45 protein-coding genes and 2 pseudogenes (2 of these 47 cut by a window edge) are annotated in these 57671 nt (G+C 39.6%); 27 read left to right on the top strand and 20 right to left on the bottom strand.

Annotated features, from left to right (window positions below; translation table 11 throughout):
- From B9A58_RS07765 to rimO, 4 genes and pseudogenes are all read left to right on the top strand, one after another.
- Positions 1–542, top strand: partial view of an efflux RND transporter periplasmic adaptor subunit gene (locus B9A58_RS07765; protein WP_084371887.1) — the end only. The gene continues 709 nt to the left of window position 1, outside the view; only the last 542 of its 1251 coding nucleotides appear in the window; its start codon lies off the left edge, out of view; it ends in the stop codon at positions 540–542.
- A 40-nt stretch (positions 543–582) separates the two neighbouring features.
- Positions 583–1296: pseudogene (locus B9A58_RS07760) on the top strand (ABC transporter ATP-binding protein).
- Between the two features lie 143 nt (positions 1297–1439).
- The gene (locus B9A58_RS07755; protein WP_084371886.1) at positions 1440–2825 is read left to right on the top strand and encodes a TolC family protein; all 1386 of its coding nucleotides are present in this window, start codon (positions 1440–1442) and stop codon (positions 2823–2825) included.
- A 158-nt stretch (positions 2826–2983) separates the two neighbouring features.
- The gene (gene rimO, locus B9A58_RS07750; RefSeq protein WP_084371885.1) at positions 2984–4297 is read left to right on the top strand and encodes a 30S ribosomal protein S12 methylthiotransferase RimO; all 1314 of its coding nucleotides are present in this window, start codon (positions 2984–2986) and stop codon (positions 4295–4297) included.
- 2 nt (positions 4298–4299) lie between these two features.
- On the opposite strand, the gene B9A58_RS07745 is transcribed toward rimO, so the two are convergent.
- Together B9A58_RS07745 and B9A58_RS07740 are read right to left on the bottom strand one after the other, a co-directional pair.
- Positions 4300–4698, bottom strand: a complete 399-nt coding sequence (locus B9A58_RS07745; RefSeq protein WP_084371884.1) for a type II toxin-antitoxin system VapC family toxin — start codon at positions 4696–4698, stop codon at positions 4300–4302.
- Positions 4688–4912, bottom strand: a complete 225-nt coding sequence (locus tag B9A58_RS07740; protein ID WP_084371883.1) for a hypothetical protein — start codon at positions 4910–4912, stop codon at positions 4688–4690. The genes B9A58_RS07745 and B9A58_RS07740 overlap by 11 nt, the downstream gene beginning before the upstream one ends.
- 195 nt (positions 4913–5107) lie before the next feature.
- Here B9A58_RS07740 and bshC point away from each other — a divergent pair, with 195 nt between their 5' ends.
- On the top strand, positions 5108–6667 hold the full coding sequence (gene bshC / locus B9A58_RS07735; protein ID WP_084371882.1) for a bacillithiol biosynthesis cysteine-adding enzyme BshC: 1560 nt from the start codon (positions 5108–5110) through the stop codon (positions 6665–6667).
- 54 nt (positions 6668–6721) lie between these two features.
- On the opposite strand, the gene typA is transcribed toward bshC, so the two are convergent.
- The 3 genes from typA to B9A58_RS07720 all read right to left on the bottom strand — a co-directional run bounded on the left by typA (position 6722) and on the right by B9A58_RS07720 (position 10325).
- A complete protein-coding gene (typA, locus tag B9A58_RS07730) occupies positions 6722–8500 on the bottom strand; it encodes a translational GTPase TypA (protein WP_084371881.1) in 1779 nt (592 codons plus the stop codon).
- Positions 8501–8585: 85 nt separating this feature from the next.
- Positions 8586–9377 carry a hypothetical protein gene (locus B9A58_RS07725; protein ID WP_084371880.1) on the bottom strand — a complete coding sequence of 264 codons (792 nt, stop codon included), beginning with the start codon at positions 9375–9377 and terminating at the stop codon, positions 8586–8588.
- A gap of 60 nt (positions 9378–9437) precedes the next feature.
- Complete coding sequence (locus tag B9A58_RS07720; protein ID WP_139793791.1) at positions 9438–10325, bottom strand: diacylglycerol/lipid kinase family protein; 888 nt, start codon at positions 10323–10325, stop codon at positions 9438–9440.
- Positions 10326–10453: 128 nt separating this feature from the next.
- On the opposite strand from B9A58_RS07720, the gene B9A58_RS07715 reads away from it, so the two are divergent.
- Positions 10454–11206, top strand: a complete 753-nt coding sequence (locus B9A58_RS07715; protein ID WP_084371878.1) for a pirin family protein — start codon at positions 10454–10456, stop codon at positions 11204–11206.
- A gap of 42 nt (positions 11207–11248) precedes the next feature.
- On the opposite strand, the gene B9A58_RS07710 is transcribed toward B9A58_RS07715, so the two are convergent.
- Positions 11249–12175 (bottom strand): DUF3078 domain-containing protein, encoded by a 927-nt coding sequence (locus B9A58_RS07710; protein ID WP_084371877.1) that lies wholly within the window; start codon positions 12173–12175, stop codon positions 11249–11251.
- 74 nt (positions 12176–12249) lie between these two features.
- Positions 12250–13935, bottom strand: a complete 1686-nt coding sequence (locus B9A58_RS07705; protein WP_084371876.1) for an AMP-binding protein — start codon at positions 13933–13935, stop codon at positions 12250–12252.
- 870 nt (positions 13936–14805) lie between these two features.
- On the opposite strand from B9A58_RS07705, the gene B9A58_RS07700 reads away from it, so the two are divergent.
- The 4 genes from B9A58_RS07700 to frr all read left to right on the top strand — a co-directional run bounded on the left by B9A58_RS07700 (position 14806) and on the right by frr (position 17219).
- Complete coding sequence (locus tag B9A58_RS07700) at positions 14806–15270, top strand: Lrp/AsnC ligand binding domain-containing protein (protein ID WP_084371875.1); 465 nt, start codon at positions 14806–14808, stop codon at positions 15268–15270.
- A gap of 62 nt (positions 15271–15332) precedes the next feature.
- Positions 15333–15827 carry an acyl-CoA carboxylase biotin carboxyl carrier protein subunit gene (locus B9A58_RS07695; RefSeq protein ID WP_084371874.1) on the top strand — a complete coding sequence of 165 codons (495 nt, stop codon included), beginning with the start codon at positions 15333–15335 and terminating at the stop codon, positions 15825–15827.
- 68 nt (positions 15828–15895) lie between these two features.
- Positions 15896–16600, top strand: a complete 705-nt coding sequence (gene pyrH / locus B9A58_RS07690) for a UMP kinase (protein ID WP_084371873.1) — start codon at positions 15896–15898, stop codon at positions 16598–16600.
- A gap of 58 nt (positions 16601–16658) precedes the next feature.
- Positions 16659–17219: a ribosome recycling factor gene (gene frr, locus B9A58_RS07685; protein WP_084371872.1), complete on the top strand. Its 561-nt coding sequence runs from the start codon at positions 16659–16661 to the stop codon at positions 17217–17219.
- Here the strand turns inward: frr and nadD are convergent, their stop codons facing one another.
- The 6 genes from nadD to B9A58_RS07655 form a co-directional block, all read right to left on the bottom strand.
- Complete coding sequence (gene nadD / locus B9A58_RS07680) at positions 17220–17792, bottom strand: nicotinate (nicotinamide) nucleotide adenylyltransferase (RefSeq protein ID WP_084371871.1); 573 nt, start codon at positions 17790–17792, stop codon at positions 17220–17222. It abuts the gene before it with no gap.
- A 10-nt stretch (positions 17793–17802) separates the two neighbouring features.
- Positions 17803–18372, bottom strand: coding sequence for a guanylate kinase (gene gmk / locus B9A58_RS07675; RefSeq protein WP_084371870.1), 570 nt, complete (start codon positions 18370–18372; stop codon positions 17803–17805).
- A 3-nt stretch (positions 18373–18375) separates the two neighbouring features.
- A complete protein-coding gene (locus B9A58_RS07670; RefSeq protein ID WP_176214715.1) occupies positions 18376–18606 on the bottom strand; it encodes a hypothetical protein in 231 nt (76 codons plus the stop codon).
- A gap of 66 nt (positions 18607–18672) precedes the next feature.
- Positions 18673–19251 (bottom strand): sigma-70 family RNA polymerase sigma factor, encoded by a 579-nt coding sequence (locus tag B9A58_RS07665; RefSeq protein ID WP_084371868.1) that lies wholly within the window; start codon positions 19249–19251, stop codon positions 18673–18675.
- A gap of 182 nt (positions 19252–19433) precedes the next feature.
- Positions 19434–20735, bottom strand: a complete 1302-nt coding sequence (gene ahcY, locus B9A58_RS07660; protein WP_084371867.1) for an adenosylhomocysteinase — start codon at positions 20733–20735, stop codon at positions 19434–19436.
- Positions 20736–20806: 71 nt separating this feature from the next.
- The gene (locus B9A58_RS07655) at positions 20807–21562 is read right to left on the bottom strand and encodes a biotin--[acetyl-CoA-carboxylase] ligase (RefSeq protein WP_084371866.1); all 756 of its coding nucleotides are present in this window, start codon (positions 21560–21562) and stop codon (positions 20807–20809) included.
- Positions 21563–21602: 40 nt separating this feature from the next.
- Between B9A58_RS07655 and rsfS the strand changes: the two genes are divergently transcribed.
- Genes rsfS through B9A58_RS07620 form a run of 7 tightly spaced genes read left to right on the top strand, consistent with a single transcriptional unit; the run spans position 21603 to position 27945 of the window.
- A complete protein-coding gene (rsfS, locus tag B9A58_RS07650; RefSeq protein ID WP_084371865.1) occupies positions 21603–21974 on the top strand; it encodes a ribosome silencing factor in 372 nt (123 codons plus the stop codon).
- Between the two features lie 49 nt (positions 21975–22023).
- Positions 22024–24120: an ATP-dependent zinc metalloprotease FtsH gene (ftsH, locus tag B9A58_RS07645; protein ID WP_084371864.1), complete on the top strand. Its 2097-nt coding sequence runs from the start codon at positions 22024–22026 to the stop codon at positions 24118–24120.
- 45 nt (positions 24121–24165) lie between these two features.
- Positions 24166–24936 carry a UDP-2,3-diacylglucosamine diphosphatase gene (locus B9A58_RS07640; RefSeq protein WP_084371863.1) on the top strand — a complete coding sequence of 257 codons (771 nt, stop codon included), beginning with the start codon at positions 24166–24168 and terminating at the stop codon, positions 24934–24936.
- Positions 24933–25736 carry a hypothetical protein gene (locus B9A58_RS07635; RefSeq protein WP_084371862.1) on the top strand — a complete coding sequence of 268 codons (804 nt, stop codon included), beginning with the start codon at positions 24933–24935 and terminating at the stop codon, positions 25734–25736. Before B9A58_RS07640 ends, B9A58_RS07635 begins: the two co-directional genes overlap by 4 nt.
- Before the next feature lie 35 nt (positions 25737–25771).
- Positions 25772–26215, top strand: coding sequence for a DUF6452 family protein (locus tag B9A58_RS07630; protein ID WP_084371861.1), 444 nt, complete (start codon positions 25772–25774; stop codon positions 26213–26215).
- Complete coding sequence (locus B9A58_RS07625) at positions 26190–26921, top strand: DUF6048 family protein (RefSeq protein ID WP_084371860.1); 732 nt, start codon at positions 26190–26192, stop codon at positions 26919–26921. The genes B9A58_RS07630 and B9A58_RS07625 overlap by 26 nt, the downstream gene beginning before the upstream one ends.
- Position 26922: 1 nt before the next feature.
- On the top strand, positions 26923–27945 hold the full coding sequence (locus tag B9A58_RS07620; protein WP_084371859.1) for a potassium channel family protein: 1023 nt from the start codon (positions 26923–26925) through the stop codon (positions 27943–27945).
- Positions 27946–28002: 57 nt separating this feature from the next.
- Here B9A58_RS07620 and B9A58_RS07615 read toward each other — a convergent pair whose 3' ends face one another.
- The 4 genes from B9A58_RS07615 to B9A58_RS07600 form a co-directional block, all read right to left on the bottom strand.
- A complete protein-coding gene (locus tag B9A58_RS07615) occupies positions 28003–29322 on the bottom strand; it encodes an inositol-3-phosphate synthase (protein WP_084371858.1) in 1320 nt (439 codons plus the stop codon).
- A gap of 18 nt (positions 29323–29340) precedes the next feature.
- Positions 29341–30339, bottom strand: coding sequence for an NAD-dependent epimerase/dehydratase family protein (locus B9A58_RS07610; protein WP_084371857.1), 999 nt, complete (start codon positions 30337–30339; stop codon positions 29341–29343).
- Positions 30340–30401: 62 nt separating this feature from the next.
- Entirely contained in the window at positions 30402–31637 is a 1236-nt protein-coding gene (gene spt, locus B9A58_RS07605) for a serine palmitoyltransferase (RefSeq protein WP_084371856.1), read from the bottom strand.
- A 136-nt stretch (positions 31638–31773) separates the two neighbouring features.
- Entirely contained in the window at positions 31774–32895 is a 1122-nt protein-coding gene (locus tag B9A58_RS07600) for a hypothetical protein (RefSeq protein WP_084371855.1), read from the bottom strand.
- A 351-nt stretch (positions 32896–33246) separates the two neighbouring features.
- On the opposite strand from B9A58_RS07600, the pseudogene B9A58_RS20605 reads away from it, so the two are divergent.
- A pseudogene (locus B9A58_RS20605) lies at positions 33247–33857 on the top strand (DUF2306 domain-containing protein).
- A gap of 132 nt (positions 33858–33989) precedes the next feature.
- On the opposite strand, the gene B9A58_RS07590 reads toward B9A58_RS20605, so the two are convergent.
- Complete coding sequence (locus B9A58_RS07590) at positions 33990–35879, bottom strand: tetratricopeptide repeat protein (protein WP_084371854.1); 1890 nt, start codon at positions 35877–35879, stop codon at positions 33990–33992.
- 557 nt (positions 35880–36436) lie between these two features.
- Here B9A58_RS07590 and B9A58_RS20190 point away from each other — a divergent pair.
- Complete coding sequence (locus B9A58_RS20190) at positions 36437–36631, top strand: hypothetical protein (RefSeq protein ID WP_221407824.1); 195 nt, start codon at positions 36437–36439, stop codon at positions 36629–36631.
- A 109-nt stretch (positions 36632–36740) separates the two neighbouring features.
- Here the strand turns inward: B9A58_RS20190 and B9A58_RS07580 are convergent, their stop codons facing one another.
- Positions 36741–38744 carry a tetratricopeptide repeat protein gene (locus B9A58_RS07580; RefSeq protein WP_176214714.1) on the bottom strand — a complete coding sequence of 668 codons (2004 nt, stop codon included), beginning with the start codon at positions 38742–38744 and terminating at the stop codon, positions 36741–36743.
- Positions 38745–39137: 393 nt separating this feature from the next.
- Here B9A58_RS07580 and B9A58_RS07575 point away from each other — a divergent pair, with 393 nt between their 5' ends.
- From B9A58_RS07575 to B9A58_RS07565, 3 genes are all read left to right on the top strand, one after another.
- The gene (locus tag B9A58_RS07575; RefSeq protein WP_084371851.1) at positions 39138–43556 is read left to right on the top strand and encodes an FG-GAP-like repeat-containing protein; all 4419 of its coding nucleotides are present in this window, start codon (positions 39138–39140) and stop codon (positions 43554–43556) included.
- Positions 43557–43639: 83 nt separating this feature from the next.
- Positions 43640–46984 carry a T9SS type A sorting domain-containing protein gene (locus B9A58_RS07570; RefSeq protein ID WP_139793790.1) on the top strand — a complete coding sequence of 1115 codons (3345 nt, stop codon included), beginning with the start codon at positions 43640–43642 and terminating at the stop codon, positions 46982–46984.
- Between the two features lie 186 nt (positions 46985–47170).
- Positions 47171–48706, top strand: coding sequence for a choice-of-anchor tandem repeat GloVer-containing protein (locus B9A58_RS07565; RefSeq protein WP_084371849.1), 1536 nt, complete (start codon positions 47171–47173; stop codon positions 48704–48706).
- 48 nt (positions 48707–48754) lie between these two features.
- On the opposite strand, the gene B9A58_RS07560 is transcribed toward B9A58_RS07565, so the two are convergent.
- Positions 48755–49495, bottom strand: a complete 741-nt coding sequence (locus B9A58_RS07560; RefSeq protein WP_084371848.1) for a response regulator — start codon at positions 49493–49495, stop codon at positions 48755–48757.
- A 224-nt stretch (positions 49496–49719) separates the two neighbouring features.
- On the opposite strand from B9A58_RS07560, the gene B9A58_RS07555 reads away from it, so the two are divergent.
- The 5 genes from B9A58_RS07555 to B9A58_RS07530 form a co-directional block, all read left to right on the top strand.
- A complete protein-coding gene (locus B9A58_RS07555; RefSeq protein WP_176214713.1) occupies positions 49720–52944 on the top strand; it encodes a caspase family protein in 3225 nt (1074 codons plus the stop codon).
- Positions 52945–53001: 57 nt separating this feature from the next.
- Complete coding sequence (locus tag B9A58_RS07550; protein WP_084371846.1) at positions 53002–53196, top strand: hypothetical protein; 195 nt, start codon at positions 53002–53004, stop codon at positions 53194–53196.
- Between the two features lie 87 nt (positions 53197–53283).
- Positions 53284–55317 carry a tetratricopeptide repeat-containing sensor histidine kinase gene (locus B9A58_RS07545; protein WP_084371845.1) on the top strand — a complete coding sequence of 678 codons (2034 nt, stop codon included), beginning with the start codon at positions 53284–53286 and terminating at the stop codon, positions 55315–55317.
- A gap of 17 nt (positions 55318–55334) precedes the next feature.
- On the top strand, positions 55335–56078 hold the full coding sequence (locus tag B9A58_RS07540; protein WP_084371844.1) for a LytR/AlgR family response regulator transcription factor: 744 nt from the start codon (positions 55335–55337) through the stop codon (positions 56076–56078).
- Between the two features lie 363 nt (positions 56079–56441).
- Positions 56442–57671, top strand: the 5' portion of a protein-coding gene (locus B9A58_RS07530) for a hypothetical protein (RefSeq protein WP_084371842.1). Its footprint extends 177 nt past the window's final position; the window shows 1230 of its 1407 coding nt (coding positions 1–1230); the start codon lies at positions 56442–56444; its stop codon lies off the right edge, out of view.

Raw genomic sequence — 57671 nt, 5'->3', positions numbered from 1 at the left:
CAATCTCTGGTAGTTTGTCTTCTGTCAATGTAGAAATAGGAGAGTCCATCATGCCAGGTCAAAACATTGGTCAGATAGATGATTTGGATGCATTCAAAGTAAGAGCAACTATCGATGAGCACTATATAGCAAGAATATACGAGGGACTGGAAGGTACATTCGATTTCGCAGGAGAAACACATCAACTCAAAATTTATAAAATATACCCTGAGGTCATCAATGGTTTGTTTTCTGTGGATTTAAAATTTGAGAATGAATTGCCAGCTGATATCAGAAGAGGCCAAACATTGCAGATCAAATTGCAGTTGAGTGAAAACATTGAGGCCGTACAAATCCCAAGAGGAAGTTTCTATCAGACCACAGGCGGTAACTGGATCTTTGTAGTGGACGAGTCTGGTGACTTTGCTACGAGAAGAAACATAAGATTGGGACGTCAAAACCCTAGATTCTACGAAGTAATCGAAGGTTTGCAACCTGGAGAAAAAGTGGTTGTCTCTTCATACGATGGTTATGAAGACAAAGACAGACTGGTCTTCAAATAAGTAATCAATTAAGAACTAAAACATACTAAACAATATTCAAATGGAAAACGCGAATACGCTACTCAAAACCGACGGATTAAAGAAATTCTATTACACTGACGAAATTGAAACTACTGCTTTGGCAGGTGTGAACCTCAATGTAAATGAAGGAGAATTCGTTGCCATCATGGGGCCATCAGGTTGTGGTAAATCTACCTTGCTAAACATAGTCGGCCTATTAGACAATCCTTCTGAATGAGAATTTTATTTCAGAGACGAGGAGATTTCAGAATATAGCGAAAGACAAAGAGCTGATTTGAGAAAAGCTAACATTGGATTTGTATTCCAGAGCTTTAACCTGATCGACGAATTAACAGTATTCGAAAACATTGAATTGCCATTGATTTACTTGAAGTATTCTGCTTCTGAACGTAAGAAAAGAGTAGAAGAAGTGATGGAGCACATGAAAATCATGCACAGAAGAAATCACTTCCCTCAGCAGTTATCAGGTGGACAGCAGCAAAGAGTGGCTATCTCCAGAGCTGTAGTAGCCAAGCCTAAATTGATCCTTGCCGATGAGCCTACAGGTAACTTGGATTCAGCCAATGGTCAAGAAGTAATGACACTTTTGAGCGACTTGAATGAGCAGGGTACTACCGTAGTTATGGTAACTCACTCACCAGTAGATGCTGAGTATGCAGATAGAGTGATTCACTTATTTGATGGTCAGATCGTTTCAGAAAATGTAAATGCCAAGGATAAGGCACTAGTATAAAATAATTACCAATTACAACTGCTCTATAAGGTAGTCGATGTACGGTCTTCGTACATCGGCTGGCTTACTGCGGCCAAACCTCAGGGACAAAACTCAAACTCAACTACCCCAAGGAATACTCAAAGACTTGAAAACTTGAAGAAATGAAGATAGGAATAGTGAAAAGGATGTTTTTTTTATTGGTGTTGACAGCCCTTGGTTTACCTGCAATCGGGCAAAATCAGGACTCTACCAATGTTCAGTCATCCAATGGCAAGAAAATTTTGACTTTAGATGAGTGTCTCCGAATTGCTATGGACAATAACATTCAGTTAAAGCAAATCAGGAATAATACGCGTATTGCTAAGGCCAATGATTTTCAGGCAATAATGAACTACCTGCCAGCGCTGAGTGGATTTGCAAATTATACCTGGAATAATGGAACTGGTTTTGATAACAGTTCGGGAAGGTTTTTTACAGGAGGTAGGGAAAGTAGTTTTTCAAGTCTAAATGCAGATTTGACGCTTTTTAACGGATTGTCTAATCACTATAATAAAAAGGCAACGGCTAAAACGCTGGAATCTAACATCCACCAGATCAAAGCTACAGAGCAAACAGTAAACGCCACTGTACTGGGCGCCTACCTGAATGTGATATTGGACGAAAAGAGATTGGAGATTTCTGAGGATAGGATTGAGCTATTGCAAGCACAGCTTGAAAGAGAAAAGAAAAGAAACGAAGTGGGAGTAGGCGATTTGGCACAAGTCTATAATTTCCAATCTCAGTTGGCAAATGAAAATCTTAACAAAGTAAATCTTCAAAATCAAAGCAGAAGGGATAGATTGACCTTGCTGCAGGCTTTGCAGCTAGATGTTTCTGAAGAGTATGACATTGCGCCAGTGAGTGTGGAGGATGAAGCCTCAGTACTTGAAAGTGATAAGTTTACGGATGTGCTGACTCAAAGCGTACTGTACTCTCCAAGCCTGAAAAGTGCCAAAGCTAATGTGGAGGCGGCAAGCTTCAACCACAGAGCTGCACAGGGGGCATATTTGCCAACACTAAGAATATTAGGTAGCTACTCTACGCAATACTCGTCCTTGAATAAAGATAATTCCTCAGGTACGCCAGTTGATTTGACCATAGCAGATCAATACAGCAATCTGACCAACAAGAGTCTTGAGCTGAGAATGACAGTGCCGATCTTCAATAGATATACAATCAGAACCAATGCCCAAGTCGCCAGGCTGAATAGGGAAAATGCAAAATTGAATCTAGAGTCCGCCGAACTCAGTTTGACAAATAATGTGCAACAAGTATATCTGGACTTAGTTGCGGCACAAGAAACCTACAAGGCTGCAGAAGACAACCTAGTAGCGCTTAACCAATCTTTTGAATTCGCCAAAACAAGATACGAAAACGGGAATACGGATTTTTTCACTTACCTGGAAAGTCTAAATAATAAGAACCGAGCAGAAATTGAATTGGTAAATGCGAAATACAGTATCGTTTTTAGAAAGAAAATCCTCGACGTTTATAGAGGTTTATTATAAGTTTAAAACTCAAAACTCCAAATTCAAAACCGTCCCGATAAAATCAGGACGGTTTTTTTGTGTTCTTTTTAAATTCTTAACCCTAACAGGGTTCCAAACCCTGTTAGGGTTTCTGATACACTTCCCGTAATTTTGCGATTCAATAAAATCCAAAGGCATTGAAGACGAAAGGCAGAAAAAAGGAGAAGGTGAATATCGTGACATTAGGTTGCGCCAAAAACCTGGTGGACTCAGAAGTGATCCTGACACAACTGAAGGGAAATGATATTGACGCTGTGCATGAGTCTAAGAAAAACGACGCAACCACCGTGATCGTAAACACTTGCGGATTTATCGAAAATGCCAAGCAAGAATCTATCGACACGATACTCAAGTTTGTAGATGCCAAAGAGGAAGGCCACATTGAAAAATTATATGTGACAGGATGCCTCTCTCACAGATACAAGGATGATCTGGCCAAGGAAATCCCAGATGTAGATGAATACTTTGGTACAACAGACCTCAAGTCCATTCTGGCTAAATTTAAAGCTGATTATAAGCATGAGTTGATAGGCGAAAGAGAAACCTCAACAGATTCGCATTATGCTTATTTAAAAATATCTGAAGGCTGTGATCGTCCCTGTTCTTTCTGCGCGATTCCTTTGATGCGTGGTAAGCATGTATCTCGTCCAATTGAAGAATTGGTAATGGAAGCCAAGAACTTGGTGAAAAATGGGGTGAAAGAAATTCTATTGATTGCTCAGGATTCTACTTACTATGGTCTTGACATTTATAAAAAAAGAAACTTAGCCGAGTTGCTGGAAAAGCTTTCCGAAGTAGAAGGACTGGATTGGATTCGGCTGCACTATGCATTCCCAACTGGCTTTCCAGAAGACATATTGAAAGTAATGGCCGAGAAGAAAAACATCTGCAGCTATCTGGATATCCCTTTGCAGCACGGCTCTTCCAAAGTGCTGAAGTTGATGCGTAGAGGTACTGATCGTCAGAAGACAACCAAACTCCTTGAGAAGATTAGAGCGCAGGTACCAGGCATTGCCATTCGTACCACCATGATTGTTGGCCATCCAGGCGAGACTGAAGAGGATTTTCAGGAGTTGATGGACTTTGTAGAGGAGAGTAGATTTGATCGATTGGGCGTGTTTGCGTACTCCCATGAAGAAGATACACATGCAGGCACCATGAATGACGATGTCCCAGAGGAGGTAAAAAACGAGCGAGTAGATGCCCTTATGGAATTACAAGAGGGTATTTCATTGGAAATCAACGAAGGTAAAATCGGCAATACTTACAAGACACTTATTGATCGTAAAGATGGAGAGTATTTTGTGGGCCGTACAGAGTTCGATTCTCCTGAGGTGGACAATGAAGTACTAATCAACGCCAAGGATCACTACTTGCGTGTAGGGGATTTTTCGAATATAAGGATTACTGCAGCTGAGCCGTTCGACCTGTATGGCGAACCTGTCAATTAGATTTACCAGATCTGCTTTTTAAGTTCTTTGATCAGGTCAAAGTGCCTGTCTTTTGTAATAAGAGTGAGTTCATATTGAAATGCAAACGCAGCAATCCAGATATCATTTTCCGGTATTGGAGTGCCATTTTTTTTCAAAGTAGATTTTATTACTCCGTACGCTTGAGAGGTTTCTTTGTCAACCTTAACGAGCTGAAATTGCTCTAGAAAGGATTCTATTTGAAGAAGTTTATTATCAATGCTTTTTAGCGATCCACTGGCATAGGCGCCAAAGTATATTTCACCTGCTACAATGGATGGAATTAAAATATTATTATTTGAAAGGTTCTCTTTTATCCCTTTGTCACCCCTGAAAAAATCATTAATTACGTTCGTATCAATTAGGAAAGCTTCACCAGTCATATTTGTCTATTTTCTCGCAGCTTTCTTCAATGATGAATTTTATTTCATCTGCTTCTTTATTACCCCACGAACCAGACAGTTCAGAAAGAATATTTGACTTTTCTTTTTGAGAAACGTCTTCTTTTAGAATGGACTCAATTTTAGATAGTTTGTCTTTGTCCTCTAAAGAGGTAAACTTTTCAATAATCCGAAGCTTTCTTGTTGCAATACTCATAACTTAGAATTTTATACAAATTAACGATTAATCTTGTAATATGGATTTTGCGAAGTCGAAAAATGGAGCCGTTCGACCTGTATGGCGAACCAGTCATTGAATAATTGAACGGTTTTAAACCAATTCAGCATCTTATTTCTAGACCTTGCGTAAACCCATGCATCTTTTTTATATTTAGAAAAATCTTGACAAAGCATGCAGGTAGAAAAAATTGATCTACGCGATACGCAATCATTCTCAACCTTCTTTTTAGACTATTTGGACAACAAAGAGGAGCTCAAAAAATTCCACGGGCTCCGTCCCAAGATGGAGTGTTTTGAGGAGCAAATCAGCAAAAAACAATTTGTTGATGAAAACAGAAAAGTGCTTTGTCAGGTACTTGAAAAACAATATTCAAAAATCAATAAATCTTCAGTCGTAAGCTCAAATCTTGCCAGCCTAAAACAATCGAACGCCTACACGATCACTACAGGTCACCAACTCAATATATTTACAGGGCCACTTTATTTCATCTACAAAATCGCTACAGTCGTAAATGCCTGCAAAGCCCTCAAGAAAAAATACCCTGCCTATAATTTTGTGCCCGTCTATTGGATGGCCTCAGAAGATCACGACTTCGACGAAATATCCTATTTCAATCTTTTTGGAAAAAAGTATGAATGGAAAACTGATCAAAAAGGTGCCGTTGGGCGATTCAAAACAGATGGATTAAAAGATATGCTGGAATCACTACCAGAAAAGGCTGAACTTTTTGAGAGGGCTTATTTGGAGAATGATAATTTGGCTAATGCTGTTAGGTATTATGTCAATGAGCTTTTCTCGGATGAAGGAGTGGTGGTGATGGACGGAGATGATGCTCAGCTGAAAGCTTTGTTTGCCCCTGTGATCAAAGACGAATTACTCACTAGCACCTCTAACGAGCTAGTGGAATCAACTAATTCGGACTTAGAGTCTGCTGGCTACAAACCACAGATTTATGCCAGAGAGATCAATTTCTTTTATCTTCAAGATGGCAGTCGTGAACGCATCATCAAGGATGGGAAGTTGTACGCCATAAAGAACACGTCACTGCAATTCTCGGAAACTGAGATGCTTTCGGAACTAGAAAATCATCCTGAAAGATTCAGCCCCAACGTGGTGATGCGTCCATTATATCAAGAGGTGATTTTGCCAAACCTCGCTTATGTGGGAGGGCCAGCAGAAATGATTTATTGGCTACAGCTACCAAGAGTTTTCGAACATTACAAAACGCCGTTTCCTATTCTACTGCCCAGGAATTTTGCTTTGTATATTAATTCAGGTTTCATCAAAAAAATGAGGAAGTTTGAATTGACTTCTATTGACATGTTTAGAGAGGTAGAAGCATTGAAAGCTGACTATCTGGCTGAACATGGTGAAAATGAGATGAACCTTAACGGAGAAGTAGATGACTTGAAAGAGGTCTATGATCTACTCATTGAAAAGGCAGAAACGGTAGACGCTTCATTGAAAGGGTTTATAGCGGCTGAGCATGCTAAGGCTGCTAAAGGACTAGATAATATTGCCAAGAGACTTAAAAAATCTGAGGAACAAAAACACGAAACTGCATTAAATCAAATCACTGCTTTGAAAGATAAGCTGTTTCCAGGTGGAGGATTACAAGAACGCCACGACAACTTCCTGAATTTCTATTTGAATAATCCAAATTTCGTAAAAGAAATATTGGAATCTTTGGATGCCTTTGACTTGAGAATGCATGTAATCAAACAGGCATAAAAAAAGACAACTCATTTGAGCTGCCTTTTAAAATTTTTCTGCTTGAAAAAGCGCTTAGGCCTTGAAATCTATCTTTCTCATTCTGATGGACAGTGGAGTTACTTCCACATATTCATCTTTATTGATGTATTCCAATGCTTCTTCCAATGAGAATTTCTTAGGAGGAGCAATTTTCATGCTTGCATCAGTCCCCGATTTTCTCATGTTGGTCAACTGCTTGCCTTTTTGGATGTTTACGGCTAGATCGTTTGCACGAGAGTGCTCACCAATTACCTGACCTACATACAAGTCATCACCTGGAGAAACGAAGAATATTCCTCTGTCCTGGAGTTTGTCTATAGAATAAGATGTGCCAGGCCCAGTTTCCATTGAAACCAATGATCCGTTCAATCTTTCTGGAATATCACCTTTGTAAGGCTCGTATCCGTTGAACCTGTGAGTCATTACCGCCTCACCTGCAGTTGCAGTCAATACTTGATTTCTTAAACCTATCAAGCCTCTGGCAGGAATGTTGAACTCTAAATGCTGTACGTCGCCTTTAGGCTCCATGATGGTCAATTCACCTTTTCTTTTGGTTACCAACTCGATAGCCTTTCCAGATACGTCTTCTGGTACGTCGATAACCAAATGCTCGATAGGTTCGTGCTTTTGACCGTCCACGTCTTTGTAAATTACCTGAGGTTGACCCACTTGAAGCTCATAGCCCTCTCTTCTCATGGTTTCGATCAATACAGACAAGTGAAGTACACCACGTCCATAAACCAAGAATTTATCTTCACTGTCAGTAGGTTCTACTCGAAGCGCAAGGTTCTTTTCTATCTCTTTCATTAATCTGTCCCTCAAGTGCCTTGAGGTGACAAATTTCCCTTCTTTACCGAAGAATGGAGAATTATTGATGGTAAAGAGCATATTCATAGTAGGCTCATCTACACCTACTCTTTCTAATGGCTCTGGATTGTCGAAATCAGTAATGGTATCTCCAATTTCAAAATCATCGATTCCGGTTACAGCACAGATATCTCCACAATCTACTTTATCCACACTTCTCTTACCCAGGCCTTCGAAAATGTGCAATTCTTTTATTCTAACACGTTTTACAGTATCATCCTTTTTGGTTAAGCCCAGGCTTTGTCCAACTGCTATAGAACCTTGATGTATTCTGCCAATGGCGATTCTTCCAGTGAATGAAGAAAAGTCCAAAGAAGTAATTTTCATCCTAAGAACACCTTCTTTTTGCTCAGGAGCAGGAATAGATTCTAGGATCGTGTCCAGCAATGGCTCGAGAGAACCTGTTTCGTTTTTCCAATCATGGCTCATCCAGCCGTTCTTAGAAGAACCATACAGGGTGGGGAAGTCCAATTGGTCTTCTGTAGCTTCTAAGTTGAACATGAGGTCGAAAACTTCCTCATGTACTTCGTCGGGACGACAATTTTCTTTGTCTACTTTGTTGACAACCACGATGGGTTTCAAACCAAGGCCAAGTGCTTTTCCAAGCACGAATCTGGTTTGAGGCATAGCACCTTCAAATGCATCTACTAGTAGAATTACACCATCAGCCATACTCAATACTCTTTCTACTTCACCACCAAAATCGGCGTGACCTGGCGTATCAATGATGTTGATTTTAGTGCCTTTGTAGTTTACTGATACATTTTTTGAAAGAATCGTGATCCCACGTTCTCTCTCAAGATCATTTGAATCTAGGATCAATTCGTTATTGTCCTGCGTTCTTTTTGCGTCATTTGCCTGAGCAGCGTAAATGATCTTGTCAACCAAGGTCGTCTTGCCGTGGTCAACGTGTGCTATGATAGCAACGTTTCTGATTTCTGTCATCCTTCTAAAAATTAAAGCGCAAAATTACGTCTAATAAATGAGAAGCACAGGACTTGAGAGATTAATTCATGATTAAAATGATAGGCTAAAGCTCTTCAAGTTCACTATCTGTATCATCTACCATAATGGGAGTGATGATTTTGTTTTTAGGAAAGGGAGAATTTGACATATTCTCTTGAACTTCAGATGACTTTTTTCCTTCCGATTCAGCTGTTTCGGGAAGGTCTTTTTGAGAGGCTTTCTTTTTGGCGAGTTCTTCGGGATTGCCCACGCTTACATCCCAAAATGGATCTCTAAGGTCATAGTATTTGTTGTTGTATTGAGTCAGCATGATTTTTACTGCATAGTTCAATCTATTCAACGCATCTATTTGATAGTCCTTTCTATTCATTGGATGGAAAATGAAGAATTTGATGATTGGAAATGCACTCTTGCGTAAGTCTCCTAAAATGGAAGCAATTCTAATTTCGCCAGCATCATTTTCTGCTTGTATTCGGTCGAGTGCTTCCTTGCAAAAACGAGCTAAACCGTTGAGTAAATCGAAATAAGGCCAAATATCCCCATTTTGTTCCTTTTTTCGTTCTTCCACATAATCTTCACAAAAGACTTTAAGAATATTTAATTGAGGAATGCAAAGGGCAGGTTGGGTGTAAACATTAGGTTGCCAGAGTATTTCGCGGAAGGTGAAAATTGAAGGCAGTAGTTCTGTGTCGTAATTTTCTTCCTTTTTCAAATTCAAAATATCTTCCGATTTGAGTTGCAATATGGTAATATCTCCAGCCACCAATTCATAGATCCATTGATCCCCCTCATTGGCGGTTTTTGGCTTGGGAGCCAATTCCATAAATTCCCAAATCTCGTTAAGATCAATTTTCATAAATTCAATTTTCGACTAAGAGCCTCTAAAACAAATATATCTTAAAGGAGTCTAAATTACCTAATATAAGATGTTGAGTGAGTTGGGTCTGACAGATACTTGCACCTGTTGGCCAGAGTCGACAGGTTCACCATCAATGTGGGCAATGGAATTGGGTGATTCGATCTTAAGTGACTGGAATAAGTATGAATCGCAATACTTAGAAAGGTGAATTTTTTTATTGAATACTTTACTGATCAGGCCAAAGATTGACCAAATAGGAAATGGTTTTATGATGACCAGATTGAGCAACCCGTCATCTGTACTGGCAGTTGGAGCAATGTAGGCGTTATTTCCAAATTGAGAGGCATTCGCAAAGGCGATTAAAAATGCTTGGGTTATAATTTTCTTTTGATCCAAAGTAATTGTGTAGTTCTCAGCTCGATATGTGAAGAAATTTCGAATGGATAGCCAGGCATAAGTGAGAAGTCCTCTTTTTCCGAACTGGTCAAATGCTTTGGCCACAGTAGCATCAAATCCTAATCCAGCCACACACAAGAAAAGTTTTTCATTTAGCAGGCCAGTGTCAATTGAATGTAATTGGCTCGCACTTAATTTCTTTATTGCCTTAGCTGGGTCTGTAGGTATCTTGAAGTGTCTCGCAAGACCGTTGCCAGAGCCTCTAGGGATGATGGCCAGAGCGGAAGATGTATTTATTAGTCCTTGAGCTACTTCGTTAATAGTTCCATCACCACCCACGGCACAGATGATGTCAATTCCTCGGCCTACAGCCTCTCTTGTGAAAATAATAGCGTCTCCTTGTGCTTGAGTGAAACGGATGTTGTAATTGAATCTGGTAGAGTCCAGGTTGTCCGAAATCAACGATTTCCAATCAAACGATTTTCCACTGCCAGAAACTGGGTTGATTACAAAAAGAATCTGCTGTTTGGGCATGATGTACATGGGCATAAATTTGGTCAAACCAAAATCGAGTGGCAATAATAGATATAGGGGATGAAAATAGGGAAATTATAAGAAGAATTAATTTGTAATTACGATATATGTAACAACATATATATTTTCACGTTGAAAAAATCATGAGTGTAGAGATAGTAAGCAAACATCATCAAGCTCAAGGAGCATTTGATTTTGGCAGGATAAGAGAAAACAAACCCATAGGATTTCCTCATGAACAAGGAGGTATCAGATCTATTTCTAATTTGTTTTATTGGGCGCACGCTTGGTCAGATACTGGTGGATTGATAGATACACACCCTCATCAGGGATTTGAGATTATGTCTTATGTATTAAATGGAAAGATTTCCCATTACGATACCAAATATGATCGCTGGTTGGATCTGGACGTAGGTGATGCCCAGGTAATCCGAGCTGGAAATGGTATTTCTCATGCGGAAAAGATATTGCCGGGTGGGGAATTCTTTCAAATATGGTTTGATCCAGATTTGACTAAAACAATGAAAAAGGAGGCCTCCTATTCAGACATTAAGGCTTCGGATTTCCCGATAAAAGAAACGACGAATGGAACTGCAAAAACAATAATTGGAGAAGGATCTCCTATGCAGATTGATTCGGAGAAAATTGTGATAACGGAAATTTCTAATATTTCTGGAAACTGGGAAATGTCTCTTGATAAGGACTCACTATATACAATATATGTATTGAAAGGGGAGGGGGAAGCAGAACAAGGAGCGTTGTCTCCCAATGATTTTTTAATTGTGAAGGGCGAATCTCAGTTAAAGATTGAATTTGCAACGGAAGCCAAACTTTTCATGATTCAATCCCCAACGGAAGTTTCTTATAGAACTTATGCAGAAGGGCAGACTTTATAGGTAGATAAAAAGGCTCTGAATATTACCTCAGAGCCTTTTTGGTTATTTCTTTTCGCCTCTCTTTCCACCGAACTGTACAGCCAATCCTAAACCGATAATATTTTTGAATTGCCATTTGTCAGTCTCAGTAGTCAGGTCATTCTCACCTGTCAATGGATCTAATTCGTAAAACTTGATGTCGTAATCATATATGATCTGATTGTATATGTTCGCTGACAGCCAACCATTTACTTTTAATGTGAGTATGTTTTCCCAATTCACGTCAATCTTGTCTGGATGTTCTAGGTAATCAGAGAATAAAAGTAGGTTAGTAGTGTAAAGGACATTAGAAACGATTTCTTTGTTGAAACTGGCCTTTAAACTCATTCCTAATTCTGCTCGAAATTTCTCTCCAGGATCTACTCCAAAGGCTCCCGCTGTAGAAAGGGAGTCATCTTGCACGAATGTGAATTTGCCAGTGATAGGGCTAATAGCAACATTAAAATAGTCGTTGGGTCTATAATCGATACCTATGGAGGTCATCAAATATCCAGGCGAAATAAATTTAGATATGGGACGATTTTGATTAGGGTCATCCTCCACATTGTAACCTTTCGCAAATTGTGTTCTGAAATCGGCTGTGGCATTGTAGTACCAATGATCATTGCTGCTAGTCAATTTTTTTCCAAAACTTGAGGTCAATACCATTCTATCATCTGCTTTTTTTTGTGCAGATCGTGCCTCTTTGATCCATCCAATACCCATATCAATTGTATTTTGCCATAATATATCTCTCTTTTTGTAGTCAAATATATAGTTGAAATAGACTGCTCCAGCTATGGTATTGCTACCTCCTGCAGACCAATTCGTAAGAGTAGCCTGACTAACGTTAGCTCCGAACTTCCCACCTTTGTTCCAGTAGGTAGTATCTGTTTGGGCATATAATGTGGCTGGCAATGAAAGAATAATTGCAAGAATAAACGGCTTCATAAGTATAGATTTAATTAATTGTTTCAATAAGAGCGAAATTAGAAAAAAACAGAAACTCTGGACTTACTGATATATTAATCATAGGAATTCACTTTGGCGTCTTCTTCTTTTAGTACTCTCCTTAGGATTTTACCAACATTGGATTTAGGTAATTCGGAAGTGAATGCTACATGTTTCGGACATTTGTATCCAGTAAGAATTTCATGAGCGTGTTCCTTTATTTCTTCTACTGTCAATGATTGATCTTTTTTGACAATGAAAACCTTTACTGCTTCAGTGGATTTTTTATCTGGAACGCCTATGGCTCCCACTTCTAGTACTTTTTCATGTCTTGCAATTGCGTCTTCCACCTCATTGGGATAAACATTGAACCCTGATACCAAGATCATTTCCTTCTTTCTATCTACTATTCTGATAAATCCATCCTTGTCAATAGTGGCGACATCACCTGTTTTGAACCATTCTCCGTTCATCACCTGATCTGTATCAGCTGGGCGTTCCCAATATCCCTTCATTACCTGAGGCCCTTTGGCGCAAAGCTCACCAGGCTCACCTTGCGCCACTTCGTTGCCATCATCATCAAGCATTTTGATTTCAGTACTTGGGATAGGAAGGCCTATGGTTCCCACTCTATCAGTGCCATCGAGTGGATTGATAGTAAGGACGGGAGACGTTTCAGTCAGACCATACCCTTCTGCTAGTGACGCGCCAGTTGTTTTTAGCCATTTTTCTGCGACTATTTTCTGAACAGCCATGCCACCACCAAAAGCAACCTTAAGTTTAGAAAAATCTAACTCGGCAAATTTTGGCTGATTAAGTAATCCATTGAATAACGTGTTTACGCCAGTGATTACAGAGAATTGGTGCTTGCCCAATTCTTTTACAAAACCAGGCATATCTCTAGGGTTGGTGATCAGTATGTTTTTTGCGCCAAGTTTAAACATCACCAAGCAGTTGCAAGTCAATGCAAATACATGATAAAGCGGCAGAGCAGTAATGACAGTTTCTTTGCCTTCTTCTAGCATGATACTCATCCAGGCACACACCTGTTCTAAATTGGCCACTAAGTTTCTATGTGTGAGCATGGCGCCCTTGGAGACACCCGTGGTTCCACCAGTATATTGTAAAAACGCAATGTCCTCGCCCTTTAAATCCACTTTGTTGAATTGGCTTGATTGTCCCGTTTTAAGGGCACTGTTAAAGTTGATTGCCATAGGCAATGAAAATGGCGGAACCATTTTTTTAATTCTTTTTACTACAAAATTGATAATGGGTCTTTTAAGTCCTCCCAGTAAGTCACCAATTTCTGTGGTAATAACTGTTTCTATAGAAGTGTAAGAAATGATCTCTTCCAGATTGCATGCAAAATTTTCCAGGATCACAATGGCCTTGGCTCCAGAGTCATTGAACTGGTGCTTCATTTCATCTGGAGTATAAAGTGGGTTGGTATTTACTACTACCAGTCCACACTTTAATGCAGCAAACATGGCAATAGGATATTGCAAGAGATTAGGCATTTGTATGGCCAGACGATCTCCTTTTTTCAGATTGGTGTGGTTTTGTAAAAAGCTGGCAAACTGATCAACCTTCTGGTTGAATTCATGATAAGTAAGACATTTGCCCATGTTTTCCATGGCTGGCCTGTCACCATATTTTTCAAAACCAACTTCAAAGAGGTGCGGAAGTGATGTGTATTCGTCTGGGTTGATCGTATGAGGAATTCCTTTAGGGTAGTGTTGAAACCAAGTGTGCGTAGCCATTTTGTTTTGTTAATGCTTGAAGATCAATTTCACCAATTTGCCTGATGAAAATATAAAAATCTTCTAAAGATGCTTAATGAGAGTGGAATTATCAAAAAGTGAATGATACTTTTAAAGCTCCAGAGGCTATAAATGAAAAAAGTCTGGAAAACCAGACTCTTTCATTAAACAACATTAACCCAAAAATGATAGCTGTAGGAGAAGGATTCGAACCTTCACGGAGAGGTTAGTCTCAAGTTGAGATTTGTCCCAGTTCCCCACCCCCGAGAGAGGAGGGCATGGCTGCCTGTTTCATCACCCTACAGTATTAAACAAAAGAACGTCTTTTTGTTTGTTTTGATAATTCAAAGGTAGCAATTCGGTCTGAATATTGAAAATATTTCATTAAAATGAATGAATAAATATATTATTTTTACTTTATTGACGTTATTGTTGATAATATCGTAAATTGGCATTGATTTAAGGTGCTGAAATTGCGAATTATACATCGTTAACGATAAAGATTTGTCAAAACGCCTTTTATGGGGTGAAAAGAGCCAAATGAAAAAAGTCTGGAAAACCAGACTCTTTCATTAAACAACATTAACCCAAAAATGATAGCTGTAGGAGAAGGATTCGAACCTCCACGGAGTAGTTAGTCGCAAGGAGCGATTTATCCAAAATCTCCACCCCCGAGATAGGAGGGCATGGCTGCCTGTTTCATCACCCTACAGTATTAAACAAAAGAACGTCTTTTCGTTTGTTTTGATAATGTAAAATTAAGAAAAGGGCTGATATATTAAAAATATCACATAAAATAGCTCAAATATTTACATATCATTTAATATATTATTAATATTGTTGAATAATTACTAAAATCAGTATTGAATCATGCCAAAAAATTATGAAATTGATGATGTGGATTTGAAGATCCTTTCCCATCTCATGCTGGACGCAAAGACGCCTTATACTGAAATAGCCAAGAAAGTATATGTTTCTGGTGGAACGGTACATGTGAGGATGAAAAAAATGGAAGAATTGGGAGTAGTGAAAGGCACAACTCTTCAGTTGGACTATTCGAAACTCGGTTTTGATGTGACGTGCTTTTTAGGAATATATCTTCAAAAAAGTTCTTTGTACGATACAGTGGTAGAGGAACTCAAAGGAATTCCTGAAATAGTAAAAATCCACTATACCACAGGTAACTATAATATCTTCATCAAGATTCATTGCAGAGACACCAATCATCTGAGAGAAGTCCTACACGATAAGATTCAAAAAGTAGAGGGAATTGATCGTACAGAGACATTTATTTCTCTGGATGAAAGCATGAGCCGTCCTATCCAATTGGGATAAATTTCTCCTTAATTATTGTGGTTTGAGTCAAGGCAGTTATTTTTGGCTCAAACAGCACAATAATGAAAAAAGCCCAAATAGGAGAAAAAACATTTGAGATAGAGCAAGAGCAGGATGAATACATACTCAATGGCCAGCCTTTCACATTTGATCTTGCCAAATCTGGAAATGGAGATCTCCATTTCCTTGTAGATAACAAGTCATTTCAGACCAAGATCATTTCTGTTAATAAAGAAGAAAAAACAGTTGATGTCAAAGTGAATAACACGCCTTACACAGTTAGTGTCAAGGATAATTTGGATCTTTTGCTAGCCAAGCTTGGCATGGAATCAGTGGGTCAGGCTGGAGCCAGTGATGTGAAAGCTCCAATGCCAGGGCTGATTTTGGAAGTATTGGTATCAGAGGGGCAAGAAGTGAAAAAAGGAGACCATCTCCTGATTCTTGAAGCCATGAAAATGGAAAACGTGATTAAAAGTCCAGCAGACGGGGTGATAAATGGTCTTCATGCTACAAAAGGAGAAAGCGTAGAAAAAGGTAAAATTTTACTTTCCTTATAAATACCATGTGTCAATTTCCCTCCTATCTTTGTGAAATTTTTGTTTAACATGATAATCACAAATCACTGATGAAGTACAAGAGAATATTGCTCAAGCTAAGTGGAGAAGCACTTATGGGAGATAACCAGTATGGTATAGATGCTGCCAGACTTGAACAATATGTAAAGGAAATTAAAGAGGTCAAAGATCTGGGTGTTGAAATAGCTATTGTCATTGGTGGAGGAAATATCTTCAGAGGGGTACAAGCAGAAGATTCAGGCATTGATAGAGTACAAGGTGATTACATGGGCATGTTGGCCACGGTTATTAATGCCATGGCCTTACAGTCAGCACTTGAAAAAACAGGATTGTATACCAGATTGATGTCTGGTATTAAGATAGAGGAGGTTTGTGAGCCCTTTATTAAAAGAAGGGCGGTACGGCATTTGGAAAAAGGAAGAATAGTGATTTTTGGAGCAGGTATTGGGAATCCATATTTCACTACTGACTCTACAGCTAGTTTGAGAGCCATTGAGATGGAAGCGGATGTTGTGCTCAAAGGAACCAGAGTGGATGGCGTATATACAGCTGATCCCGAAAAAGACCCCGCTGCTACCAAATTCCCGAGCATAAGCTTTCAGGATGTCTATGAAAAAGGCTTGAATGTGATGGATATGACGGCGTTTACACTTTGTCAAGAAAACAACCTGCCAATCATTGTGTTTGACATGAATAAAAAAGGAAATTTAAAAGCGATTGTTGCGGGCGAGGAAGTAGGAACTTTGATCTCCTAAAAAGAATTTGTTGAAATTATTATCTTTGAAAGAATCACGGAAAATATAATATATAGTCATGGAAGAAATTGAAATGTATTTGGAAGAAGCCAGAGAACTAATGGATAAGTCTGTAAAGCACTGCCATCAGGAGCTCAGTAAAATTCGAGCAGGCAAGGCCATGCCAAATATGTTGGATGGTTTGATGGTGGAATATTATGGCGCAATGACTCCCATCAATCAAGTGGCAGTGGTAAGCACACCAGATGCGCGTACCTTGTCTGTTAAACCCTTCGAAAAAAGTATTATCACTGATATTGAAAAAGCCATAATCAATAGTGATTTAGGCCTTAACCCTCAGAACGATGGAGAGCAAATCAGAATTAATATTCCTCCTTTGACTGAGGAACGTAGAATAAACCTGATGAAGCAGGTGAAGGCAGAAGCCGAAAATGGAAAAATTAGTATAAGAAATGTAAGAAAGGATACCAATGACTCATTGAAGGCACTGGTGAAAGAAGGTACATCAGAAGATGCAGTGAAGGGTGCCGAGGGTGATGTGCAAAAATTGACTGATAAGCACGTGGCTCAAATTGATGACTTGGTAGTAGCCAAGGAAAAAGATATTATGACGATTTAATTATCGATAGAATTTTTTTCTAACGATAAATTCTTCGACTTCAGTGGGCACTAGATATTTGATCGAGTGCCCATTTTTTATGTTAGAACGAATAAAAGTAGCTGATATATCCAACAAGGGTGCCTCTACGAAATGGATACGATCAGTTATCTCAATTTGAGGCTTCTGAGCTCCTGGCCTAGGGTATACCAATAATTCGTGATGTTCTAAAATGGTTTGATAGTTCTTCCATTTGTGAAAGGAAGCTAGATTGTCTCCACCAATGATTAGTGAAAACTCCTTGTCTGGATGTTTTTCAGAAAGGACCGCCAGGGTGTGTGCGGTATAGCTAGGCTTGGGTAGGTTAAACTCTATATCAGAAGTTCGAAATTTAGAATTGCTGGCTATGGCAGCATCTACCATATCTAGCCTGTCAAATTCGTGGAGTAAATTGTTGTTCTTTTTAAATGGATTCTGTGGGCTGATGACAAACCAAAGCTCATCTATATGAATACTGTCCAACATAGTTTGGGCAATAATCATGTGTCCAATATGAATGGGATTAAATGAACCAAAAAAAAGTCCGACTTTCATAAGTCTAAAGTTATTTCAAAAAGTCACTAATCAACTTTTTGGCATTCTCAAACGAATCTTCTAGCTTATCATTGACAAGCGTCACGTCAAATTTATTCTCGAATGACATTTCAAATTTAGCCTTGTAGAGTCTTCTTGATAAACTGGCTTCATCTTCTGTCCCTCTATCCTTGAGGCGCTCAGCCAATACACTTTCATCCACAACTTTCACAAAAATTGAAATTGCATCATTACCAAAGTACTCTTTCAAACTGATGCCACCTTTTACATCTACATCAAAAATCACGTGATGACCTTTTTCCCAAATTCGTTCTATTTCTGATTTAAGTGTACCATAGAAATTGCCTTCATAGACCTCTTCCCACTCAATAAATTCATTGTTATCAATTTTATTCTTAAACTCTTCAGGAGTTAAAAAGTGATAGTCTTTGCCATTAGTTTCCGACCTTCCTCTTCTATCTCTAGTAGAAGCAGAAATCGAAAATTCAATGTTTGGAAATTGAGAAAGGATGTGTTTAACTATGGTTGTTTTTCCAGACCCTGAAGGCGCTGAAAATATAATGGCTTTGCCTTTTTGCATGTATTAAGCAGATTTTGCGATTTTGGTTTTTATTGCATCGGCAAGACCTTCAGGTACCTCTTTGCTTGCCAGTTTCAATTGCACGAGTTTTTTTATTTCTTGATCTAAATTGTAGTGTTCCAAACATTTCAGACACATGTTGAGATGTCTTTTTAAATATACCTCTTGAGATCGACTGGCTTGTCCGTCAAGTACCATTTGGACTAAGTCCAGATACTCAGTGCATTTGGCCATTCCTGTTCGGAATTTTATCTCACGTACCATTTTTTTTAAACTCACAATCGCCGCAAATCTAATTAATTAATATCCCATGCTCTGTGCATAGGACTGCAATTTTTCTTTTAGCAAATTCCTTGCTCTATGCAATCTTGATCTGACTGTACCAATGGGTATATCCAAGATTTTGGCCATTTCTTCATAGGTAAACCCTTCCAGATCGCATAGAATGATTACAGTGCGAAAATCAACGTCCAGAGAAGCTAGGGCATTTGTGATTTCATCTCCAATAAGATTTTTTACTGTATCTATTCTCAAGTCTGTAGTTGCAGATTTTTGTGTGCCCTCAGAATTGTAATAGCCTTCAACTTCCTGATAATCTACTTTCGTAGGTTGCTTGCTTTTTTTACGAAAATCGTTGATAAAACTGTTTTTCATGATCCTGAACAGCCATGCTTTTGCATTAGTTCCCTGATGAAAGGAATTAATAAATCGGTAAGATTTCATGAAGGTATCTTGCACAAGATCCTTGGCATCATCCTCGTCATAAGTGAGGCGGTGCGCAAAATTGTACATGGCACGGATATGAGGCATAAATTCTTCATTGAAGATTTTGTCCTTTACCCTTGTGGAATAGTTATTTTTGGTCGGTGACTCTTCCATTTTTTTTGATTGACGTTCAAATACATGTATGAACACACAATCCTACGTTCTTAAATTTATACGGTTTTGTTGAGTTAATAAATTTATTCAATGACTTAACTCAGTTTGCTTATAAAAAAAGGCCACATTGTCTTAGTAATTACGAAGACAAGTGGCCTTTTGGATTTGCTTTTCAGCAAAAATTAGTATCTATAATACTCAGGCTTGTATGGGCCTTCTGGAGTTACACCAATATATTCTGCTTGATCTTTACTTAATACATCCAGTTCCACACCAATTTTGGATAGGTGCAATCTTGCAACCTTCTCATCTAGATGTTTTGGCAACATATATACCTTGTTTTCATAGGCATCTGTGTTGTTCCAAAGTTCCAATTGAGCCAAAGTTTGGTTGGTAAATGAATTGGACATTACAAAAGAAGGGTGGCCAGTGGCACAACCTAAGTTCACCAATCTACCTTCCGCCAACAGAATAATTTCTTTTCCTTTTAAATCATACAAGTCTACTTGTGGTTTGATTTCCGTTTTTGTAGCATTTGCATTCAACCAAGACACGTCGATCTCATTGTCAAAATGACCAATGTTACAAACGATAGTTTTGTCTTTCATTTTTTCGAAATGACGACCAACCACGATGTCTTTGTTTCCAGTTGTGGTTACAATAATATCAGCTTCTTCTACTGCATTATCCATCTTCTTCACTTCAAAACCGTCCATGGCGGCTTGCAACGCGCAGATTGGATCTATTTCTGTTACAATTACTCTTGCACCTGCACCTCTCAATGAAGCGGCAGATCCTTTTCCGACATCACCATATCCGGCTACGAGGGCTACTTTCCCAGCCATCATTACATCCGTAGCCCTTCTGATTGCATCTACCAATGATTCCTTACATCCGTATTTGTTGTCGAACTTAGATTTAGTAACTGAATCATTGACATTGATTGCTGGCATTGGCAACGTGCCGTTCTCTTCTCTTTCCTGAAGTCTGTGTACACCAGTAGTAGTTTCTTCCGACAAGCCTTTAATGTCTTTAACCAGTTCAGGGTATCTGTCCAAAACCATATTGGTCAAGTCGCCACCATCATCAAGAATCATATTCAATGGCTTGCCACCTTCAAATGCAGTCAAAGTTTGTTCGATACACCAATCGAATTCTGTCTCGTTCATTCCTTTCCAGGCATAAACTGGAATATTTGCAGCGGCTATGGCAGCAGCAGCATGATCCTGAGTGGAAAAGATGTTGCACGAAGACCAGGTTACCTCAGCACCTAGTTCAATCAAAGTTTCGATCAAAACGGCAGTTTGAATCGTCATGTGAAGACATCCTGCTATTCTGGCACCTGCTAATGGCTTGCTTTGTCTATACTCTTCTCTAAGCGACATCAATCCTGGCATTTCTGCTTCTGCCAATTTGATTTCTTTTCGACCCCAATCGGCCAGGTTAATATCTTTTACCTTGAATTTTGATGCTGTATCTATCATTGCTTTATATTTTCAATTTGCGACTGCAAAGTTAAGTGTTTAATTGATGACGAAAAAACCAACGTGTTGGTTCATTTGTAGGCTACTTCCTTAAAAGCGAACTCATGGATCATTTCGTTTTCTTGAATTTGTAGCAAACCACTTGGTGAAATCCCAACAATTTTCCCTTCAAACATCCTGCCCCCAGTTTCATACTTGCCTACTTGGTCGAACAAATATAGGCGCCTCAAATATTGCGTTTTGAGTGTTTTCAGCTGGCCGCCTTTTAGTTCGAGATACTTCTTTTCTAATTGAATCAGTATTTGCTCAATAATGTCATTGATTTCTAATTCTTCACCTGTTATGTCAATCATAGAAGTGGCGTGAAGATTAGAAAAGTGAGTTTGATTCAAATTGATCCCAATGCCTACAATAGAATTTTCAATCCTTGAACCTTTTAGTGTGTTTTCTATAAGAATGCCTCCGAGCTTTCTATTTCTATAGTAAATATCGTTTGGCCACTTGATTTTTAATTCTTTCCCCAATATTGGAAACAAAGCACCATGAATAGCCAAAGTAGTAATGAGGTGTAGTTGAAACTGATTCTGAGCTGATATGGCGGTTGGTTTTAATATTACCGAAAATGTGGCGTTTTTTCCAGGTTCACTTTCCCAGCTATTACCCCTTTGGCCTCTGCCATTGCTTTGGTCTTGGGTAATAATTGTAGTGCCTTCGATTTGCAACTTTTCTTTCAATAGATCAGCAGCCATGTCATTGGTCGAATGACAATGTGACAGAAAAAGTACCTTTTTTCCAAGGAATTGAGTTTTGGCAAAGAATTTATGCAACTTATATTGGTTAATTTTGTGGTAAATTTAGAGACAAAGCATGACAGTAATTAAGGAAGCTCAAAATTCTAAAATCTTGAGTGATGCAGTGATACAGGGAATGAAGGAATTGAAGGCTTCTGATATAGTACTGATTGATTTGCGAAACATAGGTAATGCTGTTGCTGATTTTTTTGTAATTTGCTCTGGTAATTCGGACACACAAATTGACGCCATTTCTGACTCTGTAGAAGAAGAAGTCTACAAAACCACTTCAGATAACCCGTGGAGAAAGGAAGGGAAGGAAAATAGAGAGTGGATATTGATGGATTATGCCAACGTAGTGGTGCACATCTTTAGGAAAGACCGTAGAGAATTTTATTCCCTTGAAAAGCTGTGGGGAGACGCGATCATCACTTCTATCGAAGAATAAAACTAAATCAGCAGTAAGGCGTTAGAAACAATTTTATAAATAATTAATAATGGCGGATAAACCGAGAAAGAATAGTACAAATCAGCCCAACAAGCCCAATTATCAAATTTGGGTTATACTAGGCCTTATGGCCTTTATTTTTGGCATTTCGTACTTTTCGAACAATACTTCTGCAGTTGAAATTTCTTTCAAAAGGTTTGAGCAAATGGTGCTCAGCAATGATGTTGAAAAAGTAACACTGATAGGTAATCAAAAAATAGTAGAAGTTACCCTCAAACCTGAGGCGTTACAAAATAGCAAATACAAAATCCAGCTTGAGCAGCAAAATCGTTTTGGTGTTGAGTCTACTGGTCCCCAGTACTTTTTCAAGATTGAAAGCATTGACATCTTTGCCAGTAAGAAAAAGGAACTTGATGCGCAACTCAAGCCTGGGAATGATTATGAATATTTGGTAGACGATCGATCAGACTATACGCATATATTCTTGAATTCGGGATTCTTTATCATCATTATATTGGGCTTCTGGCTCTTGATGAGAAGAATGACTGGTGGTGGAGGCCCTGGTGGTCAAATATTTAATATAGGGAAATCCAGAGCTGCTCTTTTTGATGCTGAAAACAAAGTCAAAATCACCTTTGACAATGTGGCTGGGCTGGATGAAGCCAAAGAAGAAGTAAAAGAAATTGTAGATTTCTTGAAGCACCCTGCTAAATTCACCAAGCTTGGGGGTAAGATTCCAAAAGGAGCTCTACTTGTTGGCCCTCCTGGTACTGGAAAAACCTTGTTGGCGAAAGCTGTAGCTGGTGAGGCTGCTGTGCCTTTTTTCACCCTATCGGGCTCTGATTTTGTGGAGATGTTTGTGGGAGTGGGAGCTGCGAGAGTGCGGGATCTCTTTAAACAAGCCAAGGAAAAAGCACCTTGTATTGTATTTATTGATGAAATTGATGCCATTGGCCGATCAAGGGGTAAGGGTCAAATGCCAGGATCTAATGACGAAAGAGAAAATACATTGAACTCCTTGCTCGTAGAGATGGACGGATTCTCTACTGATTCTGGTGTAATCATTTTGGCGGCAACAAACCGTCCTGACGTATTGGACTCTGCATTGTTGAGACCAGGGCGATTCGATAGACAAATTAGTATTGACAAGCCAGATATTGTAGGTAGAGACGCGATTTTCAAAGTGCATTTGGGACCTATCAAGTCAGATAAAGATGTTGATTCAAGAAAATTGGCAGCTCAGACTCCAGGTTTTGCTGGAGCTGAAATCGCAAACGTCTGTAACGAAGCGGCACTGATAGCTGCCAGAAAAGATAAGAAGGCGGTTGACCTTAAGGATTTTCAAGATGCCATTGATCGTGTGATAGGTGGATTGGAGAAGAAAAGCAAAATCATATCCCCTGAGGAAAAGAAAATTGTGGCCTATCATGAGGCTGGTCATGCAGTGGCGGGCTGGTATCTAGAGCATGCAGATCCTTTGGTTAAAGTTAGTATCGTACCAAGAGGTTATGCGGCACTTGGGTATGCGCAGTACTTGCCAAGAGAACAGCATCTGCACCAGACCGAGCAGTTGATGGATGAAATGTGCATGGCTCTTGGTGGTCGAGCTGCCGAGGAAATTGTCTTTGGTAAGATATCCACTGGTGCGTTAAGTGATTTGGAGAGAATCACTAAAATGGCCTACAGCATCGTGACTGTTTATGGTATGAATGAGGCCATAGGTAACATTTCATTTTATGACAGCAAGCAATCTGAATACAACTTTAATAAGCCATATTCTGAGGCAACTGCCGAATTGATTGATAAAGAGGTTAAGAAGATTGTAGATGAGGCCTATGTCAGAACTAAAAATCTTCTCAGTGATAAGCGAGACCAATTAGAGAAAATTGCTACTGAGCTTCTTGAAAAAGAAATTATTTTTCAGGCAGATTTAGAGGAGTTGATTGGCAAAAGACCTTTTGAAAAGGACACTAATTATGCCGCATTCACGAATGGTGCCTTGGGCCCGAAGGGAAGTGAAGAAGTTAAAAACGAAAAGGCCATTGAAGAGCTAAAATCAGAGATAAAATCTGAGGTGGAGAGTGAAGAAGAGGACACTACATCCACTCCTGAGAATCTGGAGGAAACAACAGAAGATTCTAAATAAAACAATAAATTGGGGCTATGATTCATAGCCCCAAATTTTTTTCAGATGAATAATTCACTATCTGAATTAGAAAAAAATAAGAAAGTCTATTTTGCCAGTGACTTTCATTTGGGTGTACCCAATCATCAGCAATCCAGGCAGAGAGAGAAGATCATCGTGCAGTGGTTGGATTCCATTTCCAAAGATGCCAAGGCTGTCTTCCTGTTAGGAGACGTATTCGATTTCTGGTTTGAATATAAGCATGTGGTACCCAAGGGATATGTGCGATTGTTAGGTAAGTTGGCTGAGCTTGTGGATCTGGGAATAGAAATCATACTCTTTTCAGGCAATCATGATCTCTGGTTGAAAACCTATCTGATTGATGAAATAGGAATAAAAATCTTTCATGAACCACAAACTTATCAAATTAGGTCTCATTCGTTCTATCTAGCACATGGTGATGGGTTAGGGCCAGGTGATAAAAAATTCAAATTTTTCAAAAGAATATTTAGCAACCCAGTTTGTCAATGGTTGTTTAAGTGGCTCCACCCAGATATAGGGGTTGCCTTAGCGAAACAGTGGTCTTCAGGAAGTAGATTGGCTCAGGAGAGGGAATCATTAGAATTTTATGGAGATAAAGAATGGTTGATTATTCATAGTAATCAATTAGAGAAGGAGCAACACCATGATTATTACATCTATGGTCATAGACATATCTCTGGAATGCACGCCTTGAACAATGACTCCACCTATGTAAATCTTGGGGAGTGGGTATTTGGCAGTTCCTATGGAGTTTATGATGGGGAAGATTTCAGGCTCAAGTCATTTTCCAAATGAAAACCGTCATTACATATTTCTTGCTTTGGGTTCCTCTTTCCCTGGTAGCTCAACCTTGGGAACTGGTGAAAAAAGTGTCACATCATAATATTGATCTGTGTACGCTCGATCAGGCAGGAAATATCTATGCAACAAACTTTCAAGGGACGGTTTCCAAATACTCAAATGAGGGAAACCTGATACTTGAATATTCTCCTTTGCAAGTGGCAAGTATTCATGAGATAACTACTAGTTCACAGCTGAAAGTGACATTGTTTTATAAAGACCTTCAGGAATTGGTCATACTTAGTAGATATCTGTCATCTCCTATTACCTACAGGTTGTCGGATTTTAACCTTGGCTATGTAGAAGACGTAGCGCCCAACTTTCAACAGACACTTTGGGTGTTAGACATTTCAGATTTTTCAATTAAGCTGATCGACCCTGGTACAAATCGTTTGCTCGAAAGAAAATCGCTGGCTCAGGTGCTTGATCAGCATCAGACCGAAATTTTATCCTTTCATGCACACCAAAATAGAATGTACATCATTGACAAGTCTTCTGGCGTGCTGGTCTTTGATAATATTGGAAATTATCTCTTCAAGCTACTGTCCGAAGCACCCTTATCTGTAGGGTTTGATAAGGACTACATGTACTATGAAAAGGATGGTTTTTTGAATCTTATACATTTGTATGAAGGCGAAAATGTCAAGCGGAATTTAGGCGATATTAAATTTTCAAAAATGGTCTACTCTAATGATCGACTGATAGCCATTACGCCTCATGGATTCAATATATATAAGTATCTTAGCCAGCAGTAAGTCAGCGATATTCAAAGAAATTGCACCAATTAAATATGCGTGAAGTTGTTATTATTTGCCTCGGAATTTTAGTGCTGTGGGCTTGTGGGGAAGAGCCAGATTGTGATTTGGAAGTACCAGAGAATAATATTACTGTAAATTTTTTTAATCGTGAAGATTCTACCCAGCAGTTCATGGAGTTTATTAGTGTAACAGAAAGAAGCACTGATCACGTGTTTTATAACTCTATGGATTCTTTGACGAGCTTTGAATTGAATCTGAATCCCACGGTCGATGAGGTCACTTATGTGTTTGTATCCAGCACTTCAGTAGATACATTGACGGTGAGTTATACCACCCAGCTTGAATGGTTATCCGAGGAATGTGGGCCTTATTTTTTCTACAGCAAATTGGATGTGGTTGGTTCTTCTTTTACTTACGACTTAGTTTCTACTTTTATCGATGTGACCATAGATGAGAACATTAAAATATATAATTAGTCTTTTTGTTCTGATTGTGAATTTCGGGGTGTCCGCTCAGGAAATAAAAAAAGAACAAAAGGTAAAAAAGGACTTTATGCCCTCAGAAGTCATTTTTGCAACAGATGTTATTGGTTTGGGGAAGACTTTGTTTTCAGACGAAACCAAACTTGAGTTTCATTCCAAAATTGATTTTCATCATTATTATCTCGCCGGAGAGTTGGGGATAGATAAAATAAACTTAACTGGAGAAGGCTTTGATTATAGCTCTGATGGCACGTTTTTTCGTCTTGGCCCACATGTGAATATGATGCCTTACAATAAGCACAGAAGCAGCATTTTTTTTGGAATCATGTATGCTAGAAGTAGTTTCAGTGATCATATCACTTACGCTCAATCAGATACAGGATGGGGAGAAGATCAATTGATTTATTCGAATGAAAATCTAGAGGCGCGTTGGTTTGAGGCTAATATGGGAATCAATGTGAATATAGCTGGCCCATTATATATGGGGTATACTGTTCGATTTAAGTTCTCCAAAAAACTTTCAGACAATGGCAAGCTTTTTCCTTTTGAAATCCCAGGATTTGGTCAGGCTGATAAAGGTAGTCAGTTTGGTTTCAACTACTATGTGATTTACAAATTGAGATTCAGAGATAAGCCCATTCCAAAGAGACCTGTGAAGATTCCTGAAAAAACTGAAAAGCAAGTACCTCCTGGTGGTTGATATGTTGTTTTTAGAACGTTACCGAGACTTTAGAAAGCTATTCATTAGTGCCTTCCTGTTGATTGCCTCATTATGTACAGGTATGTTGGGCTTTGTGATGATAGAAGGATTCAGTTGGGTAGAGTCCTTTTACATGGCAGTTATCACTTTCTCCACAGTAGGTTTCAATGAAATTTATCCATTATCTGAGAACGGGAGACTGTTTACAAGCATTTACATCATCTTCAACTTGATGATATTTGCTTATGTAGTGTCTGTTTTTTCTACTTACCTTTTTGAAGGTGAATTGAATAGACTCTACCGAAAGTATGTTTTTGGAAAAGAAGTTAAGAAAATGAAAGATCATATCATTGTTTGTGGATTTGGACGAAATGGCAGCCGGGCATGCGAAGAGTTGAGGAGTCAAAAGGTGGAATTTGTAGTTGTTGATCGGGACGAACAATTGATTGATATAATCCAGAATGTAAAGAAATATAAGTTTATCCTGGGAGACCCCACCCAAGAAGAAGTATTGGAAGAAGCGGGTATAGGAAAAGCCAAAGCATTGATTACTACCCTTCCCAGTGACGCAGAAAATGTTTTTCTGACGCTTACGGCCAAAGAATTAAACCCTGAGGTTAGAATTATTTCTCGTGCCTCTGAGGAGAATACCATCAAAAAGCTGAAGCAGGCAGGTGCTCAGCACGTGATCATGCCTGATGCCATTGGAGGCTTACACATGGCACAGCACATTACTAAACCATTTGTAATTGAATACTTGGATCAGTTGTCTGGCCATCAGGAGGATGGACTTACACTTGAGGAAGTTCGCTATGAAGATCTAAGGTCAGATTTTCAAGGACAAACTATTGAATCCATGGACATTAGAAATAGAACAGATGTGACCGTGGTAGGGCTCAATGACAAACATGGAAAGTTTGTATTCAACCCTTCTTCAAAAGTGATTATGGAGCCAGGAGTAGTTTTAGTAATTGTAGGGACTTACCCCAAGGTTCAGGATTTTAAGTCTGAGTATTTGAAATAAAAAAATCCCTACCATTTTACAATAGTAGGGATTGTATCTATTTATTGGATTGATTGATCAATCGTAGTAATCTAGTCCAAGGTTTGTAATCAAATCTTCACCAGCTAAGTATCTCAAGGTGTTTTTCAACTTCATCAACTGAACAAAAATGTCGTGTTGAGGTTTCAAACCTTTGGCAGCCTGTGGCGATTTCAAGTAGAATGACAACCACTCCTGGATCCCACCTTTCATGCCTGCTCTAGATGCCAAATCGAGGAACAAAGCCAAGTCAAGTACCAGTGGTGCTGCCAAGATAGAATCCTTGCATAAGAAATCCACTTTGATTTGCATCTTGTAGCCCAACCATCCTTTGATGTCTATATTATCCCAGCCTTCTTTGTCGTCGCCTCTTGGAGGGTAGTAGTTGATTCTTACTTTGTGGTAAAGATTACCATAAAGCTTTGGATGCAATTCTGGCTCTAATACTTGCTCCAAAACACCAAGTTTTGAAACTTCTTTCGTTTTGAAGTTGTCTGGATCGTCCAGTACTTCACCATCTCTGTTGCCCAGGATGTTTGTAGAGAACCAACCATCAATACCCAATGATCTTGCTTTCAAGCCAGGAGCCAGGATGGTTTTCATCAAAGTCTGTCCTGTTTTGAAATCTTTACCTGCGATAGGTGCGCCTGTTTGCTTAGCTAGCTCTACGATGGCGTCTACATCACACGAAAGGTTAGGAGCGCCATTGGCATAAGGAATGCCCATTTTGGCTGCTGCGTATGCATAAATCATACTTGGCGCAATGTCAGGATGATTGTTTTTCATCCCTTCTTCTAATTTTTCAAGAGTAGAGTGAACTTCTCCTTCTTCAATGTAGATTTCTGTAGATCCACACCACACCATGACGAGTCTATCGCATCCGTTCTCCTCTTTGAACTTTTTCATGTCGTCCATCAAAGCTTCCGCCAATTCCATTTTGTTGGCGTATCCAGTCTTGATGTGAGTTCCTTCAAGTCTTTTTACATAGTTTTTGTCGAAGACAGCTTTCATTGGCTTGATTTGTTCCAATTCGCTTTTCAACTCATTGAGCAGATCTTTGTCAAGAACCTTGGCATGCATGGCTGCTTCATAAGCATTATCTTCAAATACGTCCCATCCACCCAGCACTACATTTTCTAATGGAGCCAATGGAATGAAATCTTTAATTAAAGGATTTCTATTTTCTGTTCTTTTACCTAATCTGATGGTTCCCATCTGAGTCAATGAACCTATTGGATCAGATAATCCTTTTCTGATACTCAATACACCAGCCATGAAGGTAGTAGATACCGCACCCATGCCTGGGGTTAGAATGCCTAGCTTTCCTTTAGGCTCTTGAATTGTAATTTTGTCTGACATCTATAATCTATTTTAACGCTATTTTAACCAATGCTCGTTTCTGTACCAGTCAATGGTCTCCTGGATTCCTTCATAAAGGGTATACTTTGGCTCAATGGCCAAATCCTTATAGAAATCACGAGAATCGCACATCCAGTTCGAACATTTGAGTTCCTTTATTTTTTCAATATTTAACTGCGACAGGTTTCCAGAAAGTCTGGTATATATTTCTGAAAAAAATGCCACGACGTATACCACAAATAGTGGTAATTTTATTTTTAAAGTCTTTTTTGCCAAATACTTTTTGATGAGTAAATTGAACTTTTCATTATCATATTCTCCATTATCCGACAGAAAATACTTCTTGTTTTTAATAACCGAAGTTGTCGCTGCAACTATTCCTCTTGCTAAGTCTTTTACGTATATAAAGGACAACAATTGTAGCTTTCCCCCCACATACAATTCCAGGTTTTTATTAACCAAATCAAAAACTGGAAACATATCCTTATCACCAGGCCCAAAGACTGGAGGTGGGCGCAAAATTACATAAGGTAAAGAACAATTTTGCTCTATATACTCTTCTGCTTTTTTCTTGCTCCATCCATAGGCAGAAACAGGTTCTCCCACTTGATCAATTTTGATCATCTGGTCACCAGTACCAGGGGAAGAAGCCGCCAAACTGCTTACGAGAGTAAATTTTTTAACCTGTTGTCCTGTGTTTTCTAGCGCCTTGATCAAGTTAATGGTATAGGTGCAGTTGACCAATTCATATTCCGAATTGGAAGTGGTTTTTGTGATTCCGGCGTTGTGGATCACATAATCAATGGTGCCTTGATCCTCAACGAATTGATTTAGTGAGGAGGTCAGACTTTCTTCAGAGGTGAGATCTAGTTCTACGAACCCTATATTTTTGCCAGCCAAACTCGTTCGATTGCTTGATTTTCTGACTGCCGCAAATACGTTCAGATTTTCCGCTAGGGCATAATCCACCAAAAACTTACCTATAAATCCAGTCGCGCCTGTGATGATGATGTTCATGGATAAGTTTTGTAACGGGCGGAAAAATAACCTTTCATTGATTTCAATAAACCTATGGCCAATTAGGCTTTGTTGGCAACTAATGGAATCTCAACTTGTTCTTCCAATCCTGCAAAACCTATCATTTTTCTGGCCTTTATAAGTTTTTCTATTACGAAGTCGATCTGATCGTGCGAATGAGTAGACATCAGTGATAATCTAAGCAATGAACTATTGCTTGGTACGGCTGGAGAAATCACAGGGTTTACAAAGACACCTTCATTAAAAAGCATCTGCGTTACTTGGAACGTTTTAGTATTGTCTCTAACATAGATAGGCACTATTGGTGACTCTGTAGGGCCAATATCAAAGTCATTTTCTTTAAGGCATTTAATGGTATAGTTGGTATTACTCCAGAGTTTCTCCATTCTTTCAGGCTCTGATTTGATGATCTCTAAGGCGGCTAATGCACTGGCTGCAGATGCAGGAGGTATGCTTGCGCTGAATATTAATGATCGGGCTTGATGTTTCATGTATTCGATAGAGGTCTGATCCGCAACAACAAACCCTCCCAATGAAGCTAGTGATTTACTAAAAGTCCCTACAATAAAGTCCACTTCATTTTCCAAACCAAAATGAGAAGCTGTTCCAGCTCCTTGTTGTCCGAGTACTCCTACAGAGTGTGCGTCGTCTATGATGATCGTACCACCATATTTTTTTGATAGAGTAACGATTTCAGGCAATTTGACAATGTCTCCTTCCATGCTGAAAATACCATCTACCACAATCAATTTGATCGCATCATCTGGCAGTCTGCTCAATTGCTTTTCTAGTGATTTCATGTCATTGTGTTTAAACTTGATCACCTTTGAAAAAGACAATCGAGTTCCATCAATGATAGAGGCATGATCTAGCTCATCAATCAATATATAATCATTTCTGCCAGATAGGCAAGAAATTGTACCCAAGTTGGATTGGAATCCTGTACTAAATACAAGTGCTGCATCTTTTTTGAAGAATTCGGCCAAATTGTTTTCGAGCTGTACATGAAGATCTAATGTTCCATTGAGAAACCTTGATCCAGCACAGCCAGTCCCATATTTGTCAATAGCTAGTTTTGCTGCTTCCTTCACCTTGGGGTGGTTGGTCAATCCCAAATAGCTATTTGAGCCAAACATCAAGACTCTATTGCCATTGATAGAGACTTCGGTATCTTGATTAGAGGCAATTTCCCTAAAATATGGATATAGGCCATATTCTCTCGCTTGCTTAACGGCTGGGTGTATATTGTTCTCCAAACGTTGTCGTAAAATACTCATCAATTATCGGTTTTATAAAGAATCTATTGGTGCTTGATACCGTCCGTTTAGCTGATGTTTTTAGAATTATATTCCTCAAACAAGCAAATTACCAATTTATATTCTTTAGAATTCAATTAGTCCTTTTTTTATTTCGTTAGATTGCTTTTTTAAACAATCTGTGCTTTTTGTAAACTTTACCATTGATATTCTCAATGGCCTTGTTCATCATTTCATTATTTTCTAAGATCCAGGAAGCCTCTCCAAAGTTCATCCCTTTTCGTTTTGCTTCCTCAAAGGCTTTCATATAGAAATAGGCATCTATACCCAGCTTCCTATACCCTTCGACGATTCCAAGTGTTACTATACGTACCCTGTCAATATCTTTTTTGTGATAAAGCAACTTGAAAATACCAAAAGGCAGCAATCTTCCCCTTTTCAGTTTCTTCAGTGGTATGTTCATGTCCGGGATACTTAAGGTAAACCCTATTGGATTTCCATTGTGTTCCGCAATTAAGACAAAGTCAGGATCTACAATTTGCTTCATGTCTTTGGCTGCATGCTTAAATTCTGCATCCGTCATAGGCACAAAACCCCAGTTTTTCTCCCAGGCTGAGTTGTATATCTGAATGATCTTGTCGATCTCTTCTGAAAACTTCTTCAGATTGATTTTTCTAATAGTAATTCCCTTGCCATTTAAGCGTTCGAGAATTTTGTCAGACATGCGAATCAGTTTGTCTGGCACATCCTTTGTCAGGATTTTATAAGATAACAGATCCATGTCTTTCTCAAATCCATACTCTTCGAGAAACTCTTTATAGTATGGCATATTGTAAGGCATCATGATCGTAGGTGGTGAATCAAATCCTTCGATCAAAGTACCGCAAGTTTCGTTGGTTGAATAATTCTCTGGCCCAGCAAGTTTGGTCAGGCCTCTTTCCTTTTGCCATTCCGCAACAGTATCTAAAAGTGCTTCCGCTACCTCATACTTTTCGATGACATCAAAAAAACCGAATTTCCCTGATTGATCACCAGTGTATTCGAGATAGTTATTGTTTTTGACTGCTGCAACTCTTCCTACTATTTGAGCATTGTCATAGGCAAGAAAGAAATCCGCTTCTGAATGTTGGAAGAAGGGATGGCTTTTTTTATCCAAAAGATCTTTTTGGGCCAAAAATAATTCAGGTACATAATTCTCGTCATTTGCATATAGCTCATGAGGAAAATCAATAAATTTTTTTAAATCCTTTTTATCCTGAACCTTTCTTACTTCAATCATTCAATCTATTATGGTTGCTGCACACCATCAAAAAATAATGCGCAAAGATATATCTATTGGTTTTCTATTCATATTTAATTTTAAATATTGTAGGCTTTTCTAGTGCCCAAAACATTTAAAACAATTACCCAAGTGGTAATGCGTAATGTTGTGGTTATTGGACTCTCCGAATGTTTTGTTGAAATATTCAGAGAGCGATCTTAAAAACCGCCACCTACATTTATATTACGACAAGCAAATGGTGCATGTCACCCAATCAACAATCCATTTTTTTCTCTTATTGTAATAAATATTTTATTGATTCAACTTACAGGGTAAAATAGTAGCTCTGTGACAATTAAACCTATTTTAATGAAAAACATACGCTGGTTTATATTTGGTTTCTTTTCTGTTTCGATTGGACTGTATCCGATATTGTATGGTTTAGTTGATATGACTCAGGGCTTTCTTGGTGGAAAGTCCGTGGAGATTTTAAGCAGTGCTGTTTGGAACTGGGCGTTTTATCAGCACATCAGTATGGGTGCTGTGAGTATGTTGGCTGGCTGGATCCAGTTTAGTAAAAAGCTTAGGGATAAACGAATTGCTATTCATCGCCTTTTGGGTAAAGTATATGTTTCAGCCGTGCTATTAAGTGGAAGCGCGGGACTGTACCTTTCGTTTTATGTATCATAGCTGGTTTTGGATTTGGTACTATGGCACTGCTCTGGTTGGCCACTACGGCTATGGCCTTTTTGGCAGTGAAAAAGGGTGAGATAGTCGCTCATCAAAATTGGATGATTCGAAGTTATGCTTTGTGTTGGGCAGCAGTGACTTTAAGGCTTTGGCTGCCTGTTTTGCAAGGTGTGATAGGTTTAGATTTTATCGCGGCTTACCTGATAGTTTCTTGGCTTTGTTGGGTACCTAATTTGGTGGTGGCAGAAATGATGGTGACGAGCGTAAACATTCTGACTAGTCCTAAATAAGCGTTACAGATTTTAGGATAAAATATTAGATAGCATCTAGACCCTGAGACACTTGGCTTTTTTTATTGCTTTAAATTTATTCCGTTAGGGTTCATTTTATAATAACAATGTTCACAGGATTCCTTTATATTTTTAATTATTGTTGAACATGAAGTTACGTAGGTTGTCGTGCGGACCCATTTCTAGTTTTTTCTTTAGTCTGTTGACTTTTGTTTTTACAGAACCTACTGTAAGATGAATGACACCAGCTATTTCTTTATTCGACATTCCTATCTTGAGATAGGCGCTCAATTTTAAATCGTCATTGGTAAGGCCAGGGTTGATTTGTTTGAGGTTTTCAAAAAATAGGGGATGTACATCCTGAAAGTGGTTGTGAAAATTTTCCCAACTGTTGTCAATAGAATAACCATTCGCGATGGTCTTTTTTAGATCTCTAAAGTCAGGTGTTAATTCGTCACTTAACTTTTTCTCCAAGAAATTCACTTTTTGTTCCAAGTCTTGCAACAGTGAATTTTTTTCATGCGCTGCCATTGCCATGGTTGCCAATTCCCTTTCCTTGGCATGTATCGTGGCTTCTGCCAATTGTTTTTCTTTTTCTCTGAGTGCTTTTAGGTGTTGGTTTTTTTTTGATAATTCTTCATTGGCTTCTCGTTTGAGTTGGTAGGAGCGAATGGCTAGGAAGGCGATAATTGCGAGTAGGAATCCCAATCCAATCGAGCTTAGCAATAGATTGCGACCCTGGACAGCTTCGGCTTCTAGTCTGAGTATTTCCTTTTCTTTTTCAGAAAGCTGAAATTGAGACTCAAGTCTAGCAATGACTTCTTGTTTTTCCAGACTGAAAAGGCTGTCTTCTATCGTGTCAGCTTGCTTGTATAAAATCAATGCTTCTTCAGACTCACCTGTCAATTGTTTGAGTCTGGATAAGGCTAGCTTGATCCTAACGACTTCTCTAGGGGATTCAGACCTAATGATGAGTGCGCTATCCAAGTCAGCAATAGCTGATTGATAGTTGCCAAAACCTGCTTTAGAGATGCCTCTCGCATATAATATTTCACCTCGCGCGGTTTCATCAATGAGTATAGTCATGTCTATGGAATCCAGGATCTGTTTGGCTTCACTGAATTGACCATTATCAGCATAATAAGTGGCAAGCTGCACGGAATAATTGTTTCTGGCTTGTGGAGCCATAAGCGATAATGCTTTTTTGACATGAACTATGGCAGAGTCTAAATCACCCATATCACGATACAACAACCCCAAGTCATATTGAATATAAGACTCAGAATGTGGATTGGGATGCTCTTTGACTATTTGTAAACTTTTTAATAAGTAGCTTCTAGCAATATCATAGTTTTTATTATTCTTATGAGCAGCTGCCATTTTATTTTGCAATAGAATAACGTTGACGTGGTCTTCTGTTTCTTGAGCTAATTGTAGCGCGTCTTGACTTTCCATTATTACATCATCATACCTGGAAGTAACCATATAGCTGTAAAGCAGCAAATTGAAGATGTACAAATAATTGTGAGGAAATTGGCTGATCAAAAATTCCCGATGTTCATCAAGGAGTTTTTTAAGGTTCTCAAATTTTTCTGTTCGCAGCAGACCGCTTGCCTTAATTTCCAGGGCTAGCGCCAAATGTCTGGGGTTTGCCTGATCATATAACTCCAGCAACTGGTCTACATGATAGGAGGCCGTGTCATAGGAAAGTTTACTGTAATATTCCTCAGATATGAGGTAATGAATTTTTGGGTTGGAAAGTTTTTGTTCTACTGAATAGGTCAACGCCGTCTGCAAGTATCGAATAGTTTGATCTCTGCTTAAACTGTCCAGATGGTTTTCTATAGTTTCAATATAGTCTGGTAGACTAGTTTCGCTCAATGTATGAGAAGACGAATCCAGCCATGAGATCAATTCATGCTTGGAAAGTTTAATTGTGTCCGGTAGAGGCACCTCCGACTGTGGATGTGCCAGGTGCTGACAGAATATGCAAGTCAGTACTAGTGTAATTAATCTTCTCATGCGTCTTGATTGTCAAAAATCAGATACACAAAGAAAGTCAATTTATGGAATCTCATTCCCAGCGGTAGTTAAAACTTAGCTTGTATAAATTTTAGAGTTTTTCAAAGCTTTGAACTGTTGATATCCATTTGTTACCCATCAAATCTTTTGATAAGCGCCTTTAGTGTCTTTATTTGAGGCGTGCATTAGAAGCATTTAATAGCTATTCGGCTATAAGATCTTTTTAGGACCAGCATATGATTGCCGCAAGTAATTGCGGCAGGTCGGTGGTCGAATGATGGCCGACAATCACTCTTGATCAACTTAGTCGATAGAATACTAAATATGGTATTTCTAGCGAGGAGGAAGAGGGGTAGACAGGAAGTAGAAAGCTATTATGAGAAAGAAGGTAGCCGTTTACTAAGTTGAAAAGAGGGTGTCTGTTTATTTGATTGTCGCGTCAGAACCAGCATTTTGAAAGACAGATCACTGAATAATGGACACAGCAGCGAGTATTAAATAAGGCATGTGTTAGGGCATGCCTTATTTTAAAAATGGTAAAACAAAATGCAGCAGCGATGATTTACATAGACGCACTGATTTGTCCTTGGAATGTTTTCCTGCACTTAGGAAAGTATAAGAAAGGTATCATTTGTTTGATATTACAGATGACGATTGTCGGATGGTTGCCTGCTACGGCCTGGTCGATGGCTGTGATTCGAGGCACCAAGAGACGTTCAAGAAGAGGGATGTTTTATTCTTCATCTAATTAAATAGACTTCAAAAACCTAACGATAATTAATTAGTGCAGCGAAGGTGCAAGCCCTTCACGAACCTTTTCAAGTAGACTATTAAAAGACCTGGAGACGCTGGGTCTTTTTTTTATATAAACTTCATCATAAAATCTCTGAGACTATCATCCGCTTCTAATTCCAGTTTCTTTTTGAGACGATTGATATTCTTTTTTACTCCGGCAAGTGTGATGTTATTCATCTGGGCTATGACTTTATTATTGAGTCCCACTTTGATATAGGCACAAAGTCTAAGGTCATTTTGATTGAGTTCGTCATAGCTCTCTTTGAGTTTGTTGAAAAACTCCGGATGTACCTGTTCAAAATGATAGGTGAAAGCATTCCAGGACTCATTGCTGATATTAGATTTGATGGTTTGTTTAATCTCTTTGAGATCAGGGATGATTTTTTCATCCACTTTATCACCAATCTTTCCGATCTGATTTCCAATTTGCTGGAGTAGCTCATTTTTTTCGTGCGACAGCATGGTGATATTGGTAAGCTCCCGTTCTTTGAGTGCCAGAGATTCTTCAGACATTTTTTTCTCCGTTTCGCGCAAAGTCATGATTTCTTCGTTTTTGGAAACTAATTCATTGTTCTTCGATTCTATCATTTCATTTTTGTGATGGAGTTCCAGGTTTTTCCTTTGTTTGATCAGATAGGATCTGTAAAGAAGGATTAGAATGATGAATACCAATGCCGCAGCACCTATGGCCGCTTGGTTAATTGTTTTTTTCTGTTCAATTTCTTGTTCGTAGTCTAATTGAATTTTCTCTTGTGCAAAGGCAATGGAATCTTTTTCTTGCTGAAACTCATATTTAGCCTCCATTTTTGTGATAGCTTTTGTGTTTTCCTGATTGATCAAGCTATCGGCATATTGTTTGTATTTTAGGTGTGCATCAAAGGCATTTTTATAGTTTCCACGTTTACTCTCAAGATTGGAGAGTAATTCATAAGCTTTCTTTAATTCCTCAAAAGATTTAACTTCTTCGGCAATTGCAAGGCCATTGGCAGTGTGGGAGGAAGCAGAGGTGATATCATTTTGTTTCAGATACAATTCGGCAATAGTAAGATTAGTAGCAGCTATTTTTACCTGCTCACCAATCTCCTGATGTAATTTTAGCGATTGGTTTTGCATCTCTAATGCCTTTTGAACCTTCCCTAATTTATTGTAAACCTCTCCCAGGTTATTATAACAAGCTGCGATGCCATAAGGATCATCCATTTCCATGTATATAGCAAAAGACTTGTTTAGATATTCAATGGCTCTGTCGTATTCAGCCAGTTGAATGAAGACGAACCCTATGCTGTTCAGGCTTTCAGCGATACCGTTGGTGTATTCTAGTTCCTCTCTGACTTTAAGCGATTTTTCATAGTACTTTAGAGCTTCCCGATATTCATTTTGAGAGACAAATACATTTCCAATATCATTAAGTGTGGAGGCTAAATATCTTTTGTTGTTTACTTTTTCAAAAATTTCTGCAGATTGGAAATAATACTCAAGAGCTTGTAAGTATAAGCCCTGCTCCGAAAATGTATTACCTATCTTCATCAGTATTGAAGGGTAGTTTCTCGATTTTCCCATAGCTTCTTTTAGATCGAGCGTTTTGTTGTAATATGCCCTTGCTATCTCATAGTTTCCTTTTATTAAATGATACCCACCCAAATTAAGATGGCTGAAAACAAGACCGGGTTTATCGTCTATTAGCGTTTGTCCTTCAATCGCTTTGTTAAAAAGAAATTCAACGGTATCTAAGTCACCACCCTCGAGGTATGCCGAAGCTGCTCTGGCATAAGCGAGTGCTTCTCCTTTTTTATATGAAATCCTCTTTGAATAATCTAATGCAAGTTCACATTCACGAAGTGCTTCTCTGGTCATATTTCGAAGCAGGTAAAATCTTGACATGACAAAAATTATATCCACTTTGGCAACCTCATCTTCTATTTGATCGGCGAGCTCTCCGGCCATTTTTAGATGATTCATCATTTCCGTCGAATCTGTATTAGAATATCTTCGGGCCAGATGCAGATGTGTTGCAATGCGGGCACTGTCTGTAAGTTCTCCTTTAAGTCTTTCTAAATGCTTGTCATTCATCTTCTTGGTTTGAGAAAATGCAGGAAATTGAAACATTACAAAAAGTAGAGTTAGAAAAAGAATTTTTGTTGATAACCCATTTCCTGGCGTTCTATTAGTTTTCACTTCCATTATTATTTGCTCATTTGGTATCATAATCATTTTATCAATTATAAGCTTACAAATATACGTTTTTGAAGTTCACTTACGGGTGTACCTGAAAAATGTAATTAATTGATAACCAGATGATTAAAAACAGTTCACCCTTTTGTCACCCCCCCATTTCTGGGAAATATGGTGATTATCCATTCTTCTTTGCATAGGTCTTTTGAACTAGCATTTGAAAATGTCGCATAGCCGTGACTTTGAATTTCAAGTGGTTCAAAGATTCAACTAAATGATTAACACATTGCTATGAAAGAAAAATTAATACTCGTACTAGGAGCGCTTTTTGGATTTTTGTCACTTTCACTATTCGGACAAAGTTTAAGTGGAACCTACACCATAGGTAACTCATCAGGATTAGAAGATTATTCGACGATAACCGCTGCGATAAACGCTTTGCAAGCTGGCACCATCACAGGTGATATTACACTACAGCTTGGAGCTGAGACTTACAACGAAACAGTGGATTTGAGTTCGCTCAACAATGGAGCATTTACGGTTACCCTTTCCGGTGTCAACAGTAGTAATACGATCATTCATCCCGTGGATAGTATCGTGGCTGATAAGTCAGGGATTTCGCTTGCAAATACAAACAACGTGATACTGGAGAATTTCAAATTGGAAATGGATGATATTTCTTCTGTCAAAGTGGATTACGATCTCAATGAAACGAAGGGGATCAATATGGAGAATGCCTCGAATATTGCGTTGAATAATCTTACGCTGTCCAATTCCAATTTTAGCTTAAGTCAGGCTATGACAGAATATATTGCTTCGGCAATATCTCTCCTGGAGGTAAATGCAGTATCCATTAGCTCTTGCGATGTTAGCGGGGCTGGCATGCTCGTTTTTATTGACGGTTATTCCGGTCTCTCGATAGCAGACAACAACTTTAGTGAGGGGCAATTCCATATTTACAATTTTCAAAGTATGGACGTTGATGGCGATGATTTAGCGATAGATGGTAATTCTTTTCAGGGTCCTTTTCCAACAGGCAGACAGGCAGCCGCCATTTATCTGGATGAAACCGCACATGATCCAGACAACATCTCCTATTACGCCACAAATGTTAGCATTACAAATAACACTATCGATGGGGTGACTGCTGGTTCATCAGATGATAGTTATGGAATGTATATTAGTATGACTAATGAGCCGGAGATTCAGAGCAACCTCGTGGAGAACAGCTGTGAAGGCATTTTTGTGGGTCGTAATTATTCTGCACGTGTGGTATCAAATGAGATATACGCTACATCTTCCAAATCGCTCGAACTCAATGCAGCACTTGGAACCACGGTTGCCAACAATATCATTGAATCCAATTATCCTATCCATTTAAATTTTACGGATGATACAAGATTGATTCACAATACGCTGGTAAGCACTGGTAGTAATCCAGCACTGTGGGGTGCTTTCCTTAGCGGAGATAGTTTGGAGATATACAACAATATATTTTCAGTAACCAATGCAGCTACACAAGAGGTATTTTTATCAGTAGCGCAGGCTGATGAAGTCAGAATTGATCATAACTTATATTCAGGAAATGCGAATACCTACACCATAGAAGCAGGTATTGGTCCTATCATAGGCGGCACACAATATCAGGCTGCGACTTTATCTGAATGGCAGGGTTTGCAAACAGATTATGATCAAAGCTCGCAAAGCTTTTCTCCAACCTTCATGGGCTCAGACGACTTTCACATCACAAGCTTTTCTGATTACCGTTTCGGTACTTTCATTGACGGTGTGACCAGTGATATTGACGGAGACCTGCGAAATGCCGTTACAGGAGTGGATGTTGGGGCAGATCAGCACTGCTGCCTTCCTGCACCAACCATTACCGCATTCTCTCCTCAATCCGGTCCAATTGGCACAAATGTTACCATCTTCGGTGACAACTTTGATGAAACACCTTCCAACAACATTGTTTACTTCGGTGCTACCCAAGCTACTGTTATGGCAGCCAGCCAATATGAATTATTGGTGGAAGTGCCAGCCGGAGCTACTCGCGAACCCATTTCGGTTCTCGTGAACGGACTAATAGCCAAATCCGCCAAGCCATTTGCTGTGACCTTCGAGAGTGACGGCAATCTATCTGAAAACTCCTTCGATGAACCTATTACTCTTTTTGGAGGTGAGTTCCCTTCAGATGTTGTATTTGGAGATATGGATGGTGATGGACATGCTGACCTTATCGTGGGAGATAATAGTAACAGCACTGTCACGATCTATCCCAACGCCAGCACAGGACCTGGAGATATCAGTTTTGGTACCGCATCAAGCTATGATCTGCTCGAAACTACTTACGACATTTTAGTTGATGACTTTGATGGAGATGGCAGACTGGACGTAGCAGTGGGATATACGAATGCTGGTTATGTTTCAGTTTTCCGAAACACCAGTGGCTCCTTTTTAAGTCTGGGAGAAAGACAAGATTTTGCAATCACTGGCAACAGTTATTGGATAGCCTCAGCCGATATCGATGGAGATGGCAGGGTAGACCTGTTGACCATGGATACTGAGAATGATTCTATCTATGTACTGAGCAATACGAGTTCAGGTGTGGACAACATCGATTTTGCCTTAGCTCAATCTTTAAAAACAGGATCGCTTGGGCAGCATTTCGTAGTAGGAGATATAGATCAGGACAACCTGCCTGATATCATTGCCGCAAGTGAGACGGACGTGGCTTTAAATGTTTTCCTCAATACGGGGTCATTTAGTTTTTCAGCCAAGCAAGATTTTGCTCTTAATTCGAGCCCCAACTTCGTCATGCTGGGAGATGTTGATGGAGATGGCATTCAGGATTTGGCGTCCGCAAATGATGGCCTTTCTCTGACAGTATTTATCAATTCGAGTACTGATAACAACTTGGTGCTTTCGGCTACTGATTTTGCCAATACAGGAGGTACACCTTTAGATGATCTCAATGGAGATGGTAAATTGGAGCTCATAAGTAGTGACTATTATGATGGAATCTATTTAAGCAAGAATACGAGTACAGTGGGGGTACCAGCTTTTGATCCTGAGTTCAACATTCCGCAAGGAAGTAACTTTAATTCATACAATGCTGTCAGTGGTGATCTGGACAATAATGGTGAACCGGAGTTGGTTGATATGGGAGCTGGTGTTTTAATTGCTGGCCTGAAGATTTATCGCAATTTGGGCTCGGGAAATAGCTTCAAGAGCTTCAGCTTTGCTGAACAATCTGCTCCCGCCACCATAGATACGGACAATCACACCATTGATATCACGCTGGAGGATTGTTCGGATCCCACAACCCTTGTGGCAACTTTTGAGCTTTCTCCAGGTGCAACCGCTGTCATTCCATCAGGGGCAGGAGCTACACCAGTTACAAGTGGTGTTACTTCCTACGATTACTCAGACCCAATTGTCTTTTTGGTCACTTCAGAAGATGGAGCCAACCAGATCTGGACTGTCACTGTCAATTATGGAAATATATCGGATAATGTCACGGAAAACATCGATGTATGTGATAGCTATGCATTCGATGGACAAACACTGACAACTTCGGGTCAATATTTTGCCTCGTTCACCAACAAAGTAGGCTGCGATAGTTTGGTTACCCTGAATCTTAATATTCTGGATTCAGATGATATCGTGCAAAATGTGGATGCTTGTGAAAGCTATGAATTTGATGGTGCTACTTTAACTGCATCTGGTCAATACCAGGCACTATTCACCAATCAGCATAGTTGTGACAGTCTAGTTACCCTGAATCTTACTATAAACACATCTGATGATGTAGTGGAATCAGTTACGACCTGTGATTCTTACGAATTCGATAGCGAGGTATTGATAAGTACAGGTCAGTATCAGGCGCTATTCACCAATGAACATGGATGCGACAGTTTGGTAACACTGAACTTGACCATAAACGAATCAGATGTTGTTGAAGAAACAATTAGTTCGTGTGATAGTTATGAATTCAATGGCGAAACCTTAACTGTCACAGGTCAATATGATGGTTTATTTACCAACATCTACGGTTGCGATAGCCTCGTGACATTGAATCTAAGTATTCTAGAAGCCACTTCGAGCAGTGAAGACATTGAGGCTTGTGACAGCTACGAATGGAATGGAACGACTTACACCGAATCAGGAAGCTATCAGTTTGTCTCCGCTAACGACGATGGATGTGACCATACAGAGACACTGAACCTTACCATCTCAGAAAGTCCAACTGCAGAAATCGAACGGGATGGCGAGTTTCTTCTCGCAAATGAAGTGACGGGAGCGACTTATCAATGGTACAACTGCGAAACGGAGGAAGCCATTGCAAATTCAGATAACCGCTTGTTTAGTCCACCTGCCAGTGGAAGCTATTACTTAGAAATTGATAATGGCACCTGTATATCTGTTTCGGAGTGCACCGAGTTTGAAATCACTGTTCTTGGCGTGGAGGGTCAAAGCCAGTTTCAGGTCTACCCCAATCCGATCTCTGATCAGTTTACGATTCAGCTGGCAGCATTTCACTCAGACGTTACTGTTCAGCTCGTGGATTTACACGGAAAAATCGCATTTCAGCAAGATTTTAGAAATACATCTACAATCCCATTGAATGTAGACTTGAAGCCTGGTCTGTACGTCCTCAAAGTCCACCAAGGGAGTTCTGAGACCACACAAAAGATATTTAAGACTAACTAAGACTGTGGTAGGCGCGGGATTTAAGCCCTGATCAAAAGGTCGGGAGTTTTATCTAAACCGCTGGTCTTAAAACCAATACAGAAATGAAAAGTAAAATAATCTTTTTATCCTTCATGCTTCTTACGATGGCGAACTTTTGTTTCTCTCAAACAGATGTTTCCTTCGAATTGATCCAGCCGGCTTCATCACCAGCTATAGATCTGGATTTGGTGAAAGGTAGTAAGTTGGGTGGCAACCAGATTTATGATATGGATGGAGACGGTGACAATGATTTCTTGTTTTATGCTGCAAGTGCTGGTTTTCCGGATTATCATTTCATTGCATACATCAATGATGGCGAAAACCATTACAGGCGTATAGAGATGGAAGCTGAACCAGGGATTTCAGGTTTGGCGACTGAGCCTATTGTGCGTTTTGCCGATCTGAACAGGGACGGGATCAATGACCTAGTGATTGGTGGTGAGAAGGCCTTAGCTAACTCAAATGACGCTGGAGCTACCAGAGTTTTCTTTGGTGATAGCGAGGGGCAACTCCACTATCAGAGTCAGCTTGTTTTGCAAAGTACTCATAGTGGTGATTTCCGATTAGTCGATTTCAATGGCGATACCCATCCTGACATCTTTCTGATCTCCAGTCTATATGGAACTTCCTTGCTCCTCAATGATGGTGCGGGAAACTTCTCGGAGGCAGAAAAAACGGGTTTTACGGATAAGCTTACACTTCGTCTCGCCGTTTCCAAATTCTACGACGGAGGAGTAGATGTAATTGTTCACATCTACGATGGTGGATTGACTAATGTAATTTATCGCTACGAGGAGGGTACATTTACCGAAGTGATCAGGGATTTCAGAACAATCAATAGTCCTTATCATGCCCTGGAATTCGGAGATGCCAACGGCGATGGTTACCCAGACTTATTCATTTTAGACGTTGATCAAACGCTTCTTTATCTCAATGATCAATCAGGAAATTATGTGTTAGATACATCCAACGATTTCGATGACCTTAGTGCATACCACAACTATTCCCTACATTTTGAGGAATTAAATAATGATGGAGCAGATGAAATAGCATTTGCAATATCAGAAGATGAATTGGCCATATTCTGGAATGATAGCGAGGGAAATTATGGTGAGCACGATAGCTATGTAATAACTGATTTCAGAAGGGTTCCGTTTGGCGATGTTAGCGGAGATGGTTATCCGGATATTGTCAATTATGGGACGCGAGACATTTCTGATCCTAGCATCACCTCTGATGAAACTATCCCTCTAATATTTATCAATGACCAGGCAAACGGATTTGACAGTGCAGCATTCAATATCACACCTGAGTTCAGAGATGGGGACATTGCATTTTTTGATGCCAATGAGGATGGTGCCCCTGATATGCTTGTGAGTGGAGCATATTACGTTGGTACGGAGAGCATTACTGAATTGTACCTCAATGATGGTGCAGGTGAATTTACCCTTACTTCAGGACTTCCATTCGAAGGGTTGGAATATGCCAGTATGGCCACATCAGATTTCAATGGAGATGAACACGAGGATGTTGTGCTTTCTGGTCTCGAACAAAACGATGAGGCCAAAACCACGATATATCTGGGTGATGGAGCCGGAGGCTTTGCTGAAGATTTTTCTAATAGCCTCAGAGGTATCTTAGGAGAATCAATAGCTTTTGATGCCAATGGCGATCAATATCCTGATGTATTGATTATTGGCAGAGACATTTCGGATGTATTGTTTGCGGAGCTTTACCTGAACGATGGTTTTGGAACAATGACCCTCCATGTAGCAGGATTGACCGGACTAGATAGTGTAAGTGTGGCGACCGGAGACGTGGATGCCGATCAAGACATTGACCTTTTGATCAAAGGAGTGGACGCTTCGGATATGAACCAGACGCTGCTTTACCTGAATGACGGATTGGGCAACTTCACTGAAGCAACTGATACGGGTCTGGCTTCCCTGGCGGATGGAAGGGCACTGATGTTTGATGTCGATGGTGACAAGGATCTGGACATTTACCTGTCAGGTGGAGGACAATTTCTTGTTTATAAAAATGATGGATTCGGAAATTTCACTGGAGCACAGAGTGATGAAGGAGCGTTTCGTACAGCAGCCATTGCTGGTGATATTGATCTGGACGGAGATCTGGATCTGATCGAGTCCGGAAAATGGGCGAATGACTATGAAGATGGGGGTGTGCCTCGAACGTTTGTGTACTTCAATGACGGATCGGGCAACTTTACCAAAGCAAGCGTGGGAGCGCTTCATGGAATATTTGACAGTGCGCTGGCCTTGGCAGATATTGACGGTGACCTGGATTTAGACTTTATGCTTTCTGGCCCTGTTGAGGATTATTTGGACAACTCATCCCGATTGTACAGAAATACTTCGTGCGGTTCTACTGCCACAGTAAATCAGGAAGTGAGTAGCTGCACGGCATATAATTTTTACGGAACGATCCTAAACACAACCGGCAATTACCAAAATATAATCTATAGCATAGATGGTTGTGCTCGAACTGTAAATCTCGATTTTATATTTACAGGAGACAGTGAAACGATTTCTGCATCAGCCTGTGATAGTTATGAATTTGATGGTCAAACCATAACAACTTCTGGCTTATACCAGGCAGTATATACCAACCAATATGCTTGTGATAGTCTGGTAACATTGAATCTCGCCATACTAACTGATGAGGTGGAAGTAGACATTGATGCCTGCGACAGCTATGAGCTCGATGGAGCAACCTATTCCATATCAGGTCAGTACTTCGGTTTTTTTACCAATCAGCATGGGTGCGACAGTGTGGTCACCGTTAACCTCACTATTTTGGAAAGGACAGAAGGTTCTGAAGACGTAGAGATGTGCAATAGTTACGATTGGGAAGGGACAAACTATTCAGTTTCTGGAATCTATCAGGAGACATTGATCAATGCAGCTGGGTGTGATAGTACGGCTACACTCAATTTAACTATTCTGGAAGAACCAGTTGCTCAAATACAACTGGATGAAGATTTTATATTGGCAGAGTCAGTGGAGGACGCCACCTATCAGTGGTACGATTGTGATACAGAAACGGCACTTGAAGGTGAAAATCAATTGACTTTAAGTCCGCCCGCAGCAGGAAGTTTTTATGTAGCCGTAGACAATGGCTCTTGTGCGTCAGTTTCTGAGTGTATTGATTTTGAAGATGTGGTCATGTCCATATCTCAGGACTTCATTTCACCAAGTGCTTATCCAAATCCAACTTCGTCTCATATAAAATTAGATCTTGAACAAGAATATGAAACTATAGAAGTGGAGGTAATGACCATTGCTGGCCACCTTGTTAATCACATTATAAAGTCAAATACGAATGAAATTGTTATTGATCTGGGAGATAAAAAGGGTGAGAGTACTTACCGACGGATCGGTTATTGAAAACCTTCGAGTCATCAAAGAATAGACACAACAACGACCAGCAGCAGGGAAGGTGCAAGCCCTTCCTACCTTTTCAAGCAGAACCAAAAAGACCCGGAGACGCCAGGTCTTTTTTGTGTCACTTGAAAAATATAAATAGGGTATTTTTGTGTTTCCTCTTTTTTACTTTAGAGAGTAAAAGTAGCTATGAGAAAGATTACTACTGGTTTATTGGTTCTGTGCCATGCCCTATTCATCCCCACTCGGGCACAACAATCCGAACTTTGGGGCGTCAGTCCGGTGTTCGGCAATGAGGATGCGGGTTATATCTACAAGTCAGATGGTAATGGAGAGAATTTAGAAATCGTTCACCTTTTTGAAGGAGGAGAAATGGGCTCCATGCCAATATGGGGATTAACCCAAGGTGCTGATGAAAAAATATATGGAGGGACGTCTGCAGGAGGAGCCTTTGATGGCGGTGTTTTATTTGCCATTGATCAGTCAAGTTACAATTACGAAGTGTTACATCATTTTTCGGGCGGCATTCCATTAGGTACAATGACCTTGGGATCTAATGGCAAGCTATATGGTTTTATTTCAGGTGGAATGGATGTCCTCTTTGAATTTGACCCAACTTCGAGTGAGTACACTGAACTGCACGAATTTGAGAAGGCCACTGGACGCCTAACTTTCGGAGACAATAGATTGGTTGAAGTCTCGGATAATGTATACTATGGTTTTACCGAATATGGAGGTGTAGCAGACCGAGGTGTGATTTTCAAATATAATATTGAGGCCGCCATCTACGAGGTAGTATTTGAATTTGATGGCTCAGAAGAACTCGGGAGATCGCCAACGAGCCTCGCCATGAATAGTGAAGGTCAACTCTATGGAGTCACTTCCTGGCTTGATGGCAGGATTTTCCAATTCGATATAGCAACCAATACCTACAGTACCATCTTTCGTCTGACCGATACGCAGGGTATAAATGCAGGCATATTGTTGGCATCAGACGGCAACTATTACGGAACCACAGGCACAGGCGGTACAGAAGGGCACGGTTCGCTATATAGGTTTAATACTGGTACTGGTTCGCAAGAGACATTGCACAGTTTTCTTGAGTTTTCTGGTCCGCACATTCCGGATGCGCCAGTCTTGGCGTCGGCCAATGGCAAATTGTATGGCAATACGAGGTATGTCTCTTATGGCAATGCTGGCATCACCATTTTCGAATATGATATGGACACTGAGACATTTGGCGTGATTTCTCAGCTTTCAGGAGGCCTGGCAGCTTATCCGTTGGTAGAAATGCAATTGCCTTGTAAGGAAGATAATGAAACTCTGGAAAAGGTGGCCTGTGGCAGTTATACATTCGATGGAAACGAACAAACACAGTCTGGTGAATATATTGGAAGTTTTACTAACCAGCTTGGGTGTGACAGTCTGGTCACATTGAATCTTACCATTTTATCTGAAACTGATTGCATCACACAGGTAGCTACCATTACTCCTGATATTAGTGTATTTCCAAATCCGTCTACAGATGGAATGGTTCGATTTCTGGGGTTAGAAACAACTACAGAGTATAGCCTATTCAATGCTACTGGACAGCTTATACAAACTGGGGTTATCCAACAAAATGAACAAATAAAGCTTCCACAAAGTCATGGGTTTTATTTTGCGCATATCATTACACCAAAGGGAGTGAAAAAGGTGAAAATACTAACCTATACCAATCAATGATTAATGTCTCAAAACGGAAAATTTGATCGTCACTCAGGTAGGTTGCTTTTAATTATAGATACTCAAAAATTCACGTAAATCATCATCTGGCTCAATGTTGAGCTTTTCTTTAATATCCGCAATATGAGTCTGTATAGATTCTAGCGCCTGATCCATATTGCTGGACATGTTTTTCAACGAAATACCAATTTTGGCGTATGCACATATTCGCATTTGTGTAGGAGTAAGGCTATTAAAATCCCCTTTGAGGTTTTCGAAAAAGCTAGGATGCATTTGATCAAACTTCACAATAAAATTGGCCCACGTTTCATTTTCTGCAAAATGCTCTTTGGTCAATTTTTCTTTGTAGAGTTCGGGAAGAATTTCTTGATTGGAATCAAGTTTGATGCTTGGTCGCTTTACTTTTTCTTTTTGTTTGGCACGGAAGGCCAAAGCTTTTTCTACGGCTTGATCAATTTGATTCGGGCCTTTAAGAGGTTTGGTCAAAAAACAAGAAGCCCCTGCTTCAATCAATTCACTTTCACTTTCCCAATGGGAGGATACGATAATGACAATGGGGTCATGTTCTAGCGCTTCCATAGTGTCGAAAGCATCTATTTCTTTCATCTGAACATCCAAAAACAGAATGTCCGGTTTTAGATCATCTATTGCTGTAATTCCTTCTACAGGATTCAAATAACACCCCAACAAGTCTACGTATTTAGTATGCTGAGCATAAGCGGTCATGACCGTGAGTAAAATTTTATCGTCGTCGATATATACAGCAGTATATTTTTTCTTCTCCTCCATTTTGCCGCAAAATACAAATTAGATATTCTTTTGAGTAAATTTTTCGATGAGTGATTTTAAAATAATCGATTATTTTTCAAGTTCTATATTGGCTTTATATGTTCATCTCTATTATTGCTCCATTTTTGTGCAAGCGCAATCCATTTTGTTTCCATTTTACCTTGAAATATCACTTGCCTTGTTTAGCTGGTTTATCTTTATCCAAATTTTTTAAAACCACTATTTTGAAAAGAACATACCTCATCCTATTGCTATTATTTTGCGAACTTATTTCGGCATTCTCGCAAGAATATCCCTTAGAAACCGTCATCCAGCGCGGGCATCGTGCAGCTGTACGTACAGTTGCCTATAGTCCTGATGGACAGTTTCTAGCGACAGGAAGTCGAGACAGTAGTATCAAACTCTGGCAAGTCACAACAGGTCGTGAAATTCGAACTTTTTTAGGGCACATCAATCCAGTGAATATTGTAGTATTTGATCCTACTGGCAAGTATCTGGCCAGTGGCTCTTCAGATCAGACCATTCGGATTTGGGAAGTGGCTACCGGCCAACTGGTGCGCACATTGGAAGGACATGGAAAGCGAGTTTCTTCTTTGAATTTCAACTCTGATGGCACACAGCTGGTCTCTGGCGGCTGGGATAGGCAGGTATATGTATGGGATGTACATACAGGAGAAAAAATAGGCGAGTTTAAAGGCAACCCAGCTACAGGAATCGGCGTGGGCGTTCAGGTTTTGTTTACGAAAGACGACAAAAATTTAATCACTGGTAATGATGATGGTAAGATTATTACCTACAAGCTTGATTCAAATGTGCCACAAGATACCTTAAGGAACATTAGTCCGAGTTCGTGCGGAGGATGTCCAAGTTTTATTCAGTTGGATGACAAAGGATCCAGATTACTTTCTGCGAGCATAAGAGGACCAGTGACCTTGTGGGATTGGAAATCAGGGAAGGTGGTCAAAGAGTTTAGTCAGGACGGAGAGGAGTACAACGCAGTGGGCATGAAAGGAAATACCGTTTTTGTGTCTGATGAAGATACGGTAAAGATCTGGAATACTTCTGGCCAACTGCTTCATAAGATATTGAATACAGAGACCAAAATCAATTCGGCCACACTTAGCCCAGATGGCAAGTTCATAGCTACCGCAACTAATGACAGAGTGACCAAAATCTGGAATACACAAACAGGAAAGTTGAGCAAAGTATTAAAAGGTTATTTGAATGACGCCTTGGACAATGGTTTGGGATTGGACCCTGAGTCGTATTGGCAATACAACTTGAGCAGATATGTAGGCTACAAAGAGGGCATCAGAGTTTCGCCAGATGAACGATTTGTCATAAAAGCAGTAGGTACTTCAGCGCAACTTTGGGATCTGAACAAGGGGCGAGTGGTGCGTTCTTTTGATGGACATGAAAATGGAGTAACCAGTTTCGAATTCTCTAAGGACGGCAAGTATTTGTTTACAGGCAGTGGGGACAAAACTATTCGCATGTGGGAAGTGAGCACAGGCGACGAGCTCAAGACTTTTGCTGGGCACAGAGAGTTGATTTTCGAATTGGCACTTAGCCAAAATGGAAAATATATGGTATCAGGCAGTTGGGATGCCACTGCCAGACTCTGGGATATTCAAAGTGGAGAAGAAATTAACACATACAGAATGGATCAGAACTCACCCTATGCTTTGTCTTTTGCACGCAATGACCTTTACCTGGCTGTCGGGACACTAGGAAAAGAACTGAAGCTAATAGAAATTGACAGTGGTGAGCCTGCAAGAAATTTTATAGGACATACAGAAATGGTGTCTCATGTCAGCGTAAAAGACGGCCAACTGTTGACTGGAAGCTGGGACGGTAAGGCGAAACTATGGGATATGGCTTCGGGTCTTAGCGTTCAGAAATTTGTCGGTCACGAAGGACAAATTTTCACTACAGCATTTAGCTCGAATGGCAAACAAATAGCTACTGCTGGTTCCGATCGAACGGCGAGGCTATGGGATATTAATTCAGGAGCAACAATTAGAACTTTTGTCGGTCATACAGATGCTATTACTACTGTAGACTTTATTCATAATGATAAACATTTGATCACACATAGTTTGGATGGTACCACACGAATTTGGGATGTAGCCACAGGACAAGAGATTATTTCTCATATCCTGTTAAGTGAAGGGGATTGGTTGGTGACGAATAGCAATGGGCAGTTTGACGCTACAGAAAAGGCCAAGCAAAACATCTTTTTTGTTAGAGGTATGAAGAGTTATTCTCTGGATCAATTTTTTGAGGATTTTTATCAACCTGGTATATTAGGGAAATCACTACAAGCGGACGGCTTATTGAATGACAAAGTTGACATTAAATCAAAACTTAAAAATTCACCACCTCCCACTGTTGAGATCATTTCGCCCACCTCTGGCGAACACCTCACCAAAAATGAGATAGATGTGATGGTGAAAATCACGGATGAAGGTGGAGGAATGGACGAAGTAAAACTCTTGCACAATGGCAAGCGATTGCCTGGGCACGACCGAATGACCAGGGTGAAGCCAAAACCAGGAAAATCCGTATTTCACCATTATCCAGTGCAGCTGGTACCAGGCAAAAATGTGATTGCTATCTCAGCATTCAGTGATGAGCGCATTGAGTCAGAGCTTACCCAGCGTGAGATATTTGCTGATGGCATACACGAGGATATTACTTGTCATGTCATGGCCATTGGGATCAATAAGTACAAAAACCCAAATCTGGATCTTAATTATGCGTTTGAGGATGCGGAAGCATTCTTGAAATTGGTGAAAACCAAGGGAAAAAAGCTATTCAACAGGACACAGGTTTATGCTTTGTTTAATGAAGAGGCCACTAAGGAAAACATGTTGGCCACTTTGGATGAGATAGCAGCAAATGCAAGACCTCAAGATGTTTTCTTCTTTTATTATGCCGGACATGGGAGTATGGTGGATGGTGATTTTTACTTCATTCCTACAGAAAATATTCGATTGTATGATTTGGATCTACTGACAGATGAGGCAGTAAATGCTGCTACACTGCAACAGAAATTTGCTAGCATCAGTGCTCTCAAACAACTGGTGGTTTTAGATGCTTGTCAGTCAGGCGGGTCCACGGAATTGTTGGCCATACGAGGAGCCAGTGAAGAAAAGGCTATGGCACAATTGTCGCGAAGTTCAGGCGTACATGTATTGGCGGCCTCAGGCAGTGAGCAGTTTGCCACGGAGTTTGCAGCGCTCGGCCATGGATTGTTTACCTATGTTTTGCTTGAGGCTTTGAGCGGTAAAGCGGACGGCGCGCCCAAAGATGGAAAAGTCACCATTTACGAGCTGAAAGCTTACATAGACTCACAAGTCCCAGAATACGCTATTCAGTATAAAGGCAAGTCACAGTATCCGGTCACTTACTCGCGAGGACAGGACTTTCCGGTGGTGGTGGAGTAGACAATGAGTTTTAATATTTATATATTTAAAAAAATGTTTTCCTAAACGATCAAAAAGATGAAAAACCTAATCAAAGCTATTGCATTCATATTAATCCAATGTGTCCATACAGGCTGTGATGAAAATGAAATCATTGAGCCAAAATCTTCTGATAATGCTGTTAATCCTTTTGAATGGCCATTAGCGGAAAAAGTAAGTGAGCCTTTACCTTCTTCCCAGCAGGGAGATAGCCACCTAAAAGATTGGTATTAGAAAGTCTAAATTATCAAATCTGAATAACGAGACTGGTTTTAAGTACTGGTCTCTTTTTTTACTCATCAATATTACCTCTATAACTACATGTTGAAATATTTTGGACTGCTGGGCGTACTTTCGTTGATTACTATAAGTCAAGGATTTTCTCAGAATACAACTAAGGATAGTCTTCTAAATGAGTTGCAGCAAAACTTAGATAATTATTCCAGGGCTTCTGTTTACTTACGGCTGGCCAAAGGCAGCTTTTCAGATTCTAGTGCAACTTTGCAATATTTGGATTCAGTAGAGCGATTCACACCGAAAGATAAAATGGAATTAACTGTGGAGAGTAGCATTGCAAGAGGGCAGTTGTATAGTCAGTTTCTTCTGTTTGAAAAATCGAACAGCTACTATAAAAATGCTGCCGCGGTATCAGCCCGTCAGGGTTTTAGCAAATTATCAGCTAAGGTAAATTTCTTGTTGGCTTATAATTACTCTACTACTTCAAATGTTGATTTAGCCAAAGCATCATTTCTAACGGCCAAATTATATGCAGAAAAAGCTAAGGATACGCTTGTCATTTCTATGATACTGAATAACCTGGGATATCTGCTTGAAAATGAAGGCAGATTAGACAGTTCGATCTATTACTACGTGCTGGCGACCAAATTTCTGAATGAAGAGAATCACAAGGATCAGCTAGCTCAAGGATATAATAATATTGGCTATGTATATCAAACACAGCAAGAGAATGAGCTGGCATTGGAGTATTTTAAAAAAGGCTATGACCTAGCAAAACAATCGACTGGAGTGAGGCCTTTGGTGTATGCTAATATCACTTTAGGGGACTATTTCAGTGAGTTGGGTCAATACGATTCAGCCTTGTTCTATTTGGAGAAAGCTCTAAAAATCAGACAAGAGAAAAACTTTGTTGAAGCAGATTATTATTTATTTGTTTCATTAGGGCATGTCTACCTCAACAAAAACGACTTTTCTAAATCTGAAGAATTTTTCCTCCAAGCGCTTGACATCTTTATACGGGTAGAAGATGAACAGGGGATTGCTGATGCCAGATACAATCTTGCCAGAATCAAATTTCATTTTAATCAACTGGATGAGGCACAAGCTTCAGCGACAGCGGCATTGCAGATAGCGAAGGAATTGAAAGACCGAACACTCGTGGCTGATATTTACGATTTGCAAAGCCAGATTTATGAAAAATTGGGAAGGTATACGCAAGCATTTAACGCTCTTAAAAGCCACGTTGAAATCTTCAAAGAGGTAAATCAAGAAAATAAGTCAAAACAAATTGCAGAAATCCAAACCAAATACGAAACAGAAAAAAAAGAAGCAGAAATAGCCACACTTTCTCAGCAGGCCACTATTCAAAACTTAGAATTAGAGCAAAAAAATCTAGCCATCCTGATTGGCGGTGTAATGGTTTTATTGATTGGTGGTTTTGTATTTTTCAACAACCGGCAAAAATCGATGAAAACCCAGCAGAGCCAAATGGAACTGGAGCAGCGTTTTCTTCGATCTCAGCTCAATCCACACTTCATCTCCAATGCACTATTGGCTGTGCAGAATTTCATGCTCAAGAATCAGTCAGAGACAGCAGTTACTTATTTATCCAAATTCGCCAAGCTGATGCGGGAGACCTTGGAGAATTCCAGAAAGGAATTCATCCCACTGGAAGATGAGTTGGAAATGCTCACCAATTTTATGGACGTGCACAAGATGCGACTCAACAATAGTTTTGAATATGAAATTCACGTGTCAGACCAGATTGACCCCGAGGTAGATACCATTCCGCCTATGTTTGTACAACCCTTTGTTGAGAATGCCATTGAGCATGGAATAACCCCCAGCGATGGGAAAGGAAAAATCGAGCTGAAATTCGAAAAAGAGGAGGAATACATTTCCATTGTGATCAAAGACAATGGCGGAGGATATATTCAATCCACTACAGCGTCTAAAGATCATCAATCACTCTCCACTACGATTATCAGAGAGCGCATGGAGGTATTCAACAAAACACTGAAAAGAAAAATACAGCTCATTTTAGCAGATGTAAAAGGTGCCGACGGCAAGACACTAGGTGCCCAAGTAGAATTGAAAGTGCCATATAGATATATATAGATAACAAGAGCAAAAAGATGCGGTTAGTATTAATTGATGATGAATCAACAGTAAGAGAAAATCTTAAAATCCTTTTAAACATGTATACTCCACATGCAAAGGTGGTGGGAGAAGCAAGTGGTGTTCAGGAGGGCTTGACTTGTATAAAATTAAACCATCCTGACTTAGTACTGTTGGATGTCGAAATGAAAGACGGCACGGGATTCGACCTTTTGGCAATGTATGGGAAAATAGATTTTAAGCTAATTTTTGTCACAGGCCACAATGAATATGCAATCAAAGCCTTTAAATACAGTGCTATTGATTATGTCCTCAAACCGATAGATCCAGATGATCTTAAAGCTGCCATTGGTAAGGCGTCAGAACACTTCGACGAACAAGAGCTCAATTTAAAAGTTTCTAACCTTGTAGGGAATAAAAATACAGTCAATGAACAACAAAATGTCATTCTTAAAGATGCCGAAAATGTTTATTTGGTAGCTGTAGAAGATATAATTCGTTGTGAGTCAGAAGCCAATTACACCAAATTCTTTCTTTCTGATGGTCGAAAATTGATCATATCAAAAACCCTCAAAGAATACGATCAGTTATTTGCAGGGCAGTCTTTCTTTCGTGCTCATCAATCTCACCTGATCAATCTTAATCATTTCGATAGATATGAGAAGAAAGAAGGTGGGATTGTATACATGAAAGATGGGAGTGTTCTACCTGTGGCAGTACGTAAAAAAGAGGCACTCATGATAAGGCTGCAAAGCTTGTAGGTACTTTTTCTATTGGCTAAAAACAAAAACACAACTATATTCAACGAATTATAGAAACTCCTGACAAATATTGATTTGTCAAATATACAGACTGACCTGGTTTTGATTTGAGTAGCTTATCAAATTTAAAAACCATGAAAAATTTATCCTTGCTCTTCATTCTTCTGGCCGCCACTTCTATAGAACAGGTCTTGACTGTCAGTAAAGTTGATTTGCAGCGGCTTTTTTGAACTGATCTCAATCAAATATTAATTCAATTGGATCGAATAGTCATCGATCCTGAACGAATACTCATCCACTCAAAAATCCCTGAAAAGCTGTCCTAGTTTCGAGAATGATCCATTAATAATCAAATCTCAAACTATGGAAACCTTACTGCAAAAAACCACAATACCAGGCACTTATCAAGCGCATGCTGACATCAATGTTCGATTTAGAATCCTTATAGAATTATTGATTATCCTGTTACTTTCTTATGGTTCAGTTTATGGCCAGGAAAGTCAAACCCAAATCCTGAAAAATTTCGAATCTGGTAGCTACTCCGTGTACAAAGTAGCTGACAAAAAACTACAGCCAGTGAGCAAGCCATGGCCTGTTCAAATCAGCGAAGATGCTAGCCAGGTGACTGTGAAAAGAGCGGGCATAATCGACGAAGTCTTTAAACCTGATGTGCCTGGCTATCCAGCTTACTACGCCTACAAAGTATTTCGTCTTTCCTTCATCAATGACTACGCAGTCTACTACGAATGGAATGGAAAACAGCAGTCCACAACGAAATATGTACTTGTAAAACCAGGGGGCAAATTCAATGGTCGTTTGGAAGAGGTCAATAACGAAATAGAAACTTACGCTAAGGCCACTTTTAAAAACCAAACCAACGCACGCGCAGACGTAAAGGAGCAAAAACAGCACATGGCTGAGGCCGAGCGCCTGGCCAATTCATTGGAAAACAAGCAAGTTTCCAAAATTGAAATAAAGCTGGTGTCACAACCTGAAAAAGTGGCTCACTTCAGCGAAGCAATAAGATACGGAGTGGTAGCAACACTAGCCAATGGCGAAAAATTGAGCACGCCTAATCTGGGCGGTAAAATCCCATGGAGCGATTTCAAATTGACAAACAAAGGTTGTAGCAATACTGCTATAGAGGCCAGAGTCGACGAAGATGCAGACCAGCTGATCAATGATGAGGTAGTGCTACAAGTAAGCTCCATTTATCACACAAACCTTACAGCCAAAAAAGCCATATCGACTACCAATGATGTAAGTATCAAGGTAAATCAAAATGGATTTTGGGGAAACGAAAGGCACAAATACATGACGGTTTTTCAGGGCATAGATGGACAGCATGCCGGACCCGCAGATAATTTGATTATCAAGGTGAAAACAATAAAACATGCCCAGACTGGAGCAAGTCTGAACAAGATTGAAATATTTAATCAAACCAAGAATAAAACAGTAGCACGCTACAAACTCACACCTACTACGAACCTTACTGTAAATGCGATAGGGGGTCAAGGCATGAATGGAAGAAAAGGTCGAAAAAGTGAAACAGTTGGAGGGAATGGTGGAAATGGAGCCAATGGCGGTCAAGTC

The sequence above is a fragment of the Reichenbachiella faecimaris genome (assembly GCF_900176375.1).
In the GTDB taxonomy this organism is placed as follows: Bacteria; Bacteroidota; Bacteroidia; order Cytophagales; family Cyclobacteriaceae; genus Reichenbachiella; species Reichenbachiella faecimaris.
This window is presented reverse-complemented; position numbering and strand designations above follow the sequence as displayed.

Bases quoted from the DNA above. Each gene is read 5' to 3' on its own strand.
- B9A58_RS07755 (WP_084371886.1), top strand. From the start codon at position 1,440: ATGAAGATAGGAATAGTGAAAAGGATGTTTTTTTTATTGGTGTTGACA.
- B9A58_RS07745 (WP_084371884.1), bottom strand. From the start codon at position 4,698: ATGACTGGTGAAGCTTTCCTAATTGATACGAACGTAATTAATGATTTT.
- B9A58_RS07740 (WP_084371883.1), bottom strand. From the start codon at position 4,912: ATGAGTATTGCAACAAGAAAGCTTCGGATTATTGAAAAGTTTACCTCT.
- bshC (WP_084371882.1), top strand. From the start codon at position 5,108: ATGCAGGTAGAAAAAATTGATCTACGCGATACGCAATCATTCTCAACC.
- typA (WP_084371881.1), bottom strand. From the start codon at position 8,500: ATGACAGAAATCAGAAACGTTGCTATCATAGCACACGTTGACCACGGC.
- B9A58_RS07725 (WP_084371880.1), bottom strand. From the start codon at position 9,377: ATGAAAATTGATCTTAACGAGATTTGGGAATTTATGGAATTGGCTCCC.
- B9A58_RS07720 (WP_139793791.1), bottom strand. From the start codon at position 10,325: ATGCCCATGTACATCATGCCCAAACAGCAGATTCTTTTTGTAATCAAC.
- B9A58_RS07715 (WP_084371878.1), top strand. From the start codon at position 10,454: ATGAGTGTAGAGATAGTAAGCAAACATCATCAAGCTCAAGGAGCATTT.
- B9A58_RS07710 (WP_084371877.1), bottom strand. From the start codon at position 12,175: ATGAAGCCGTTTATTCTTGCAATTATTCTTTCATTGCCAGCCACATTA.
- B9A58_RS07705 (WP_084371876.1), bottom strand. From the start codon at position 13,935: ATGGCTACGCACACTTGGTTTCAACACTACCCTAAAGGAATTCCTCAT.
- B9A58_RS07700 (WP_084371875.1), top strand. From the start codon at position 14,806: ATGCCAAAAAATTATGAAATTGATGATGTGGATTTGAAGATCCTTTCC.
- B9A58_RS07695 (WP_084371874.1), top strand. From the start codon at position 15,333: ATGAAAAAAGCCCAAATAGGAGAAAAAACATTTGAGATAGAGCAAGAG.
- pyrH (WP_084371873.1), top strand. From the start codon at position 15,896: ATGAAGTACAAGAGAATATTGCTCAAGCTAAGTGGAGAAGCACTTATG.
- frr (WP_084371872.1), top strand. From the start codon at position 16,659: ATGGAAGAAATTGAAATGTATTTGGAAGAAGCCAGAGAACTAATGGAT.
- nadD (WP_084371871.1), bottom strand. From the start codon at position 17,792: ATGAAAGTCGGACTTTTTTTTGGTTCATTTAATCCCATTCATATTGGA.
- gmk (WP_084371870.1), bottom strand. From the start codon at position 18,372: ATGCAAAAAGGCAAAGCCATTATATTTTCAGCGCCTTCAGGGTCTGGA.
- B9A58_RS07670 (WP_176214715.1), bottom strand. From the start codon at position 18,606: ATGGCCAAATGCACTGAGTATCTGGACTTAGTCCAAATGGTACTTGAC.
- B9A58_RS07665 (WP_084371868.1), bottom strand. From the start codon at position 19,251: ATGGAAGAGTCACCGACCAAAAATAACTATTCCACAAGGGTAAAGGAC.
- ahcY (WP_084371867.1), bottom strand. From the start codon at position 20,735: ATGATAGATACAGCATCAAAATTCAAGGTAAAAGATATTAACCTGGCC.
- rsfS (WP_084371865.1), top strand. From the start codon at position 21,603: ATGACAGTAATTAAGGAAGCTCAAAATTCTAAAATCTTGAGTGATGCA.
- ftsH (WP_084371864.1), top strand. From the start codon at position 22,024: ATGGCGGATAAACCGAGAAAGAATAGTACAAATCAGCCCAACAAGCCC.
- B9A58_RS07640 (WP_084371863.1), top strand. From the start codon at position 24,166: ATGAATAATTCACTATCTGAATTAGAAAAAAATAAGAAAGTCTATTTT.
- B9A58_RS07635 (WP_084371862.1), top strand. From the start codon at position 24,933: ATGAAAACCGTCATTACATATTTCTTGCTTTGGGTTCCTCTTTCCCTG.
- B9A58_RS07630 (WP_084371861.1), top strand. From the start codon at position 25,772: ATGCGTGAAGTTGTTATTATTTGCCTCGGAATTTTAGTGCTGTGGGCT.
- B9A58_RS07625 (WP_084371860.1), top strand. From the start codon at position 26,190: ATGAGAACATTAAAATATATAATTAGTCTTTTTGTTCTGATTGTGAAT.
- B9A58_RS07620 (WP_084371859.1), top strand. From the start codon at position 26,923: ATGTTGTTTTTAGAACGTTACCGAGACTTTAGAAAGCTATTCATTAGT.
- B9A58_RS07615 (WP_084371858.1), bottom strand. From the start codon at position 29,322: ATGTCAGACAAAATTACAATTCAAGAGCCTAAAGGAAAGCTAGGCATT.
- B9A58_RS07610 (WP_084371857.1), bottom strand. From the start codon at position 30,339: ATGAACATCATCATCACAGGCGCGACTGGATTTATAGGTAAGTTTTTG.
- spt (WP_084371856.1), bottom strand. From the start codon at position 31,637: ATGAGTATTTTACGACAACGTTTGGAGAACAATATACACCCAGCCGTT.
- B9A58_RS07600 (WP_084371855.1), bottom strand. From the start codon at position 32,895: ATGATTGAAGTAAGAAAGGTTCAGGATAAAAAGGATTTAAAAAAATTT.
- B9A58_RS07590 (WP_084371854.1), bottom strand. From the start codon at position 35,879: ATGAGAAGATTAATTACACTAGTACTGACTTGCATATTCTGTCAGCAC.
- B9A58_RS20190 (WP_221407824.1), top strand. From the start codon at position 36,437: ATGATTTACATAGACGCACTGATTTGTCCTTGGAATGTTTTCCTGCAC.
- B9A58_RS07580 (WP_176214714.1), bottom strand. From the start codon at position 38,744: ATGAATGACAAGCATTTAGAAAGACTTAAAGGAGAACTTACAGACAGT.
- B9A58_RS07575 (WP_084371851.1), top strand. From the start codon at position 39,138: ATGAAAGAAAAATTAATACTCGTACTAGGAGCGCTTTTTGGATTTTTG.
- B9A58_RS07570 (WP_139793790.1), top strand. From the start codon at position 43,640: ATGAAAAGTAAAATAATCTTTTTATCCTTCATGCTTCTTACGATGGCG.
- B9A58_RS07565 (WP_084371849.1), top strand. From the start codon at position 47,171: ATGAGAAAGATTACTACTGGTTTATTGGTTCTGTGCCATGCCCTATTC.
- B9A58_RS07560 (WP_084371848.1), bottom strand. From the start codon at position 49,495: ATGGAGGAGAAGAAAAAATATACTGCTGTATATATCGACGACGATAAA.
- B9A58_RS07550 (WP_084371846.1), top strand. From the start codon at position 53,002: ATGAAAAACCTAATCAAAGCTATTGCATTCATATTAATCCAATGTGTC.
- B9A58_RS07545 (WP_084371845.1), top strand. From the start codon at position 53,284: ATGTTGAAATATTTTGGACTGCTGGGCGTACTTTCGTTGATTACTATA.
- B9A58_RS07540 (WP_084371844.1), top strand. From the start codon at position 55,335: ATGCGGTTAGTATTAATTGATGATGAATCAACAGTAAGAGAAAATCTT.